Origin of the sequence: Neobacillus drentensis, assembly GCF_036966985.1 — a bacterium.
Classification (GTDB): Bacteria; Bacillota; Bacilli; order Bacillales; family Cytobacillaceae; genus Neobacillus; species Neobacillus drentensis_E.
The window spans coordinates 1-48458 of record NZ_JBALSN010000081.1 but is presented as its reverse complement, the minus strand read 5'-3'; the positions used below and the strand labels follow the sequence as shown (position 1 = coordinate 48458).

General features: G+C 39.5%; 42 protein-coding genes, 1 pseudogene and 1 riboswitch. Of the genes and pseudogenes, 21 read left to right on the top strand and 22 right to left on the bottom strand.

What is annotated here, in order from left to right; genetic code table 11:
* Positions 1-160 precede the first annotated feature (160 nt).
* The 7 genes and pseudogenes from V7659_RS06145 to V7659_RS06115 all read right to left on the bottom strand — a co-directional run.
* Positions 161-897 (bottom strand): annotated as a pseudogene (locus tag V7659_RS06145) (glycosyltransferase family 2 protein); the annotation flags it as partial.
* A 671-nt stretch (positions 898-1568) separates the two neighbouring features.
* A complete protein-coding gene (locus V7659_RS06140) occupies positions 1569-2240 on the bottom strand; it encodes a DUF4352 domain-containing protein (protein ID WP_335538836.1) in 672 nt (223 codons plus the stop codon).
* 113 nt (positions 2241-2353) lie between these two features.
* Positions 2354-3751 (bottom strand): alkaline phosphatase, encoded by a 1398-nt coding sequence (locus tag V7659_RS06135; RefSeq protein WP_335538834.1) that lies wholly within the window; start codon positions 3749-3751, stop codon positions 2354-2356.
* A 289-nt stretch (positions 3752-4040) separates the two neighbouring features.
* Positions 4041-5660 (bottom strand): M20/M25/M40 family metallo-hydrolase, encoded by a 1620-nt coding sequence (locus tag V7659_RS06130; protein ID WP_335538832.1) that lies wholly within the window; start codon positions 5658-5660, stop codon positions 4041-4043.
* 128 nt (positions 5661-5788) lie between these two features.
* Positions 5789-7195 carry an amino acid permease gene (locus V7659_RS06125; RefSeq protein ID WP_335538831.1) on the bottom strand — a complete coding sequence of 469 codons (1407 nt, stop codon included), beginning with the start codon at positions 7193-7195 and terminating at the stop codon, positions 5789-5791.
* A gap of 46 nt (positions 7196-7241) precedes the next feature.
* The gene (locus tag V7659_RS06120) at positions 7242-8003 is read right to left on the bottom strand and encodes a dimethylarginine dimethylaminohydrolase family protein (protein WP_335538829.1); all 762 of its coding nucleotides are present in this window, start codon (positions 8001-8003) and stop codon (positions 7242-7244) included.
* 18 nt (positions 8004-8021) lie between these two features.
* Positions 8022-8876 carry a dimethylarginine dimethylaminohydrolase family protein gene (locus tag V7659_RS06115; protein WP_335538840.1) on the bottom strand — a complete coding sequence of 285 codons (855 nt, stop codon included), beginning with the start codon at positions 8874-8876 and terminating at the stop codon, positions 8022-8024.
* Between the two features lie 178 nt (positions 8877-9054).
* Here V7659_RS06115 and V7659_RS06110 point away from each other — a divergent pair, with 178 nt between their 5' ends.
* Both V7659_RS06110 and V7659_RS06105 read left to right on the top strand, forming a co-directional pair.
* Positions 9055-9789, top strand: coding sequence for an IclR family transcriptional regulator (locus tag V7659_RS06110; protein WP_335538828.1), 735 nt, complete (start codon positions 9055-9057; stop codon positions 9787-9789).
* Between the two features lie 170 nt (positions 9790-9959).
* Positions 9960-11162, top strand: a complete 1203-nt coding sequence (locus V7659_RS06105; protein ID WP_335538826.1) for an MFS transporter — start codon at positions 9960-9962, stop codon at positions 11160-11162.
* A gap of 125 nt (positions 11163-11287) precedes the next feature.
* On the opposite strand, the gene V7659_RS06100 is transcribed toward V7659_RS06105, so the two are convergent.
* From V7659_RS06100 to V7659_RS06085, 4 genes are read right to left on the bottom strand one after another with little or no spacing between them, the layout of a single operon-like run.
* Entirely contained in the window at positions 11288-12283 is a 996-nt protein-coding gene (locus V7659_RS06100; protein ID WP_335538825.1) for an NAD(P)/FAD-dependent oxidoreductase, read from the bottom strand.
* Between the two features lie 19 nt (positions 12284-12302).
* On the bottom strand, positions 12303-13127 hold the full coding sequence (locus V7659_RS06095) for an ABC transporter ATP-binding protein (protein WP_283877230.1): 825 nt from the start codon (positions 13125-13127) through the stop codon (positions 12303-12305).
* Between the two features lie 19 nt (positions 13128-13146).
* Positions 13147-14166 carry a FecCD family ABC transporter permease gene (locus V7659_RS06090; protein ID WP_335538823.1) on the bottom strand — a complete coding sequence of 340 codons (1020 nt, stop codon included), beginning with the start codon at positions 14164-14166 and terminating at the stop codon, positions 13147-13149.
* Positions 14166-15122, bottom strand: coding sequence for a FecCD family ABC transporter permease (locus V7659_RS06085; protein ID WP_335538838.1), 957 nt, complete (start codon positions 15120-15122; stop codon positions 14166-14168). Before V7659_RS06085 ends, V7659_RS06090 begins: the two co-directional genes overlap by 1 nt.
* 353 nt (positions 15123-15475) lie before the next feature.
* Here V7659_RS06085 and efeO point away from each other — a divergent pair, with 353 nt between their 5' ends.
* The 6 genes from efeO (at position 15476) to V7659_RS06055 (ending at position 23239) form a co-directional block, all read left to right on the top strand.
* Positions 15476-16327 carry an iron uptake system protein EfeO gene (gene efeO / locus V7659_RS06080; protein WP_335538822.1) on the top strand — a complete coding sequence of 284 codons (852 nt, stop codon included), beginning with the start codon at positions 15476-15478 and terminating at the stop codon, positions 16325-16327.
* The gene (gene efeB, locus V7659_RS06075; protein ID WP_335538820.1) at positions 16328-17620 is read left to right on the top strand and encodes an iron uptake transporter deferrochelatase/peroxidase subunit; all 1293 of its coding nucleotides are present in this window, start codon (positions 16328-16330) and stop codon (positions 17618-17620) included.
* Between the two features lie 30 nt (positions 17621-17650).
* Positions 17651-19405: an FTR1 family iron permease gene (locus V7659_RS06070; protein WP_335538819.1), complete on the top strand. Its 1755-nt coding sequence runs from the start codon at positions 17651-17653 to the stop codon at positions 19403-19405.
* A 104-nt stretch (positions 19406-19509) separates the two neighbouring features.
* The gene (locus V7659_RS06065) at positions 19510-20841 is read left to right on the top strand and encodes a polysaccharide biosynthesis protein (protein ID WP_335538817.1); all 1332 of its coding nucleotides are present in this window, start codon (positions 19510-19512) and stop codon (positions 20839-20841) included.
* A gap of 98 nt (positions 20842-20939) precedes the next feature.
* Positions 20940-21458: an RNA polymerase sigma factor gene (locus V7659_RS06060; protein ID WP_335538816.1), complete on the top strand. Its 519-nt coding sequence runs from the start codon at positions 20940-20942 to the stop codon at positions 21456-21458.
* 38 nt (positions 21459-21496) lie between these two features.
* The gene (locus tag V7659_RS06055) at positions 21497-23239 is read left to right on the top strand and encodes an aromatic amino acid hydroxylase (RefSeq protein WP_335538815.1); all 1743 of its coding nucleotides are present in this window, start codon (positions 21497-21499) and stop codon (positions 23237-23239) included.
* A 64-nt stretch (positions 23240-23303) separates the two neighbouring features.
* Here the strand turns inward: V7659_RS06055 and V7659_RS06050 are convergent, their stop codons facing one another.
* From V7659_RS06050 to V7659_RS06040, 3 genes are all read right to left on the bottom strand, one after another.
* Positions 23304-23939 (bottom strand): Bax inhibitor-1/YccA family protein, encoded by a 636-nt coding sequence (locus tag V7659_RS06050; RefSeq protein WP_144552833.1) that lies wholly within the window; start codon positions 23937-23939, stop codon positions 23304-23306.
* A gap of 49 nt (positions 23940-23988) precedes the next feature.
* Entirely contained in the window at positions 23989-24378 is a 390-nt protein-coding gene (mscL, locus tag V7659_RS06045; protein WP_144552835.1) for a large-conductance mechanosensitive channel protein MscL, read from the bottom strand.
* Between the two features lie 72 nt (positions 24379-24450).
* Positions 24451-25953: a LuxR C-terminal-related transcriptional regulator gene (locus tag V7659_RS06040; RefSeq protein WP_335538813.1), complete on the bottom strand. Its 1503-nt coding sequence runs from the start codon at positions 25951-25953 to the stop codon at positions 24451-24453.
* Between the two features lie 199 nt (positions 25954-26152).
* Between V7659_RS06040 and V7659_RS06035 the strand changes: the two genes are divergently transcribed.
* From V7659_RS06035 to V7659_RS06025, 3 genes are read left to right on the top strand one after another with little or no spacing between them, the layout of a single operon-like run.
* Positions 26153-26728, top strand: a complete 576-nt coding sequence (locus V7659_RS06035; RefSeq protein ID WP_335538811.1) for a DUF6230 family protein — start codon at positions 26153-26155, stop codon at positions 26726-26728.
* A gap of 17 nt (positions 26729-26745) precedes the next feature.
* Positions 26746-27132 carry a DUF6114 domain-containing protein gene (locus V7659_RS06030; protein ID WP_335538809.1) on the top strand — a complete coding sequence of 129 codons (387 nt, stop codon included), beginning with the start codon at positions 26746-26748 and terminating at the stop codon, positions 27130-27132.
* A gap of 13 nt (positions 27133-27145) precedes the next feature.
* The gene (locus tag V7659_RS06025) at positions 27146-28315 is read left to right on the top strand and encodes a hypothetical protein (protein ID WP_335538808.1); all 1170 of its coding nucleotides are present in this window, start codon (positions 27146-27148) and stop codon (positions 28313-28315) included.
* 39 nt (positions 28316-28354) lie between these two features.
* Here the strand turns inward: V7659_RS06025 and V7659_RS06020 are convergent, their stop codons facing one another.
* The 3 genes from V7659_RS06020 to V7659_RS06010 form a co-directional block, all read right to left on the bottom strand.
* Entirely contained in the window at positions 28355-29587 is a 1233-nt protein-coding gene (locus V7659_RS06020) for an aminopeptidase (RefSeq protein ID WP_335538806.1), read from the bottom strand.
* A 341-nt stretch (positions 29588-29928) separates the two neighbouring features.
* Positions 29929-31197, bottom strand: coding sequence for an MDR family MFS transporter (locus V7659_RS06015; RefSeq protein ID WP_335538805.1), 1269 nt, complete (start codon positions 31195-31197; stop codon positions 29929-29931).
* A gap of 103 nt (positions 31198-31300) precedes the next feature.
* Positions 31301-33391: a DNA topoisomerase III gene (locus V7659_RS06010; RefSeq protein WP_335538803.1), complete on the bottom strand. Its 2091-nt coding sequence runs from the start codon at positions 33389-33391 to the stop codon at positions 31301-31303.
* 324 nt (positions 33392-33715) lie between these two features.
* On the opposite strand from V7659_RS06010, the gene hutH reads away from it, so the two are divergent.
* Positions 33716-35242 carry a histidine ammonia-lyase gene (gene hutH / locus V7659_RS06005; protein WP_335538802.1) on the top strand — a complete coding sequence of 509 codons (1527 nt, stop codon included), beginning with the start codon at positions 33716-33718 and terminating at the stop codon, positions 35240-35242.
* A gap of 44 nt (positions 35243-35286) precedes the next feature.
* Here the strand turns inward: hutH and V7659_RS06000 are convergent, their stop codons facing one another.
* Complete coding sequence (locus V7659_RS06000; protein ID WP_144552843.1) at positions 35287-35490, bottom strand: hypothetical protein; 204 nt, start codon at positions 35488-35490, stop codon at positions 35287-35289.
* A gap of 635 nt (positions 35491-36125) precedes the next feature.
* Positions 36126-36213, top strand: a riboswitch (cyclic di-GMP riboswitch).
* Between the two features lie 30 nt (positions 36214-36243).
* On the opposite strand from V7659_RS06000, the gene V7659_RS05995 reads away from it, so the two are divergent.
* On the top strand, positions 36244-36366 hold the full coding sequence (locus V7659_RS05995) for an anti-repressor SinI family protein (RefSeq protein ID WP_144552845.1): 123 nt from the start codon (positions 36244-36246) through the stop codon (positions 36364-36366).
* Between the two features lie 87 nt (positions 36367-36453).
* Here V7659_RS05995 and V7659_RS05990 read toward each other — a convergent pair whose 3' ends face one another.
* On the bottom strand, positions 36454-36780 hold the full coding sequence (locus tag V7659_RS05990; RefSeq protein WP_026564443.1) for a helix-turn-helix domain-containing protein: 327 nt from the start codon (positions 36778-36780) through the stop codon (positions 36454-36456).
* Positions 36781-37052: 272 nt separating this feature from the next.
* Here V7659_RS05990 and map point away from each other — a divergent pair, with 272 nt between their 5' ends.
* A complete protein-coding gene (gene map, locus V7659_RS05985; protein ID WP_335538800.1) occupies positions 37053-37802 on the top strand; it encodes a type I methionyl aminopeptidase in 750 nt (249 codons plus the stop codon).
* A gap of 39 nt (positions 37803-37841) precedes the next feature.
* Here the strand turns inward: map and V7659_RS05980 are convergent, their stop codons facing one another.
* Positions 37842-38066, bottom strand: a complete 225-nt coding sequence (locus V7659_RS05980; RefSeq protein ID WP_026564441.1) for a DUF1128 domain-containing protein — start codon at positions 38064-38066, stop codon at positions 37842-37844.
* A 190-nt stretch (positions 38067-38256) separates the two neighbouring features.
* Here V7659_RS05980 and V7659_RS05975 point away from each other — a divergent pair, with 190 nt between their 5' ends.
* Complete coding sequence (locus V7659_RS05975) at positions 38257-38628, top strand: YtxH domain-containing protein (protein ID WP_335538798.1); 372 nt, start codon at positions 38257-38259, stop codon at positions 38626-38628.
* A 13-nt stretch (positions 38629-38641) separates the two neighbouring features.
* The gene (locus tag V7659_RS05970) at positions 38642-39478 is read left to right on the top strand and encodes a YihY/virulence factor BrkB family protein (protein ID WP_335538796.1); all 837 of its coding nucleotides are present in this window, start codon (positions 38642-38644) and stop codon (positions 39476-39478) included.
* A gap of 252 nt (positions 39479-39730) precedes the next feature.
* Here the strand turns inward: V7659_RS05970 and V7659_RS05965 are convergent, their stop codons facing one another.
* Positions 39731-41644, bottom strand: coding sequence for a heavy metal translocating P-type ATPase (locus tag V7659_RS05965; protein WP_335538795.1), 1914 nt, complete (start codon positions 41642-41644; stop codon positions 39731-39733).
* A gap of 177 nt (positions 41645-41821) precedes the next feature.
* Positions 41822-42997 (bottom strand): MFS transporter, encoded by a 1176-nt coding sequence (locus V7659_RS05960; protein ID WP_335538793.1) that lies wholly within the window; start codon positions 42995-42997, stop codon positions 41822-41824.
* A gap of 213 nt (positions 42998-43210) precedes the next feature.
* Here V7659_RS05960 and cax point away from each other — a divergent pair, with 213 nt between their 5' ends.
* The 5 genes from cax (at position 43211) to V7659_RS05935 (ending at position 48420) form a co-directional block, all read left to right on the top strand.
* Positions 43211-44251, top strand: a complete 1041-nt coding sequence (cax, locus tag V7659_RS05955; protein ID WP_335538837.1) for a calcium/proton exchanger — start codon at positions 43211-43213, stop codon at positions 44249-44251.
* Positions 44252-44639: 388 nt separating this feature from the next.
* Entirely contained in the window at positions 44640-45257 is a 618-nt protein-coding gene (locus V7659_RS05950) for a YczE/YyaS/YitT family protein (RefSeq protein ID WP_335538791.1), read from the top strand.
* Between the two features lie 126 nt (positions 45258-45383).
* Positions 45384-46154 (top strand): YfkD famly protein, encoded by a 771-nt coding sequence (locus V7659_RS05945; RefSeq protein WP_373561737.1) that lies wholly within the window; start codon positions 45384-45386, stop codon positions 46152-46154.
* Between the two features lie 333 nt (positions 46155-46487).
* Complete coding sequence (locus V7659_RS05940) at positions 46488-46685, top strand: SE1561 family protein (RefSeq protein ID WP_066251284.1); 198 nt, start codon at positions 46488-46490, stop codon at positions 46683-46685.
* Between the two features lie 190 nt (positions 46686-46875).
* Positions 46876-48420, top strand: a complete 1545-nt coding sequence (locus V7659_RS05935; RefSeq protein WP_335538788.1) for a fumarate hydratase — start codon at positions 46876-46878, stop codon at positions 48418-48420.
* The last annotated feature ends 38 nt before the right edge of the window (positions 48421-48458 follow it).

The window sequence follows — 48458 nt, the reverse complement described above, 5'->3', positions numbered from 1 at the left end:
CGAGCGGTTCGCGGGCGTGCCGGGGAGCCTCCTCGTCGCTTTGCTCCTGCGGGGTCTCCCCTGCCCCGTACTCCCGCAGGAGTCTTCGTGCCTTCCACTCCAATCAACAGAGTGCAAAATCAACATTAACCTGTAACACAGCCTTTATTTTTATAGACGGCTATACGGACCGTTCTTTCTTTACCTCTTCTTGCTTAAACCGCTTCGTTTTATCCCACTTTATCTCTTGTCTGAATAACACTCGCTGTATTTCTAGAATAACGGCATAGACGATTAAAAACAACCACAGCTGCGAATAGGTGAAATACATGACTACTATGGTGAAAACATTCTTTGCCGTTAATTGTTTTTTTTCAAAGCTTAAGGCTAGCACCCCTTCTGTCAAAAAGAGAAGAAAACCGATAATTAGCAGGGCATACGATACATAGCCAATTGTGAGGTTTAAGTCTACAAATAGATTGACAACAAAAATGCTATGGGTAATCAGGACCCCGGCAAAGAAAAGCAAATACGTAAGGAAAAAGTAAAATAAGTCGATCCCAATCTTTTTATTCTTCAGTTTATGAAAACTGAAAATAACTTACTAATTACATAGATATTGCCACGAGCCCATCTCGTTCGCTGCTTCCACCATACTCTCCATGTTTCTGGCTCTTGTTCCCATGTCACTGCAGCAGGGAAAAAGCGAATATGATAGCCTAAGTTATACACCCTGAAACTTAACTCGGTATCCTCTGACAACGCTTATTCATCCCAGCCGCCCAACTGTTCAAGAATAGACCTCCTTATGGCAAAATTGGTGCCCGGAATGGTGGTCATTTTAAACCAAAACCATCTTCCTGCCTGCGCGAGCCATTGGAACGATAGCGTCTCAATATTAATGAGGCGTGTTAAGATGCAACTTTCATTGCGCTTTTCCGTAAGGGCTGGCTTTGGATTGTATTTTTTATCGGGCTATTCGCGGGAATTGAGTGGTTATTTCTTAAACTTCATATCTATTCTCACCATTGGTGGAAGATAGGTTATACGTCTCTTGGTCTTCCTTTTTATTATATTTCGGCTAAATTTTTACTCAAAAGAATGGAGCATCCTATGATAGGAAAACTCCATTCCTTAATTTTATATTTGATTGTTGGCCCCTTTACTGGGTCTTTCCACATTCTCCCGATTATGCTTTTTACAAACAGATATTATCATTTTGGTTGGTGGACTAATCAGTCCAAAGATACGACTGCTTTTGGGGCAGTTTTTTATTTATGTGCCAGTCTCTTCTATGTAGGGATGGCGAAATTCCCCTTATTTCCAAGGTGGATAAAATATGTGGTCACACCCCTGTGCATGTTTGCCGTCACAATCATTCTTAGCAAAACAGGAATACTGCACAGCCTAGTCTGGTGGGACCCATGGTATTATATCATTTTTTCTATTATCGCCCTTCGGTTTACTGAATCAATGAGCAAATGTGTTGCGAAAGGGATATAGGTTTTAATAGGGTGTCACAATAGGGTGTCAGGCACCACCCGTGGATAAATGTCCACGAGTGGTGCCTGACACCTCATCATCATACATTAAAAATTTAATTGAATTTTTTGTGCCTCTTCTAGTTTTTCTTGTTGATCATTAAATACGTCACTGGTTAAGATTTTTATCCATTCAATTTCTTTACCCTTTGTTTGGTCGACTATGAAACCGAGACTTCCTCGCTTTACCTGGCTTCCTTGGAGTTCCCCATTTAAGTGTTCAAGATACATATCCTGTTTCCAATCCATTTTCACTCCCGTATTCGTTTCAAACAGAGCTACTGGGGCGAAATTCCGCTTTTCTTTGGAGTGATTTTTAATATCGACACTTATTTTGATGAAATCAAATTCCTCGTCCTCTGTTAACGGGTGGAAATAGTCAATTAAGCTATAATCTGGCCGGTAGTGCAGCAGTTTGATTTCTTTGATTGTGTACTCGATATCTCCAAAATGATAGACCTTATTAATTTGTTTCATTGTTTTTAAAGTAGCCTCTCCTTTTTCATCCGTAACAGACTGGCCTGGTTTTTTTAAAGTTGAATCATCGGTAACCTGAGGGCTATTATAATATGCTTCATGATCAACTGCAGAGATCTTTTGGGGTGCTTTAGAAGTGTTCTCTGATTTTGTATCAGTTCTCTCAGGACTTGGCTGAATTGAACCAAATGAACAGCCAGTTAGTAGAAAAACAAACAAAATAATTATCAGCGAGTGTTTCACATCTATTCCTCCATCATGTTAAACTGTCTTTTTAGCAAGCTATCCCGTTGCTAAACACGCAACGGGATAGCTTATTGCCAATTCTTAATCCTCTTTATTGTGAGCAGCCTGTCTTACTTGTCTTCAATGACTGTTTTTCTACTGCCTTTTTCAAGCAGGTCAAAGATGATCTTAGCATTATCTGTATTGTCTATTTGCCCGGCAAAACGTTCGCTGGCTGGGCCGAATGCATATACATTTACATCTTCACCCGTGTGGCCTCCAGTCGTCCATCCCGTGAATGAGCGGGTATCAATAATTTGTTCAATCGCGTTATCGATATCCACTACTTTCTTCCCAGAAGCTGCATCTTCAACGGACTGAATCTCTTTATCTGTTAAAGTAAGATTGATATATTTATTCAACGTTTCTTTCACACCTGCACCGTTTGCAATCTGCTCCGCCATATAATCAGGCGTACGTTGTGCTGCATTGATAGGGGCACTAAACCAGTTATACTCGCCGCGGGCACCGATTGAGTAGCCGCCAGTTGAATGGTCAGCTGTTGCTACAACCAATGTATGTTTATCCTTTTTAGCAAAGTCAATGGCTGCTTTGAACGCTTTTTCGAAATCTTCCATTTCACTCATCGCACCAACAATATCATTATCATGGCCGGCCCAGTCGATTTGACTTCCTTCCACCATAAGAAAGAATCCTTTTTTATTTTGATTTAAGCGCTCAATCGCAGAGGTCGTCATTTCTGCAAGGGAAGGCATCTCCGAATCTCGATCGATCATTTTTGGCATGCCCCGTTTTGCAAATAGACCGAGCACCTGATCATTTTTGTCTTTTTTCAATTCTTGAAGGGTTGAAACAAAACTGTATCCTTCTTTTTTGAATTCATTAGTAAGGTCACGATCTTGACGGATAAATAAATCGGAGCCGCCTCCCAAAAGGACATCAATTTTGTGTTTTCCGTTTATCCTCTCATTGTAATAATCATCAGCGATAGCATTCATGTTATTTCGGTTTACATCATGAGAACCGAACGATGCCGGTGTTGCATGTGTAATTTCTGAAGTAGCAACAAGACCTGTGGATTTCCCCTGCTCTTTTGCAGATTCAAGGACGGTTTTCACTTCGGATTTGTCATTGTCAACGGCGATGGCAGCATTATAGGTTTTCACACCAGCAGCCATTGCCGTTGCTGCAGACGCTGAGTCTGTTACATTTTGCTTCGCATCCTCCGGATATGTAGTTTGTTGTCCAACTAGAAATTTATCAAACTCGGTTGGCTCTACTTTTTTAGTAGAAGGATCGTCCTTTAAATAACGATAGGCCGATGTATAGGAAACGCCCATTCCATCACCAATTAGAAAAATCACATTTTTTATTTCAGCATTGTTTTTAGTTGTCTTTTCGGATTTTGCGCTTGCAGTACCAGCTCCAGGTCCGACAAGGCTGCTAAATGCCAATGTAGAAAGGACAGCGACTGGAAGAACCTTTTTAATCAGATTTTTCTTAAACAATTGTATTTCCCCCTCAATTAAAGTTGTTATACGACTCTCATTATAGAGGGGGGGTGTTAAGACAATGTAAACAATTGTAAAGAAGGCTAACTTTTTGAATGCTGAAATATAGGCATTTGGTATGAATGCTAGTGACTTTTGAACAGTAAAGCCTTATTCCTCCATAATCACTCGGACCCACCCCCTCCTGAAAATGGCCTATTTTTCTTTATATTTTCTTAACAAAAATTGAACATTTGAGTTAGTATAGACTCTCTAGATAAATAAAAAACTGATTCGATGATTCGAATCAGTTTTTTCTCTCTACATTAATCATCATTTTTATCATACCCTCGACAAGAGCTGGAACTTCTTCAAATGCACTTTTCATATGAAGACGCTCCGTTCGTTTGTGGGCGTCTTTTCCAAGTGGGCCGACATTTAAGACAGGGGCTTGGAGTTCTTTCATCGCATCGAATGGAATGCTGTAGCTTGTGCCCCATACCGGGGTATTTGATTTGAAAGCGGTCCATCCTTCCCCATCGTCCTGATAATTAACATAGCTTAAGTCGCTAATTCCATTAAAATAGTGAACTTGCTGAACAGGCAACTCAAATTTTGCTAGACCTCGCTCTTTCACATATTTCACACATTGTGAAATGATTTCATCATTTGATGAATTTACTGCTGGATAATAAGGTGGAGCAAATAGTAAAACCATCGCCGGTGCAAGTTCCTGGCATCGAATCATTAAAGCATCGGTAATTCGAATAGATTTTTCACGGTCATCCCATTCTGAATTTGCATGAATGGCAGCTTTGATTGCTTCGATAAAATCCGTTCCAAACTTATTAATCGCATGCTTAAGTAAAGCTTCATAGCGTAATACACGAACTTCACCAACAGGGTCCACGGACTGCTCTTTGCAGACTTCTATGTAGGCTTTATTGCAAGCTCTAGCAGCATTGACTGCAACTTTTTCAAAGATATCCATAATTTCTTCCGCATTCCGCTCCATTAAAAACACATTATATAAGGCTGATGAGCGGTATGGTGTTTGGACGGAGTATTCAAGTTTTAAATCCTTTTGTTGTAATGTGACCGGAAGAGGGGTTGTTTCTCCCATCACCGTTTCTTGGAGGCTCAAATTCCATTCCATCCTCTGTGTCAAAAATGAAGCGATATATGGCGCTGTGATTCCACTGAGAGGTTCACCAACATGTGTCTCTTTCCCATAAAAAAGCGCAGATGGCATAATTTTTCCGATGGAACCTGAATACACATAATAATTTTCATCACCCGGTTCTTGTGAAAATACCGGTTCTCCATTCAAGAAAAGCTTATAGGTGAGATCATACTTTTCCTTTAGTTCTAATAATTTCGGTACAGCGGCACGCATTCCCGCTGAATTAACTTCCTCATCTGGTACGGTTAACAAGAGAAGATTAATCGGCCATTGTTCGACAGTTGCCTTTTCGATTAATCCCATATGCATTACAAGTCCCATTTTCATATCCATCGTACCTCTGCCAAATAAATACTCTCCAGATTTCAGGTCCTGAACCACATCTTCTGGCAGCCCAACCAATCTTTCAAGGAGCATGTTGGTTAGCTCTTCGGGCTGATAAGCAAAAGCCTCTAGATCTCCATATTCCTCCGTATTCACTGTATCAAAATGACTAATGAGAACGATGGTTTCTTTCGCTGCAGGATGTTTATATAAAGCAGTTAAAAACCGCCTGCCCTGATCGGCATCGTGAAGAAGCAATTGAGTTGGATTGTCCTGAAAATAGTCCAAGCCTTGCAGTTTTTCTTCTACTTTTGAGGGAAAATTAAGTTCACCCTCTGTTAATGTCATGCTTCTCCAGCTCACCACCTCGCACAAAAGCTTACGAAGTGCCTCTGGTGTCCCCCAACTTAGCTGATTCATTACCCGTTACTCCTTTAATTAATTTACAGAATGGTGATTCGAAACTTCGAAACTATCCACCCTGGATGGACAAATACAAGCAACTGTCTACGAATGGTGCCTGACACCCTATCGAAAACACCCTATCGTTATCGATAGTCCACATCGTTAGTTGTGCTCAATTTGTCCTTTTTGTTCTTAAAATAATAGGAAATATAGCATACGGCTAAAAATCCTAAACCCACTAGTAAACCGACTAATTGGGTCGGATCAAAGGCCAAGAATATTAAGATAGAAACGCAGAATACGATACAAATAATTGGTATTAGTGGATAGAATGGGACTTTATATTGTAAATCCTCTATTTTCCCACCAGCTTGCAGGTATTTCATTCGAAACAACAACTGCGAGAGGGCAATACCGATCCACGAAATCGTAACAGAAATGCCGGCAATCGACATTAACAATACAAACACAGTGTCGGCTGCAATGACGCTAGTTAACAAGGATAATAGAGAAAAAACCATCGTAAATACTAGTGCAGCAAATGGAACCTTGCGTTTCGATAGCTTTCCAAACCTTTTTGGAGCCATTCCATCTTGTGCCATTGCCCATAGTAAACGGGTCGACGCGTAAATACATGAGTTTCCGACCGATAATATCGCTGTCAGAATAACAAAATTCATAATATCTGGCGCGAAAGGAATACCCGCCATATCCATAAGGGTTACGAATGGACTTTCTAATAGTCCCAGTTCCTTAGATGGAAAAATGGCCGATAATATAACAATAGATGCTAGATAAAAGACGATAATTCTAAAAAGGACGTTTCGAATGGCTCGCGGAATATTTTTTTCCGGCTCCTCGCTTTCTCCAGCAGCAATTCCAATTAGTTCAGACCCTTGATAGGAAAAGATAACATTCATCATTGTAACAAAAAGGATGACAAAACCTGCAGGGAACAATCCTGATGGTGCTAAGTTTTCTAAAAATGGTGCAGGACGGTCAGCCAATGGAATGATTCCAAAAATAGCAGCGAAACCAATAATAATAAAGAAAATAACAGCAACCACTTTAATACCTGCAAACCAATATTCTGCCTCTGCGAATCCCCTGGTTGTAAGAGCGTTGAGGACAAATAACAGGGCAATGAAAACGGCACACCATATCCAGACTGAAACATCAGGAAACCACCGTTTCATCAGGATTCCTGCCGCGGTAAATTCAACCCCAGCCGTAGTGGCTGACCCAACGAAATACATCCATCCTAACGAAAATCCGGCTGAAGGACTAATAAATTTACTTGCATATGTTTGAAAAGAGCCTGTTACAGGCATGTGGACAGCCAGTTCCCCTAGGCACACCATGACCAAGTATAAAATGATCCCACCAAATAAATAACCTATTAATGCACCACCAGCTCCGGCCTGATTAATAGTATAACCAGCGTTTAAAAACAACCCTGTTCCAATGACTCCGCCTAACGAAAGCATAAACAAATGACGACGTTTCATTGATCGATTTAGTTGATTCTGCTGACCCTCTCGTTCAATCATCTCCCACACACCCCTTGTATATTAGCAGTCTCCAATCCAATGTTCCTTAAAAACGTAGTGACAAACAGCTTAAGCCGCCATCTAATTTACGAAATTCAGACACATCGAGTTCAATCGTTTGAAAACCAGCCTCGTTCATTTTTTGCTTTGTTTGAGGAAAACCTGCTGGAATGATGACATAGTCGTTTACGCGAATACAATTCGCTGCATACTCCTCTTCCGGTGGAACGATAATTTTTGTATAGGAATTAAAAACTGGATGATCAATAAATTCGCCTGCGACAACAATTGTCTGATTTCCAAGATAAGAAATACCTGTTTTAAGGTGGAAAAACTTTTCTAGTTGAACAATAGTCGCCTGGTAATGTTCCAATTCAAGAATTTGCTTTAATTGTTCAGCCCCTTCCAAATTTGTTCTTTCAGAAAGTCCTAAATAAAAATGATTTTCAATTTGTAAAATATCGCCGCCGTCAAGGGTTCCTGGTGACTTGATATAATAGATGTTTTCATAATGGGACTTTATTGTCGACTCCATCTCGATAATTTCCCCGTTACGTGAAGGTGCCCCTGGGTTTGAAATAACCGCAAACTTAGGCGTCAGCACTGCCGTGTCTTCTACAAAGGTGGAGTCTGGGAAATCCGTATGACTAGGCAGGACGGTTACTTCTACCCCACACGTTTTTAGTGCATCAATGTAAGCTTTATGCTGCTCGAGTGCCTTTTCTAAAATAGGACTTCCTAGATTAGAAGTCGTTAAGCCATGGATATAGCTCTCCCCGGGTGTTTTGACAATTGTATTTTTAAACATATTTTTTTCCTCCTTTAGTTATGTGCGGATAACAGGGCAGGTGAGACATGTTGGACCACCTGTACCTAAATAAGAGATTTCGTTTCCTTCATATTCATAGACGGTTGCCCCCGCATCCATTAATTTCCGCTTAGTGTAAGGGCTTCCAGAAACCATCATACAAATTCTCGGTGCCAAGGCAAGGACATTACAGCCTAGTCGATGATACTCTTCGTCGGGAACTTCAATTAGCTCAAAGCCACGCTTGATCAGAATTTGTCTTAAAAAGACTGGCATTAATCTCGAATAAACAACAGCCAGGTTTTCATCGACGATACTAATAAAAGACATAAGATGTAGACATTCGTCCTCACCTTGGTCATGCGGAAGCTGGATAACTATACATTCGTCTACTAAACCTTTAGTTATTTCCTTGATTTGGCGGATCGCTTCATCATTCGTTCGATAGCCACGGCCAATTAATAATGTGCGATCATCCAGCCAAACAAGATCTCCCCCATCAGCTAATGCTTCACCAGTAAGTTCACCTAAAATAGGAATGTCCTTTTCTTTTAAAAATTGTTTGTACACTTCGGCTTCAGGCTGTCGTAATTTTTTCCCTGATTTTAAAATAATGGCACCCTTTTTCGTAAATTTAACAGGGTCATGGGCATAGAGAGAATCTAGTCCCACAAGTTCTGACTCGGGTAAATATTCAATATAATCGACATGCTGTTTAATAATAGAAAGAAACTGTTCAAATTCATGCTCTGCTTTTGAAAAATCAGGTTCATGAATATAGTTGAATTTTTTCCATTCCTTTTTTAAATGTTCTTGACTAATAAAAGCTTCTTTTGGGTGTTTAACAATAACGGTGTTGAGTTTTTTATACATAGATGATGCCAAAGAAGATCCTCCTTTCTTTTCCGTATAGTGGAATTCATTTCCCCTGACAGGAAAACTTATAATATGATATTATAGTAGTAATAAATTCATGTCAATATTTTTTGAATTTACTGAATAATAGTTTTGATATTTTTATATATACTGGATTAAAATAGGAGCTGGAAATATGCAAACTATCGATCGAGCCATGCAGGTGATCAAAGTTCTTGTTGGAAATGAAACAAAGAAATGGTTTTCAATTACTGACTTATCTAAGGAGTGTGACCTACCTGTAAGCACAATGCATCGTCTTTTACAATCAATGAAAAAACATGGACTTATACAACAGGATCCAAATCTAAAACATTATTCAATGGGGAACACCTGGTTAGAATATGGTTTACAGATGTATGATACCTTTGATTTTGTAGGATTAATTCGGCCCGAGATGGAAAAGTTAATGCTTGAGGTGGAAGAGAGTATTTATTTCAGTAAACCAATTGGTCTAGAATCATTAATCGTTGAAAGAATTGACTGCCAGCAAAACCCCATCCGCATTTATGATCAATTAGGATTACGTATTCCACTAAACATCGGAGCAGCAAATAGGGTCATGTTAGCCCATATGCCCCCAAGTGAAAGACTAAAAATCGTAAATGAGTTAGTAGCCGTAGAAGATAGAGATACTTTTTTAACTGCATTAAATCAAATAGTGAAAGTGGGCTATGGGGAGAGCCACGGGGAGAGAACAGAAGGCACATCATCAGTAGCTGCGCCTATTTTTAACCAATTGAATGAACTAATTGGCGCAATTAGCATTGGATATGTCAATTTCAATATAACAATAGAACGAAAAAACTTCCTAATCGAAAGAGTCATTGAATACGGAATGAAAATCTCCAACAAACTTCGTTTCAAATAGATTCCGTATTATATAGTGAATGTATCAGCGACGGTGTCAAACGAGGGTGTCAGGCACGACCTGTGGACATTTGTCTTCGGTTGGTGCCTGACACCTTATCTGTTACTATTTTGAATAGTATTATATTTTCAGATTGTACGATTTGATTAGAGGATTGAGGGAAACTGTGTATGTTGAGGAATAAGAATGTTTGGATTTTGTTAACAGGGGAATTTATCGCGGGTCTTGGTTTGTGGCTCGGTGTTATTGGTAATTTGGAATTTATGCAAGAGAAGCTCCCATCAGATTTTCTAAAGTCACTTCTTCTTGCTGCAGGCTTGGTTGCTGGGATTGCGTTTGGCCCCTATGCTGGCAGACTTACCGACCAAGTAAGTAAGAAAACAGTTATGCTTCTGGCTGGATTTGTAAGGGCTATCAGTGTTGTATTTATGTTAATTGCGATTGCAACAGGTTCGATCTGGTGGATGGTCGTGTTTCTCGTTCTGCTGCAAATTTCTGCAGCGTTTTATTTTCCAGCACTACAAGCAGCGCTTCCGCTAATTGTGTCTGAAAAGGATTTGCTTCAATTAAACGGGATTCATATGAATGTCTCAACCCTTTCTCGCATTATCGGAACAGCGGTGGCCGGGATTTTGTTGGTTGTCCTGCCTTTATCGATGCTTTATGTTGGTTCTTTGGTCGCGTATATTGGTTTATTTATCCTTACTTGGTTCTTAAGTATCGATGAATCAAGAGATCTTCATATAGCAAAGGATAGTCCCACTGAAAAAACAAGTTTTAAAGACGTATTTCCGATTATTAAAGGTCTGCCTATTGTCTTGATGACGCTTATCATGACACTGGTCCCGGTCCTTTTTCTTGGTGGATTTAACCTTGTAGTAATTAACATTAGTGAACTCCAAGATAGTTCAGCGATAAAAGGCTGGATATATACAACTGAGGGAATCTCTTTTATGCTGGGTGCTTTTCTCATTAAGTTGATCAGCGACAGAATCTCACCGTACAGCATCTTATTTGCCTGTTCGTTTTTGATTGGTGTGTCCCAACTACTTCTTTTTTTAGCAGACGTACCGGTATTAACTATCGTGGCTTTTGCCATATTTGGATTTTCTGTCGGCTGCTTTTTCCCGACAGCTGCGACCATTTTTCAAACAAAGATACCAAAAGAGTTCCACGGCCGCTTTTTTTCGTTTAGAAACATGCTTGACCGTGTCACCTATCAGATTGTCCTGCTCATTAGCGGCTTTCTCCTAGACCTAATCGGCCTGCAGGTCATGTGCGTCCTTTTTGGAGGAATATCGATAATCATGACAGCAATTTTTTATATCAGACATAAATACCTCCAAACCCGTTCTATTAAACAAAACACCTAACAACAAGCAGGCACCATCCGACAGATTGGATGGTGCCTGCTTTATAGCGATGTGTCCTCCTCGAAAGGACAAGTGTCCACAAGCGGTGCCTGACACCACAAATGACACCATAAAATATCACCCGTTCAAAAATGGGTAGTGGAGTAGATGGGTTTTAGTTCTTTTTGGGGTTCTATGTAGGCTTTTGCGCTATTAACGGCGGTTGGACCTTCGGAAAATCCACCTGCTATCAAGTGAAGTTTATTTGGGTAGTTGGCGACGTCCCCGGCTGCAAAGATACCTTCGATATTAGTTTGCATTCTACTGTCTACTTTGATGTTTCCAAATTCAAACTCTAATCCCCATCCCTTGATGGGGCCAAGGTCAATACAGAAACCATGATTGACGAGAACTTCGTCCACTTCAATGATCTGAGTGTCGTTTGTTACAATATTTTTAACGGTAACACTCCCGATTCGTCCATCTTCCCCATGTAACGCATCCAAAACATGCGGAGTCAAGATGGTCGCGGTTGATTTACGCAAATTGCTGATGTTTCGCTCGAGTCCTGAGAATTCTTGTCTGCGATGGACCACGGTAATATGACGCGCAATCGGGAGCAGCTCGTTCGCCCAATCAAGAGCGGAATTCCCACCACCAGAAATAAGCACATGTTTATCTTTATAGTCATTCAGCTTTTCCACCGCATACCGCAGGTTTCGTCCTTCATATTGATCTGCATGTTCTACGTCAAGCTTCGCACTTTTTAATGTTCCGAATCCAGTCGCTAAGATAATCGACCGGGTATGGTGCTTTTCACCATTATGGCTAGTTAATAGGAACGTCCCATCTGCTAACCTTTCTAATCCAACAACCTGTTGATTTAAAACAATGGTTGGATGAAAGGTTTGCGCTTGTTCCACCAGCTGTTTAATTAAGTTTTCACCTGAAACAGCCGGGATCCCGCCAATATCGCGGATCACCTTTTCAGGATAGAAATAGGAAACCTTCCCCCCTAAGTATGGGAGAAATTCTATTATTTTCGTTTCCATCTCTCTCATCCCGCAATAAAAAGCAGTAAATAAGCCAACTGGACCACCACCGATGATGGTAACATCGTATAATTTCATTTCATTCCCCATCCCATCTAATCCCATTTCACTAGAAATTCATGACTTTTCGATTGTCTAATGCCGGCTCTTTTTGAATTAAATCATAACATAGACAGACTGGTTTTTTTGTTCGTGGATCTTTAACAATTTCAGCATCGATTTGAAAGACTGTTTTTAATACGTCTGGGGTCATCACTTCGTCTGCACTTCCCTCTTTGACAATAGTCCCCTTTCTTAGTGCAACCATATGGTGAGAAAACCTAGACGCATGGTTCAAATCGTGAATCACCATCACTATTGTCCGGCTTTGTTCCTTATTTAATTTTTCAAGCAGCTGCAAAATCTCTAGCTGGTGTGCCATATCAAGGTAGGTGGTTGGCTCATCAAGCAGCAAGAGATCGGTTTCTTGGGCAATGGCCATTGCAATCCAGGCACGTTGACGCTGTCCGCCGGAAAGAGCATCAACTGGATGATCGGCAAATAGACTAAGTCCAGTCACTTCTAGCGCCCATTCAATCACCTGCCGGTCGTTATCCGTTAGTTTGCCAAATCCGCTTTGATGCGGAGAACGTCCAAATGAAATCAATTCATAAACCGTTAATCCATTGGGAGCCTCGGGGCTTTGCGGAAGAACAGCCATTTTCCTAGCGATTTCTTTTGTTGGGACCTTGTGAATCATCTTTCCATCCAAATAGACGATCCCAGACTTGGCTGCATGGACACGTGCTAATGTTTTTAAAATAGTGGATTTCCCGCAGCCATTTGCGCCGATAATAGTGGTAATTTCCCCTTTATTTATGTGTAAATTCAAGTTTTCAACAATCGTCTTGTCGCCATAACCAATCTGAAGATTCTCGGTAGAAAGTGAAACCACAATCCGTTCCCCCTTTTTTTTATTTGGCTTTCATTAGTAAAAAAATAAAATATGGTGCACTAAATATTGCCACCACAATTCCCACTGGTATTTGGGTTGGAGCCAGTAGATTTTTCCCAATTGTGTCTGCCAATAAAAGTACAAACGACCCTAACACGGCTGTTAATGGCAGAAATAACTGGTGCTTTGGCCCAATTAATCGTTTCGCAATATGCGGAGCAACTAAGCCTAGGAAAGCAATTCCTCCCCCAGCCGCGACACTGAAACCTGCAAGCGCCACTGCTGCTAGAAGCAAGATTCTTCTTTCTTTTTCTACATGAATGCCTAAGCCAGTCGCGACCTGGTCACCTAAATTCATGATATTTAGGATGTGTGCTTTGTATAAAGCAAAAGGAATAAGCAGCAAAATTAACGGTGCGAGAATGGCGACAAATTTCCAATTCGTTCCCCAAATATCACCAGAAAGCCAGACAGCCGCCTGCATGAAGTCTTGCGGATTCATTTTGAGTTGAAAAATAACAATCGTAGCGCCAAACCCTGAATTCACACCAATCCCGACTAAAATTAACCGGACAGGATCAATTCCTTTTTTCCATGCCAATACGTAAATTAGAAAAGCCGCAATGACCGCTCCTATTAAGGCGAACAAGGGCATTAAAAAAATGCCAAGTGTGCTGACACTGTTCATGGAACCTTGAAAAAAGTAGATAAACAAGATGACCATGAATCCTGCTCCTGTATTAATACCTAATATTCCAGGGTCGGCTAGTTCATTTTTCGTCACACCTTGCAAAATGGCGCCAGAGACAGCTAATCCCGCACCAATCAGTAAGGCCAAAACCATTCTTGGTAATCTGAAATCAACTAAAACGAGTTGGTCGCGGGCTGTTCCCTGCCCTATTAATGTCTTGAAAACATCGATGGGAGCAATCCGTACGACACCAAGGTTTAAACTTATGATAAAAGTGATAATTGTTAAAATAAATAAAAGGCTAATTAGGACGATAAATTTTTTCTGTTTTGTTTTCGATTGATTCATTACAGCCCCCTCCTTTCCCCACGAGCCAGGTATAAGAAGAAAGGAACACCGATGATTGCCGTTACGGCTCCAACTGGAGTTTCAAACGGGGCATTCACCATTCTTGCTGCAATATCAGCAAGAACGAGTAACAGTCCTCCAAGTACAGCGGAAATCGGAATAATCCAACGGTAATCTGAACCAATGATAAATCGGGTAATGTGCGGAATTACCAATCCGATAAATCCAATCGCACCGGCTATCGATACAGCAGCACCGGTTAGCACTAATACGACAATCACGCCTAGTGTTTTTACTAAAAGTGTATTTTGTCCTAGCCCTTTGGAAACTTCTTCGCCTAAGCTAAGGATAGTGATTGACCTTGAGATGTAAAGGGCGAGTAATAACCCAATCCCACCAGTGATCCAAAGAATCTTAATCGATTCCCAAGTTACGGTGGTTAATCCTCCGGCATACCAAAAGCTCATGTCCTTTGCCACTTGTGTATGAAGAGCAATTGCGCTTGAGAAGGCATTAAGCATCGAACCCACTGCCACCCCGGCCAGGGCGAGTTTTACTGGGGTCAATCCTCCCTTTGAAAAAGCTCCAATCGTAAAGACGAGGATTACGCCAAGACCTGCCCCTACAAATGATGAAAAGGTCAACCCCATCATTGTCGCGGTTGGAATAAAAGCAAGAGTGATGACTAATGCAAAAGCTGCCCCATCCGTTACGCCCATGATGGATGGAGAAGCGAGCGGATTCCGTGTTAAGCCCTGCATTACAGCACCTGAAACAGCAAGGAATGCACCAACTAATACAGCCCCGATTGCTCTTGGCATACGAATTTCTTGAATAATTTGATGTGTTGTCATATCAGGATTAAAATGGGAGACAGCCTCCCAAACAGTAGCCATTTTTATATCCGCTGCCCCGTAAGCAATAGATAATCCCATCGAGATTAGGATTAGTATCATTCCTGTGATTAATACGAAAGTTCCTTTAATGGATGTTCTAACTCTTTTATGATGAAGAGCAAACGAATCTCCCTCGTGCTGCTTTGCATTCAAAAACTAACACCTCTTCTGATAAAAAAAGAAAAATTGGGTATATTATTAAATCGAAATTGAAATTAGTAAAAGGAATGATAATCATTATCATTAAGTATAGATAGTAACCACTCATTTTTCAATACGTTTACAGTATAAAAGCGACTCCCAAAAATATCCTTCAAACTTCTTTCACAAATTAACCTAAATTGAAGGGTTTTGTTGATTGACACCACAAATGAAAATGATTATCATTATAGATATCGGAGGATAACATAAAAATGAAACTATTAAAAGTGTCAGGCACCTTAATTTTATCTAGCAGTCTACTATTTGGATGTTCAAATAATACAGAGGAAACTTCAACAAAAGAAAAGGTAAAGGAAAAAGCAACTACGAGTCAGGATTCGCTCACCGGTGTTACAGATGATTACAGGGCATATGCCTTAGGAGAAATTGAAGCATTTGTTAAGGCAACAGACGCCTTTACAGCTGCTGTTAAAAAGGGAGAAATCGAACAAGCCAAAGCCCTTTATGGACCAGCACGGATGCACTATGAGCGCGCTGAACCAATTGCGGAAGTGTTCGGTGACCTAGACCCGAAGATTGATGCACGAGAAGGCGATGTTCCTGAAGCAGAATGGGGCGGGTACCACCGGATTGAAAAAGGTCTTTGGATTGAAAAAACCACTAAAGGATATGAGCAGTACGCAGAGCAGTTAATGAAAGATGTTAATCTCTTACGTGCCAAGGTAGATACCGTTGAAGTGACACCAGAATTATTGATAACTGGCGCTGTTGACCTTTTAAATGAGGTATCCACTTCAAAAGTAACAGGCGAAGAGGATCGTTATTCCCATACTGATTTATATGATTTTGCTGCCAATGTGGAGGGAGCAGAAAAGATTTATCAATTGCTTAATCCGGCATTAACGAAAAAAGATGAGGCCGTTTCAAAGGAAATTCAAGCCCGTTTTGATGATGTGTACAGTTTATTGAACCAGCACAAAAAGGGAGATGGCTACAAACTCTACACTGAATTAACAAAGGACCAAGTAAAAGAACTAAGTCAGGCGATTGATGCACTAGCAGAACCACTCTCACAAATAGGACTTGTTACGGAGGCGTCTTAATTGGCAAAGAATACAAATATCATCGATGAATCTTCGGTAATCAGAAAAAAGATTTCGCGAAGAGATATCCTTAAAACGGCTGGTGTTGGTGGTGTCGGAGTGATTCTTGGTGCTTCTGGATTAGGAGGGTTACTTTCGATTACGGAAAGCAAGGCTACCACTAAAGAGGACCATGATATTGTTCCCTTTTATGGAAAACAGCAAAGTGGGATCACCACAAAAACGCAAAACCATGTGTATTTTGTTTCCTTGGATGTAACCACCTCCAAAAAAGAAGACCTGGTTCAATTGTTCAAGGATTGGACAAAGGCTGCCGCCCTATTATCTGAAGGGAAAGCAGTCGGAGATCTTTCGAGTAATGAGTTTCTCCCGCCAAAAGATACTGGGGAGGCCGCTGGGTTATCTGCTTCTAATTTAACGGTTACATTCGGAGTTGGTCCTAGTTTGTTTGTAAAAGACAATCACGACAGATTCGGCCTAAAACATAAGCAGCCAAAAGAATTAGTGGATCTGCCTAAATTTCCGCTTGATGCGTTGGAAGACGAATGGACCGGTGGGGACCTGTGTATTCAAGCCTGTGCGGATGATTTGCAAGTAGCTTTTCACGCAGTGAGGAATTTGATTCGAATTGCAAGAGGAAAGGCGATCTTACGCTGGGCGCAAACAGGATTTCAACGTACGAAACAAGCAGATCCAAAAAATGAAACACCAAGGAACTTGTTTGGCTTTAAAGATGGCACAGCCAATCCTGATGTAAACAATGAAGAACAGATGAACAAACAGGTTTGGGTTCAGCCTGGGGATGGCCCTAATTGGTTGGCGAATGGAAGTTATCTTGTCGTCCGAAGAATTCAAATGTTTATTGAAGTGTGGGATCGTACCACACTAAAAGATCAAGAAAACACCTTTGGCCGCTATCGTGAAAACGGTGCACCAATTGGGCAAAAAAGCGAATTTGAAAAACTTGATTTGAAGCAAAAAAATGAAAAAGGCGAATATAGCATCCCTACAGACTCGCATACACGTTTATCCCATGGTGATGGTTCACAGCAAATTCTGCGCAGGGCATATTCCTATTCAGATGGAATGGACCTAAAGACTGGCAGCTTTGATGCAGGCCTGTTGTTCTTATGTTTCCAACGTGCTCCTAGTAAACAATTTATTCCAATACAAAATAGATTGGCCATGATGGATAAATTAAATGAATATATTTCCCATAGAGGAAGTGCCATCTTTGCTTGTTTACCGGGAACGAAACCAGGTGGCTTTATAGGAGAAACCCTTTTTAACTAGAGTTTTTCCTAATATAGAGGAGAGAGACACATGTTACGATTTAAAACAAAAAGTAAATCTATTTTAATTCTAATGATGTTCTTCGTTTTTTTTCAAACCGTTCATCCAGCGAAAGCGGAAGTGAATCATGATGAACTTTTTGTTCTAATTGGTGATAGTTTAATGAAAGCCAAGGATGGAGACCAATCAACCGTTTCCACCAATATGGAACAGTTTGCAACAGAATGGAAAGCGATTAAGAACAAGGATAGTGAACAGGCTAAAAAGGTTGAACAAGCGCTTCAAGAGGTTCAAAGTTTACTATCTAAAGGGAAAATAGAAAAAGACGTTCTGTCAAAAAGTCTTTCGTCTTTGTCCAGTGCGGTGGTTCTTTATGACCAAGAACAAAATCCACAAGATAAAGAAAAGGGAAAAGAACAAGTAAAGCAGATGATACCGCTCATTGCCACATTCAAGAAATCGATTGAGGACGAAAATCAGGCAGTATTGAAAACTCAATATCAATCCTTGCTAAATAAATGGAATGCTTCGGAAAAAATTGTCCATGATGAGAGCATAGTCACCTACGGCAGTATCGAAAAATACATGGCTTTAATTCGAATCGCGATCACCCAGAATCCCGTCGATTTAGATAAGGCGAAAACGAATATCGAGAAGCTATCAAGTGAAGTGGAAAATTTCTTAGCAGGGAAGGTTTCTAAACAGGTTCAAGGTGATTATTCACTGTCGGATCTTTCTACATTATTGAGTAAGGCAGAATCACAGATTTCACAGGAAAACTATAATAGTGCCGAGAACCAGTTAAATGAAGTCCTAAACGTTTGGCCAATGGTCGAAGGAGATGTTCAGACGAGGGATAGTAAACTGTATAGTGATCTTGAAACCAAAATACCTACAGCTATTAGTCTCTTAAGTTCTGATAAAGTCGATGGTCCCAAAGCAGAGGAGATTGTAAAAGAAATAAATTCACGTCTTGCACCGCTAATTAGTAAAACTGATTATTCTTTATGGGATGCGGCATTAATTTTACTGCGCGAAGGGTTAGAAGGGTTATTAATCGTCGCTACATTGCTTGCTTTTTTGAAGAAAATGGGTCAGGGTGCGAAACAGAAATGGATCTGGGCGGGTGTTGGCGCAGGTATCCTAGCAAGTGCTGTATTAGCCATTATTATTAATATTGTATTTTCTCGTATCGTTGCAGCTTCCAGCCGAGAATATATTGAGGGAATTACTGGAGTTGTTGCTGTGATTATGATGTTAACAGTTGGAGCATGGCTCCATAATAAATCCAGTATTGGGAACTGGAATAAATATATTAATCAACAAATGGAACAAGCCATTGCTAAAGGAAGTTTAATTTCATTTGCTTTCATTAGTTTTCTGTCTGTGTTCCGTGAAGGAGCAGAAACCATCATATTCTATACCGGAATCACCCCATACATTAGTATGCAGCAATTGGTTTTGGGTGTAATCCTGGCAGTGGGAATCCTAGCGATTGTTGGGTTCGCCATTATTTACTATAGCGTAAAAATACCGATTCGCTTTTTCTTTAAAGCGGCAACTATTCTTATTTATATTTTAGCCTTTAAAATTCTTGGTATTAGTATCCATGCGCTGCAGATTTCGGATGTGTTGTCGACAAGCACCGTGCATCAACTTCCGTTTATTGATTGGATTGGTTTATATCCAACTTTGGAAACAACGATTACCCAGTTATTATTAGTTATCGTCATTCTGGGGTTGACTTGGATGATTAAAAAAAGAACAGTCATTACTAACATTTAAAAGGGCCTTAGGTCCTTTTTTGTTTCTGTTAAAATTTTCTCCTACTAATCAAAGAACTTGTCTCATAAGTTTATATAAGTGAGATTAGTATGGAGGAGAAAAAATTGAGGATTTATTATAAGGGAATATTCTTTTTAGCTGCCGCTGCTTTTTTGGGGGAAGGTATTGAAGTTTTAGTAAATATGATTCTTGCTCGAGAGTTAGGACCACACGGGTTAGGACTGTATATGTCCATTTTGCCATCAATATTCTTCATTGTTTTACTAGCAAGCTTTGAGTTACCCGTATCAATTTCAAAATTTATTGCAGAAAGGGAAGACCGTTATCACCGTAATATCCTTCATCATGCCATTACGATTACGATTGTATTCTCTACTGTTCTTTTTTTAGCAGCTACTGTGATCATTCCGTTTATTCCTGTGTTTGATAAATATCATCCATATGTTAGATGGCTTGTTTTAATCCTAATCCCAATCATTTCCTTTACGTCCGTCGCGAGGGGATATTTTATGGGAAAGCAACAAATGGGGAAAATAGCAGTTTCTAATTTTTTAAGGAAAACCATTCAACTCGCTGGATTGTTTCTCCTCTTTCGTTTGTTTGCCTTTGACACATCTGAGTCATTGTTAATCGCAATTGGTACATTTATTGGAAGCGAGATTGTTGTGTTCCTATACTTATTCTACATGTTTATTATCCAGTTTCAGCAATTGAAGCGACAGCCATTTTCTAATATGAAACGCAAGGTAGTCCAGAAGAATTTAATGGCAGTATCGATTCCAACCACGGGTCTTCGGTTGTTTTCAGCATTCACTGGTGCCATACAGCCCTTTATCATTAAGGCAGCGTTGGTTCGTTCTGGAATGAGCGAAACAGTAGCGACCGAGCAATTTGGGCTGCTGATGGGCGTGGCCATGTCAATTGGCTTTTTCCCGGCATTTATTGCTCATTCCCTTATGGTCGTTCTAATTCCAGCTGTATCCAAGACTTACTCACAGGGTGATTATCATAGGCTCCAAAAAATGCTTCAACAGGTGATGAAGCTCACCTTTGTATATGGGGTCGCAGCAGTAGCTATTTTCTACTTTTATGCACCGGAGTTAACTTCGCTATTTTTTAAATCAGAAACACCAGCTATATTTTTACAATTACTCTGGCCATTTTTCTTATTCCACTTCTTTATCATGCCGATGCAGGCCTTTTTGTTTGGACTTAATTTACTTAAAGAGACATTTATTCATATCATTTGGTCGACCATCATCTCCTTTGCACTCATTCTGCTGCTTGCAGCAATGCCAGAATGGAGAATGAACGGGGTTATTATTGGCATGAATACAGGTGCTGTTTTGTTGGCGCTTATGCATTATATAACCATTTGCAAAAAAATCGGGATAAGTTTATTTATGCAGCGGCTCATTCAAAATCCCACTGAATGATAAATTTAGAGAAAAATTACTTCAAAACTGTAGGGGTTACACTTTCCACTCCGTCTATTAATATGAAAAGTTATTTTTCAACATGGAGGTTTAGGAAAATGAAAAATGAACGTACCCCATCATTTGAAGAAGTGGTCATGGAATACGGAAGAGCAATCTATAAATATATTTTATCATTGGTCAGGCATAAAGAACTTGCGGAGGACATCTATCAGGAGGTATTACTCTCTGCTTATTTAGCATATCCTTCAATAAAGGAGCAATCGAAATATAAAGGATGGTTTTTTACAATTGCCATCAATAAATGCCGTGATTATTGGCGGAAAGAAAATAAATCCAAGCAATTTTGGAGGGAAGAAGTTTATTCCTATTCAGCCTCTTTCGAACCAACTGTTATCCCAGAAGAGGAAGTGTTACATAAATTTTCTGCAGCACAAATGGCTGAAAAGATTAACCTATTACCGGAAATCTATAGAAATCCTATTTATCTATATTACTATCAAGATTTTTCTCTCGTCGAAATTGCGAAAAAAAGTAACCTTCCCATGTCTACGGTCAAAACAAGAATGAGAAGGGCAAAGGAAAGACTCCGACCAAAAATGCAGTCACTCGCATGATACCAGTAAAATATTCTTTGTGAAGGAGAATGTACACCATGACTGGAAAAGGAGCAAAAAGAGGCCAGGCGCACTTGCAGCCATATATTTCAAAGCAGTATTACCATCGGTATACACCTATTGATCACGCGGTGTGGCGTTTTGTCATGAAGCAAAATCATTATTTTTTAAAAGATATCGCCCATCCGGCTTATGTTAATGGTCTGAGGGATTCAGGTATTAAAACGGAATCTATTCCAAAGGTAGATGATATGAATAAAAGTCTGGCCAAAGTTGGCTGGGGGGCCGTTACGATTGATGGATTAATTCCTGGTTCCGTATTTTATGGATTTCTGGCAAATGGCCTTTTACCGATTGCGACAGAAATAAGAAACATTCAAAACATTGCCTATACCCCTGCACCGGATATGATTCATGAAGCTGCAGGACATGCGCCGATTTTATTAGATCAATCTTATCGGGAATTTGTAAGGAAAATTGGTGAGATGGGGGCAAAAGCACTCGCTAGTAAAGAAAAATTAGAGGTGTTTAAAGCCGTCCGCCATTTAACCATTGTTGCAGAAGATCCTAATTCAACCCCTGAACAGGTGAAAGAGGCAGAAAGGCTTGTGGCAGAAGCAAGACAAAAGGTGAAGGGTCTATCTGAGGCTGATATGGTTTCAAGGCTTTTCTGGTGGACGGTGGAGTATGGCTTGATTGGTGACCTTAGTGATCCGAAGATCTATGGAGCTGGTTTGCTTTCATCGGTAGGTGAAAGTCAAAGCTGTCTAGCCGATGACGTGAAGAAGATCCCATTTTCAGTTGAAGAATGTATTAAGACACCTTATGATGTTACCAAGCCACAGCCGCAATTATTTGTCTGTAAAGATTTTAATGAACTAGCAGGTGCCATTGATCAATTTGCTTCGACAATGGCATTTAAGAAAGGCGGCACGGAAAGCCTTGAAAAAGCTTTGCGATCTGATAATCTTGCAACATTTGTTTTCTCGTCTGGCTTGCAAGTGACGGGGACATTGGCAACCATATGGAGGGATAAGAATGGAGAAGCTAATTATATTAAAACGAAAGGGCCGACCGCACTATCTCTTGACCATACGCAATTAGTGAAACATGGCAAAGATACACATCATAAAGGCTTTGGGACCCCAATAGGCAGTCTTGAAGGAAAGATAGTATTAGAAAATTGTTCGTTGCCTCAATTAAAGGATTTAGGGATTATTGAGGGAAGCGAAGCCGCGTTGAGATTTGAAAGCGGTGTCAATGTAAAGGGGATTGTTAAGTCAATTTTGATGTCAGATGGAAAGCCCATCTTAATCTCTTTTAAGGATTGCCAAGTAAGCTATCAGGGGCAAGTCCTATTTGAGCCATCATGGGGGACGTATGATATGGCTGTCGGTGCAAGAGTTACATCAGTTTTTGCAGGCGCTGCAGATCCAGACGCTTTTTTTGAATGGCCAACAGATGAAACAAACAGTATGGAGGAAGCAGAAGTTCAGCAACTGAATGAATTAGAAAGGCTTTATGCGGAAATCCGCAGCCTGCGTGAGGGACCGGAATGGAATGAACAGAGTTGGTCTAGATTGGAAGAGGTAATAGCGACCCTAGATCATAAATATCCAAATGAGTGGTTATTACGACTAGAAATACTAGAAATCTATAAGTTGCAAAATAGCAGTCATCCCAATGTGAAAATTATTTCAGAACTATTACGAAACAAAAATTGGGGGAAATCAGTTAATCAGGTGATTCAACGCGGATTCACTTTAATCAATAATAGATAAAGGAAAAGGAGCTTGGGGGATCCAAGCTCCTTTCCTATACTGTCCAGCTCCAGCGCTTTTCTGATTAGTCCTTACTAGATAAAATTCCAAAAATGCGAAGGATGCTAACAAATAGGTTAATAAAATTTAAGTATAAGTTTAATGCCATCAATGGTACTTCTTCCGGTCTAACCCCGTAATGCTTCATACGGCTGAAATCAAACAGAACATAACCGCTAAATACGATGACTCCAATAATGGAGAAAGCAAGCATTGCAGTCGAGCCTAATGGAAAGAAAATATTATAAATAGAAATAACCACTAAGGCTAGCAAAGCAGCAAGCAGAAATCCACCTAAAAAGGAAAAGTTTTGTTTTGATTTCGTTGCATAGATAGCCACACCTGTAAAAACCACGGTCGTACTAGCAAATGCCATAACAACCACGTTTGCTCCTGCTGCAGCTGTGTAATAGGCTACGATTGGGAAAAGCGTAATTCCAGATATAAACGTAAAGAGATATAGGAATGAATAAGAAATGGCCTTTTTACGTCTGAAAAAGAATGCGATCATAAGCATGACAAATTCTAGAATCGCTAGCGGCATAAATAAACTATCTGGTACAAATACACCTGCCATAGTGCCCAAGAAAGCAATCGCAAGGGAAAGGGCAAACGTTCGTATAACAGAGGGCAAAAATTCAGTAGATGTTTGTGTATACAATATTTTCACCTCAAAAATTATTTGTTACTAAAGATATACGATTAATTGGTCAAGATGTTTCATTTTTTCTAAAAAAATCTTTATCTTCTTTTAGAAGGTCGCGGATCTCTGCTAATAATTCTACTGTTGGGTCCGCTTTTACAACAACTTCAGCTGGTTCTTCCTTCTTTTTAAAGCGGTTGATAAACTTCACAAATAAAAAGATTGAAAAAGAAATAATTAAAAAATCAACTACTGTTTGAATAAATTTTCCATATGCTAACTTTCCATAGGCAAGATCAGAAAAATCAACTACTCCAATGATCAATCCAACTAATGGCATAATAATATCGGCGACTAGAGAAGAGACAATTTTTCCAAACGCCCCACCGATAATAACACCAACAGCTAAATCAATAACATTGCCTTTCATGGCAAACTGTTTAAATTCACTCCACATAAGCACATCCTCCAAGCTTTTTTCCTAAATGTACATTGTATCCTTTAATAAAATAATATTGCAAGCTTTGTATTATGAGATTAAGTTCATCTTAATAGCTTTTACTGCTGCATCCGTTCGATTTTTTGCAGCTAATTTTTGAATAATGATCGAGATATAATCCCGAACTGTATAACTGCTAAGATGAAGAAGCGTCGCTGCTTCATTAATGGTGGCACCGTCGGCAATTAACTTTAACACCTCTTTTTCCCGCTGCGTTAAGACGCCATTCGAGCTTCCGAATTGCTGAAGTGCCTCATCTCTAATCGAAAAAAGCAATTCCCCAGCATAATGCCCGAATTTTAAGAGTGTGGTTAAGGTTTGAACAGAAACCTCAAATTGAGAATTTTCTCCTTTGTCTAAAAGGGCAATCCCGATTAACTTGCTCTTGGTTGGCACAAATATGGGTAAGACCACTAAGGATTTCAACTTATATTCCTGGACATATTTTTTCGGTAACACCTGCGCTGCATCCGCAAAATAAAGGGGATGAGAATGGTTTAAGGTATGGAAATATTTTTTGATTAAGGGGAGTTTGAAAATTTCCTCCTTAATCTGCTGAACAGAGGGATTGTTTACATTATATCCTGAGACGCCAATTCCTTTCCCTTCGAAATGATTGTACATAAAAAGAGCGCAGCGATTAAACGGCATATATTCGACTAACCCTGTCGTAATCGCCTTAACAGCCTCATCTGCCCCCCGTGAACGTAATAAGTGCTGTAAAAAGAGGAGCGAGGCATCTTTCCATTCCATCTTATTTTCTAAATGAAGTAGTTTTAGCTGGCGTAAATACATTCCTCTAATAAATTCGATTTCATGGTCGGTAATCGGAGAAGCACTATTTTCCAGACCTATTAACAAGGTGTCATTCAAGCAAGGGATGCGGACCATGGTATCCTCTTGTCCCTTTGTTCCTAATAGTTTCGCGATCGCCATAGATAAGTGGTCGATTTGACTCGCTTTTAAACTAGTGGACACCTCAATTAAATGGCTTTCCACTTGATTTCGCTCCGAACAGACTACACTATTAACTTGATATTCTTCATGCTCCTTATTGACGACAGCAATCCATTTTATTGGCATGATGTTAGTTGTGATAATCGTTTTTATCCATTTTTGATTTTGTTCTTCAATATCTTGTGTTAACAACGTCTGGTCAAGTATTCTCGAAAACACGGATTGGACAGCCTGATGATCGAGAAAAGTGGAAGATACATTTACAGATAACAGCTTATGAAATATATTTTCAATCATTGTTAACAAGAATATTGACTCATTTTCATCATATTTCGTGGCGAAACGGTTGTGCCATTCCGTATGGAGGGAGAGGATAAAGGAGTCTACACTTGAGATTTTATTGTTAGCAACCTGTTGGGAAACAATTTGAATGATCACATTAAATTCATCTACTAAACTATCTTTTCGGTATTTTAATGTGGATAAAACTTTTTTCCATTCTTTCATAAATGGTTCTCTTAGTTGAAAAAGAATAGAAAGCCCCTTCTGTAAAAGCTGTTCCAATTTGTGCTCCATGTTGCCCCCACCTCACCATGAACTGTTTTTATATTCTTCGTTGGAATATTTTTCAATATGTCCGTAGTAATAATCCGCACCCGACATTTGACGGGGTGCCCGTATTTTTCCGATAGATGACGTGATTGTGGCTGTTAAATAACCGTAGTAAGGTAATAAAAGAATAATGTTTAAAAATTCGGAAAATGGGAGAGTGCGTATGGAAAGTTCAATTCAATATGTTGAGGGGATGACAAGTAAGAAAGTTTTTTGGTCGGCTTTAGGTACTGGAATTTTGGTATTAGCGTTATTATTAGTCTCATTTGGAATTTCAGGAGTAGCCTATGCGGTCCCCATTGCTGGAGTAGGTGATTTCTATGTAGAGTTCGACAAGTTAGAGGGGAATGGCTATACCTTCTTTCCAAAAATGGGTGAAACAAGCAGCGAAGATTCGGCCCCACAAGGCACCAATTTAATAGAAAATTTGACAATTGATCATTTGCAATTATACAAGGATTTCAAGGTTGGCGGACAGTGGATTCGTGTCAAGATTACAGCATCTAAACCTGTACAAATTACCGGACTGCAACATGATGCAGGTTTAATTGAAGCGGATGCAAAATTCACAAACTTAGCGTTAAAAGAAAATCATAGTGATGATTGGCAAAAACAATTCCAACAAACCTCCTCAAAAATTACCTTAGAACATGCAAAACTAAAAACGCACTATCTTTTTCAGAAAACGATTAATATGAATGGAATGAGACTGACAATTGAAAAGATTGATAAGAAATAAGGTAGGGAGGGAAATAGATGAAATTCACTAAATGGCGAAAAGGCAGACCCATATGGGGGGCTTTCATGACAATAATCAGCGGACTCATGATTTCATGGGTACCATTAAACCTTTATTTAAGTACATTCCTGCCAGGGTCGATTGCAATCATAGGCTTACTCTTTGGAGGATTGCTTACTTTGATTGGAATTGTGGCCTTGTTTTTTCCTAATGCTTCTAAAATTCTTGGAATCTTTACTATTTTTCTATCGATATTATCCGTTATTGGAGCCTTAGGAGGGTTTCTTTTCGGGACGCTCTTTGGAATCATCGGAGGTGCATTGCTGCTGGCATGGCGGCTAGCACCAGTGAGAGTAAAAGTTACACCCCCAACTGATATGGAAAAATCAGCCCACACTTTCTAAAGGAGAGCAAACCATGTGGTGGAAAAGCAAGATAATCTTGTTAATCTTTAGTCTCCCATTTCTTTTTTTAACTATTTTTGCTAATGGTGAAGCAGTAAAAGCGGAGGATCAAATTACAGAAGGGTTTGTCATTGAGGCAGATCGAGTAGTTGGTTCGGGTATGACAGCAACGATAATTAAACAAGATACCGCTGCCAATAGTGGGAAACTAATGCTTCGTTTTCATTATAAATCCGCAATGATATATGGAATGAAATTAACCAAGCAGGTAAATTCACCAAAAGGTCCTGTAACTATTAGTTTAAAAGCAAATGGACCTGTTAGTGTAAAGAATATGATTGTTGATACATCAGCTCTTTCCTTTAAAGGGACTTGCCTAAACGCGACGGAAACTGTTCCAGAAATTGGGATGGAGCAGGTGGTTATGATAGCTCATTTTATGGAATCCGAGAATAGTATTATTAAACAGTTAGTCCTTAATACGGTTTCGGGCCAGTCAAATGCAACAAAGCCTGAGAAGTTGAAAATAATTCAAGAATTAAGTGCACTTCCCGTTAATCAATTGGATAAAGAGCTTAATAAAATTTCAAGTGGACATTTGCCTCTCACGTGTGAAGATCGTTCCAATGTGCTTAAACCACCCGATGACATTGGAAATATCACTGAACCTGTTAAAGAGGTGATTAAAGTTGTGACGAATCCCTTGAAACCTATTACAAAACCATTGGAGCCAATCGTAGAACCAATCGAACCCATCCTGAAGCCGTTGAAACCAGTAACAGATCCAATTGAGCCAGTGTTGAAGCCCGTCGAGCCTGTCACGAAACCACTTGAACCAGTTATAGAGAAAATTGACCCTATTGTTAGTGGAACTAAGGAAAAGGTGGAACAGGTTGTAAAATCCGTTTGTATTCAATTAGAGGAAGCAAAAGGGGCGGTTACAAAAGAGCTAGCTTTGTCATTAATTGATGAAGCCATAACAAAGAAACAAACTTTGAACTCAATCTGTCAAGGTGACTCATTGACAACTGAATTACAAAGCTTGGAGGAAGACCTATTAAAATCGCTTAACCTTGTTGGCATATTAGGAAAAGTCATACCTGAAAATCCACTGGACCAACTTCATAAAATGCGTGAAAAAATTGAAAAAGAAAAGGATGGGGCAATTATCTTTTCACCATAAAAAAGAGCAGGTGAAGCCTGCTCTTTTGTACACATAGATTTAAAAAGCCCAATTCCCGCCTCTAAACACGGGTTCTGTTTTGCCATCTGCGGTGATTCCATCGATGTCCATCTCAGTGGAACCAATCATGAAGTCGACATGGGTGATACTTTCGTTCAGACCGTTCTCTTTCAATTCTTCAGAAGACATTTTCTTTCCGCCTTCAATACAGAAAGCATAGGCACTTCCGATTGCTAAATGGTTTGAGGCATTCTCATCAAATAATGTATTAAAGAATAGGACATTTGATAGGGAAATTGGTGAATTATATGGTACAAGTGCAACCTCACCAAGATAATGGGAGCCTTCATCAGTATCAACAAGACGCTTAAGAATTTCTTCGCCTTCTTCTGCTTTCACGCCAACAATTTTTCCATTTTCAAAGGTAATTGAAAAGCGGTCAATAATATTTCCACCATAGCTTAATGGTTTTGTACTGGCAACTGTACCATTCACACCTGTTCGATAGGGTACAGTGAACACTTCTTCAGTCGGCATGTTTGCCATAAATTCAAAGCCCTTCTCATTCACACTGCCTGCGCCTACCCAGATATGTTTTTCAGGAAGTTCAATCGTTAGGTCTGTACCAGGGGCTGTGTAATGAAGCTTTTGGTATCGTTTTTCATTTAAATAATCAACTTTTTCATGAAGGGTTTCATCATGCTTCTTCCAAGCTTCTACTGGATTTTCAACGTCTGCACGCACTGCTTTAAAAATCGCATCCCAAAGCTTATTGACTTGGTTTTCAGCAGGCTCATCAGGGAATACCTTTGTAGCCCATGCAGGTGACGCAGCTGCGATAACCGTCCAACTCACTTTATCTGACTGTGCAGCTTTCCGGTAATTTGCCAATGCTTTTCCGGCAGCTTTATTGAAGTTGGCAATCCGTTCTGGATTCACGCCTTTTAGCAAATCTGGGCTAGTAGAAATAACCGACATAAAGGCTGCCCCTTGGTCTGCTAAATCTTCCATTTCTTTGGCACGCCAAACAGGATACTCAAGGAAAGCCTCATCTGGAGCTAAGTCATATTTTGTTCTCGTCACAGTATCGTCGTTCCAGTTAACGATGACATTTTGAGCACCAGTTTCGTAGGCTTTTTTAACAATCAGACGAACAAAATTCGCCGCATCTAAAGTAGCATTAACGACAAGAGTTTGACCTTTCTGAACATTTACCCCAACCTTAACAGCCAGTTCAGCATATTTTTCAAGAGTTGTTTGAAATTCATTCATATGTATGCCTCCTTTTTCTGAATCTTCCTATATTGTAGCGTTATTAATTAAAAAAAGAAACTATTACCAATTAAGATTGAGGACGCCTATAAAACAAAAAACAGTAAAGATTTTCATCTTTACTGCATCTTGCTGCCGTATACTTTTATATTAAAATAAACACCTGCGGAAAATAGTACTAAGAATGTAATAATACCTGATAATGATGTTGGAGCCATGAACTCAGATAATTCCATTGTTTCCACCGCCCTTATATTAATTATCTTGATAAGTTAATTATAATACAAATTGGGCAAATGTGAACAATTTAGTACAAATATTAAGAGATTATTGACCAGTATTTATATATGTGATTTAATATTTTGTTTTTCAAATGAATGGAACATGACCCAGTACATCCCAGCACTGAACATGGCTAGAAAAACTAACACGAAAAACGTCCAGCTATAGCCAAGCAATACCGTCATTGGAATTGCAAGCGGTGCAATGGTACGGCTTATGGTAAACCGAAGGCTTGCAGCGGCGAAGTATTGTCCCCGCATATGCTCAGGAGCAAGTCGCGATACAAAGCTTTGCTGGAGCCCGGCTCCCATTAATTCAGCAAAAGTGAAAACCGCCATCGCGATCATTAAACCCCAAACCCAAGTGGTTTGACTAAAAAGAATCATTGAAATGGCGTACACAACTGACGAGAGAACAAATACATTTCTTTCATAATAAGAACTCATCCACTTTGTGACAATTACTGTCAGTAGAGCGACGAGGAAGCCATTTTCTGCGAGCACTAAACCAAAGGCCTGCTCACCATTAACCGAAAATGACCAATGCCCTATTGAAAATAGACTTTGATCTTGGAAGACATCCTTTATATAAACTGGAATCAACAAGTCCAATTGCATAAATGTTTGCCCCGCTAATACTCCTGCAAGGATAAATAACAGAAACGTTTTATCTTTAACAATGAGTGAATAATCCTTCAGCTGATTTTTTAAAAAGTAATACCATTTCCCATCAGACGAAAAAGCACTTTGATTAATCGGGAATGTTTCACGAGTCCATTTTGCTAAAATAAGTCCCAAGGAAATGCAGACTAACCCAGCGACAAGTAAAAGTTGAAACCGATAATGAACATAAAAAATCGCACCTAGAATCGGGCCAATTACAACCGCAATATTTATAGAGGTATAAAAAATAGCAAACACATTGCTTCTGTCTTTTTCATCGACTACATCGGCTACCATTGCTTGGCTAGCCGGCCAATAAAAGGAACCGAACACACCGGCAACTGCAAAAGCGACAAAGCCCATCCACGGGGATTCATACCAAGGTGAACTAGCGAAGCCAAATGCGATAAATGAAAGTCCTTGACCAATTGCAGACAGAACCATCATTCGTTTCCGCCCGAACCGGTCTGCACAGTATCCGCCCATAAGGTTAGCAAGTACTGAAAAAATCTGTGAAAAAACTAATAATAATCCTGCTTTACTTTTACCGAACTCTTCTGCGAAGTAAATCGTTAAGAAAGGAAAAAACATCCAAAACGTGATGTTCATCATCGCTTCGCTGAATAAGCGAACCTTTAAATTAGGATCCCAATCCCTAATTCTCATACATTGTCCTCGTTTCTAAAATTTTGACCAACCATAATACTAGCCAAATCGAAAAACTTGCAACATAAATGGTAAGCACATCCCGAGTGCTTACCATTTATGATTATTCCTGATTGTTTAAGGCTTGTTTTAGTAAATCACCTAAGCTGGTTCCGAAATCCTCTTTTTGGGTATATTTCTGGACAAGCTTTTGTGCTTCTTTTTTATTGACCGCTTTTTTCTTGTCTTCTGCTTTTTCAACGACATTACAGCGGCGGCATTGGAAGTACGCGCCGGCTTTTCCGTTATGAATCTCCATTTTTTTATGGCATTGCGGGCAACGGCGGTTGGAAAGCTTTGGATCCTTACGTTTTCGGAAGGAACACTCTGGACTTGAGCAAACGAGAATCTTCCCTTCCTTTGTATTCCGCTCCTTTAGGAATTCGTTACATTCAGGACATCTTGAACCGGTTAAATTGTGGGCACGATAGGATTTTTCACTTTTTTTAATTTCAGAAACCAACTGCTCCGTTTGGCGGCGAATCTTTTGTAAAAAGGCTTTCGGGTCCGCCTTTCCTTTGGAGATTTTCTCTAGTTCCTGTTCCCATTTGGCCGTTAGTTCCGGTGACTTTAATTCATCATTAACAAGATCAATGAGCTGCTTGCCTTTTTTCGTTGAGTGGAAGCGTCCATTCTGTCGTTCTACGACTTCCGTTTCTACAAGTCTTTCAATAATTTCTGCTCTCGTTGCTGGCGTCCCTAGGCCAAATTTCTCCATTTGCGCCAGAACATCAGCTTCGGAATAGCGCTGCGGCGGCTCTGTCCATTTTTGGTTGATTGAACAATTTTTTACCGAAAAGGACTGACCTTGAGCTAATTTTTGCAGTCCAGTAGTCAATTGTTCCGATCCTTCTCTTCCTAACACCTTTTTAAAGCCCAATTCAATTACATTTGTTTCTTTGGCGGTAAAGGTTTCGCCTTCAACTTTAAATGTTGCCTGTATGGTTTCAAATTCATAAGTTGGTAAAAACAATGCTAAGAAACGTCTAGCAATGATGTCATAAAGTTTTCTTTCATCTGAATCAAGTTCACTAAGATTAAGTCTTTGTTCCGTTGGGATAATCGCGTGATGGTCTGTTACCTTTTCATTGTTAAAGACGCGTTTGGCGAGCACAGTCCCCTTGTTTGCAAGCAGCGGTCGAACTTCTTCTTTATACCCAGAAGCCATGCCATGCAAGCGGTCTGTCATAGTGTTCATCATATCGGTGGTTAAATAGCGTGAATCAGTTCTAGGATATGTGACCAATTTATATTGCTCATAAAGACGTTGTAAGACAGATGATGTCTTTTTCGCCGAGAAACCAAACCGCTTGTTTGCATCTCGCTGTAGTTCGGTTAAATCATAAGGCAGTGGTTGTGGCTCTGATTTTTTCTTACGGTCTATTTTATCGAGTACCGCCTTTTTACCATTTACTTTTGATTGGACGGTTTCAGCCTTTGCCTTATCGAAGATGCGCTTTTCATTGTCCCGTTCCCAATCTGTTGAAAGTGGGCCAATATCGGCTCGAATCGTCCAATATTCCTTTGGAACAAAGGCTTGAATCTGCTGTTCTCGTTCCAAAACAAGAGCAAGAGTAGGGGTCTGAACCCGTCCAGCCGAGAGTGGGTCTTTATATTTCGTTGTTAGTGCTCTTGTTACATTCAATCCGATTAACCAATCAGCTTCCGCACGGCAAACGGCCGAATGGTAGAGGTCCTCAAATTGTTTACCAGGCTTTAATTGCTTGAACCCGTCTTTAATGGCCTTATCGGTTTGCGAAGAAATCCATAATCTTTTTAAGGGCTTGTTCCACCGGATCTTTTCAAGAATCCAGCGCGCAACTAGTTCACCTTCACGACCAGCATCAGTTGCGATGATACATTCGTTAATGTCCTTCCGTTTTGCTAACGATTCAATCGCACGGAATTGATGGTTGGTTTGCTTCATGACCATCAAGCCCATTTTTTGTGGAATAATCGGTAAATCCTCTAAATTCCATGTTTTATATTTCGTGTCATAATGCTCTGGCATTTTTAATTCGATTAAGTGGCCGAGTGCCCATGTGACAATATATTGATTTCCTTCCATATAGCTTTTATGTTTTTGATTGCAGCCAAGAACACGGGCAAGTTCCCGGGCCACACTTGGCTTTTCTGCAAGTACAAGAGATTTCATATTTACTCCTTTCAGGGTACATCCATTTTAACCTTTATATAGTATAACGGAATCTCAAGAGATTTTGTAACCTAAGCCTTTTTCCTTTCATTTATTATCTTGCTAAAGTATTATCGTCCTAAAATTCTGAAAATTAAATTGACAAAAAAGCTTATCATCCCATACAATATTATCACTAAGATAGATAAAGAATGGAATGATACCCATGAGGCATCTGATAATATTCAATCAATTCATCATAAAAGAGGCTGGACTCCCAATCAAGTAGATTCGGAATCCAGCCTCTTTCTTTATTATACTACAGTGGTAGAGGAGAGAGACGATATGGTAACACTGACAGGTGGAAGTTTAACATTAGAGCAGATGAAAGATGTTTTATATCGAAAGCAAAAGGTCATGGCCTCAAGTGAGAGCTTGGAAGCAGTCAAGAAGAGTCGTGAAGCAGTTGAAAGAATTGTTTCAACATCAAAAGTAGTATATGGGATTACGACGGGATTTGGAAAGTTCAGCGACGTCCTTATTGATAAAAACCATGTTCAAGACCTCCAGCTTAATTTAATTCGCTCCCATGCATGCGGGGTTGGCGAACCATTTCCAGAAATAGTTTCCAAAGCAATGGTACTTCTACGAGCAAACGCACTCCTCAAGGGTTTTTCAGGAGTCAGACCTGTTGTCATTGAAAAGTTATTAGAGTTAGTGAATCAGGATATCATTCCTGTGATCCCGCAGCAAGGTTCCCTGGGGGCAAGTGGTGATTTAGCCCCGCTTTCACATCTTGCGTTGGTTTTAATTGGCGAAGGAGAGGTATTTTACAAAGGTAAGCAACTGGAGGCTTTTGATGCACTCCAACAAGAAGGAATTTTACCGTTAACGTTGGAGGCAAAAGAAGGTTTAGCCCTTATTAACGGGACACAAGCGATGACAGCTATGGGTGTGATTGGCTATTTGGAGGCAGAGCAGCTGGCACATGAAAGTGAGCTAATTGCTGCTATGACAATGGAAGGGTTAAATGGAATTATCGATGCATTTGCGGAAGAAGTTCATGTAGCTAGGGGTTATAAACAGCAAATTGATACGGCAGAAAGAATCCGTAGTTATTTAAATGATAGTTTATTAACTACACAGCAGGGCGAGTTACGGGTTCAAGATGCTTATTCTCTCCGCTGCATTCCACAGGTTCATGGTGCATCGTGGCAGGCTCTGGATTATGTGAAAGAAAAATTAGAAATAGAAATGAACGCAGCAACGGATAATCCGTTAATCTTTGATAATGGGGAAAAGGTGATCTCAGGGGGAAATTTTCATGGACAGCCGATTGCTTTTGCTATGGATTTTATGAAAATTGCTGTGGCTGAACTGGCGAATATTTCAGAAAGACGGATTGAAAGATTGGTTAATCCGCAGTTGAATGATTTACCAGCCTTTCTAAGTCCCGAGCCTGGCTTACAATCAGGGGCAATGATCATGCAATATGCGGCAGCAGCACTGGTATCAGAGAATAAAACGCTTGCCCATCCAGCCAGTGTTGATTCCATTCCATCCTCTGCTAATCAAGAGGATCATGTAAGTATGGGTACGATTGCTTCAAGGCATGCTTATCAAATTATCCAAAATGCACGAAGAGTTGTGGCGATTGAACTGATTTGTGCCATGCAGGCGGTGGAGATTCGCGGGATTGAAAAGATGGCCACGCATACTAGGTTATTTTACGACAAGGCCCGCGAACAGGTAAAATCTATTAAACAAGATAGGGTGTTCTCGAAGGATATTGAAAAAGCTGCTTATTGGCTAAAGTCAATCGAATTCTTGCCATTTATTAGAAATGTAAGGACCGAAAAGGGCCATTTTTAAAAATGATTTCTTAATAGGAAAAAGGCGTGAGATGCTCACGCCTTTTATTCTGTCTGATCATTTAGTAAGCGGGCAGTATCTCCACGATACTCATCTTCATTTTCCACACGATTTTTAAAAGCTTCCCGTACAACTAGGAATTCTTCGTCACCAACTGCTTCTTTCGCATGTTTTTCAACTAAAGTATCTTGTGGAAAGTTTCCTGGATGACCCTTCTTTTTATGTTCAAAATGTTCTCCGCGTGCCAATTATAACACTCCTTTCGTCTACCCAAGTATCATTCCCGAAACGGAGTGAAATAATTACTTTTTAATTAACTACACCAAAAGAAAAAGCTGAATGACAGAGGAATCCAATAAAAAAGATTCAATCTTCACCAGCTTTTTCTTGAGTGGAATCTGGTTTGTATATGCGGTCCAAAAAATACCCGGCAAACACGATAAATGCAATCGGAATAGAAAAGTTTAACACATGCATAAGGGTCATTGCACAACATCACCACCAGTATTTAGAAAATTAGTAATATTAAGAAAATTTTTATATTGTTTACATTATATGCTAATTGTCACAATTTAGACAAATATTTAACGTATATATTGGGAAAATCCTTTGGTTTTGGTTAAGGAAATGAATAAAAAGCAGGGGATTTCTTCCAAAAGTTCACTCTTTTGACAGAGAGTATTTTGATTGTAAGTATAAAATAGGATTTTTTTGTAGATATATGGGATAATTTGTTAGAATAAGTTGTGTGAAAATTTAATCAATACGACAAATTACAACAACCTACTAAAATAGCACTAGATATAATATCAATGTAGATTAAGTAAATCGACCTATCAAAACTAAAAAGAAATGCTAATTCAGTGACTTAAGTTTTAGTAATGTCAGAAAAAGGCAAACCTGTTGAAAAGCAGGGACGCAAAGCCGAGGATCTAAGGCAGGTTTCTTGCTATGATGGCCGGGCTACCTGGAATACATAATGTATTTTAGGGGTGAGTAAAATGGTTATTACAAAAAGTGAAGTAGAAGTAATCGATCAGGAATGGATGGCACTCATATTAGAAGCAAAGGACCTGGGGTTATCCATAGAAGCAGTTCGTGATTTCTTGGTCAACGAAAGATGAGCAGAATCATCATATTCGTACATAAAATAAAAAGCATTCTACAAAAGTAACTTTTTTGTAGAATGCTTTTCTTTTTAATAAGATTGTTTATTTATCGTTTTGATTAATTCGCCACTTGTTAAATTCGAGGAAATCCCTAAATTGTTCCTTAGAAACGCCAGAATTCATTGCGTCCTTGACTAAATTCATCCAATCAATATCTAATTCCTCTTTATTGATTTCTTCATGTATCAAGTGATCCACAGGAATATTTAAAACAACAGCGATTTTTTCTAGGAACTTTATAGAAGGATTCTCTTGTTTATTATTTTCAAGGTTACTTAAATAAGATTTAGCCACACCTGCTTGAGCAGCAAGTTCGGATAGCGACATTTTTCTATCTAAGCGAAATTTTTTTACGCGATCACCAATCATTAGTCTCACACCCAATTATTATTCACTCTACGTTAATTCTATCAAAAAGAATAAAAAAGCACCATATTAAGAACAAAGAAATAAGGCGAAAATATGAACTTTAAGAAAATAATTATGTAAAAGTATTTTTGAAAAAATACCAGGATAGAGTTAATATTAAAAGTGTTGCCTATTACGGCATGTTGTATAATTCTTTAGAGGTATGTTTTTAGTCGAATAACAATTTTGATTTGCATACATAAAAATAAATAAAAAGGAAGGGGACCCACAAAATGATTGTCCTAAAATCACAACGTGAAATAGAAGCAATGAAGAGAGCAGGGGAAATTCTTGCTGCTTGTCATAAAGAAATAGCTAAATTGATTAAACCAGGTATTACCACTTGGGAAATTGATGTCTTTGTGGAAGAATTTCTTAAGAAAAAAGGTGCGACACCAGAACAAAAAGGTTATAAAGGCTATGAGTATGCTACATGTGCGAGTATAAATGACGAAATCTGCCATGGCTTTCCAAGAAAAGAACCTTTAAATGAAGGGGATATTGTGACGGTAGACATGGTTGTTAATTACAACGGTGCGCTAGCGGATTCTGCCTGGTCATATGCAGTTGGGGATGTATCAGAGGAAACTGAGCGTTTATTAAAAGTCACAAAGGAAGCACTGTATAAAGGGATTGAACAAGCGGTTGTCGGTAATCGAATCGGAGACATAGGGCACGCAATTCAAAAATATGTTGAAAGCGAAGGATTTTCGGTTGTGCGTGACTTTATTGGCCACGGAATTGGCGCAGTAATTCATGAGAAACCGGATGTTCCTCATTATGGGCTGCCAGGGAAAGGTGCAAGAATCAAGGAGGGTATGGTCTTTACGATCGAGCCCATGGTTAACGTAGGACGATACCAAACAAAAATGGATTTCAATGGCTGGACGGCACGAACGATTGATGGGAAGTATTCAGCGCAATACGAACATACCCTTGCCGTTACCAAAGAGGGAACAATCATCTTAACTGAACAAGATTAATAAAGTGAAAACCCGTTATGTGCATAACGGGTTTTCATTTTATTTCTTTCGAAGGCTCCCAAGCTCTTCAACTAATGCTTGCATTTCATTTGGACTAAACGAATTCTTTCGTTGGACCATATCATAAATCTCTTTCAGTTCCTCGTACATTTCTTCATCAAAGTGTGAAGGTTTAATTGCACCAAGGTTCAAGACTTTTAATTTTTCCTTTATTTGTTCAATCATATATTCGACATTTTCAATCGACTTTTCAGATAAGTTCATTTCGGTCATCCTTTCCGAATTATTATGTTCATCTTTTCATGTAAGAAATTATATGTCAATAAAAAAATCATTAAAAGAGAATCTGGACTTGCATGGACTCCGTCTATCAAGGAAAATAAAAATATGCAGGTTTTGGTATTTTTTACATGGGGTACTATTGATAATAACAAGGATAAAAGGAGACGTTAACATGACACAGAAAAACCAATTTTGGCGCGGAATGATACTTGGAGCCATTGCAGGCGGGGCTATTAGCCTTTTAGATAAACAAACACGTGAAGTGATGAAAGCAAATGTACAAAAAACCACATCAAAGGTAACCTATGTTTTTAGGAATCCCGGTGAAATTGCAGAGAAAGTAAAGGAAACAGCTGAAAAGGTAAAGACAACTGTAAGGCAGGTGAACGAAGATATCTCCTTTATCACAGATAAGGTGGAAGAATTACGCGATTTAACACCACAGGTAACTGATATGGTAAAAGAAACGATGGATACTTTCTCGAAGAGTGACGAAGCACTTATTTTAGAAGAAGTGTTAGGAGAAGACAAAAAGACTTATTAAAAGGAGGATGGACATGGAAAAGGTAGGGAATGTCCGCTCGTCTTTACTAAGATTACTTTGGCATCGGGTCGATGAAGATGATCTGCCAGGCTTAAGTGCGCAGTTGGCTTATTATTTTCTATTGTCCCTATTTCCGCTCCTGATTGTTCTATTTACACTCCTTCCCTATTTTCCGATTCCACATCAGGATATGCTCGGAGTAGTGAGAGATTTTGCACCAGTCGAGGCAATGGATTTAATTGAAAAAAATGTTCATGATATCATGAACCATCGGAATGGCGGGTTGCTTTCGTTCGGGATCATTGGCACGATTTGGTCAGCATCGAACGGAATTAATGCGATCGTCAAGGCATTTAATAAGGCATACAATGTCAAGGAAAGCCGTTCATTTATTGTTTCTAGAGGGATGGCAATATTATTAACATTTGGGATGATCTTCGTATTAATTCTCGCTATTGTTCTCCCCGTGTTCGGCAGAGAAATAGGTATTTTTTTATTTTCTCAATTGGGCTACACGACAGAATTTATTAAGCTGTGGAATACATTAAGTTGGCTCGTTAGTGCGATTATTTTGTTCCTTATTTTTACAGGATTGTATTGGATTGCACCAAATGTAAAATTAAAATGCCGCAGTGCCTTTCCGGGTGCCGCTTTTGCAACAATTGGCTGGATTGTTTCCTCGATTGGATTAACGTTTTACGTAGGAAATATAAGTAATTATTCTCTTACATATGGGAGTATCGGGGCAATTATTGTCTTAATGATTTGGTTATATATATCGGCATTTATTATTATTTTAGGTGGAGAAATAAATGCCTTTTATAGTGAAAAAAATCGCAAGAATTGCTAATAGTTACCTTCATGAAACTTCGCAATCTGTTCAAACTAAGGTGGCAGGATACTTTCACCAAGGAGGTTCTTATTATGACAAAGAAAACTAAAAAAGATGGCGGTACCAAGCAAAAAGGCAAAGGAAGTAAAGGAAACAAAACTTCCGGTTCAGCAAACGGTTCAAACGGCTATCACTAATGAGCTTTCCCTCATATAAAATAAAACCGGATGAATGTTCATCCGGTTTTTCAATCCAGCTCGGCTTTTTGTATTATTTAAGCAATCGCAGACTGTTAAGAATGACTAAAATTGTACTGCCTTCATGACCAATGACTCCAAATGGCAAATCAAGGATCTGAAAGAAGTTTGACGAAATCAAAATCATGATAACTGTTATTGAGAAAATAACATTCTGTTTAATGATTTTATTCATTCGCTTCGAAAGATCAATGGCCTCAGCAATGCGTGGTAAATCATTTTTCATTAAGACAATATCTGCAGTTTCAAGAGCAACGTCTGTTCCGCCACCCATGGCAATACCAACATTAGCGATAGCAAGTGCAGGGGCATCGTTGATTCCGTCACCTACCATTGCCACGGTTTCATATTTTGTTTTTAACTTCTTTAGTTTTTCGACTTTTACCTCAGGTAAGCATTCCGCGAAAAATTCATCAACATGGCTTTCCGAGGCGATTGCGCGTGCAGTTTTTTCACTATCACCAGTCAGCATGACTGTACGGATCCCTTGCTTTTTCAGGTGATCAATCGCAAGTTTGGTCTCCTCACGAACAACGTCCTTCATCGCGATTACCGCAGATAACTCGCCATCAATTTCAATAAATACTAGCGTATTGCCTTGACTAGCGAGTTCTTTAATCTTTCCACCGGCAAACTCTTCGATCGGTCCTTGGTCTACAAACGCTGCTTTACCAATCTTCCAATTCTCACCGTTAATGGTGGCCTTTACACCCCATCCAGGTATATCTTCCAGACTGTCCGGATGGAGGAGTTCTTTGTTAAGGTTTGATTTTACATATTTCACAATTGCCGTTGCAAGCGGATGGTTAGAATGGCTTTCAATCGATGCTGCCTTCCAAATCAGGGTATCCCTATCAAGACCATCCTTTACAATCACTTCCGTTACTTCCGGGTTGCCTTTTGTCAATGTACCGGTTTTATCAAATGCAATGGCACCCAAATGGCTTAAATTCTCTAGGTGCACCCCGCCTTTTACCAGGATTCCACGTTTTGCTCCATTGGAGATGGCCGATAATGTAGCAGGCATGATGGAAGCAACAAGGGCACAAGGAGAAGCAACCACCAATAAAATCATCGCCCGATAAAAGGCTTCTTGCCAACTCCAGCCTAAGATAAAGTGCGGAAGAAAAAACATCAATAAAACAACAGAAAGGACTACTTTAACATAGGTTCCTTCAAAACGTTCAATGAATTGTTGTGAAGGAGATTTTTCGCTTTGAGCTGATTGTACGAGCTGAATGATCTTTTGAAAAAGAGTGTCATGGCTCGCTTTTGTTACTTGGACAGTAATTGAGCCTGTCATGTTAACAGTTCCTGCAAAAACATCTTCCCTATCGCCTTTAGATACAGGCATAGATTCGCCAGTAATTGCAGCCTCGTCAATATTGGTTTGTCCTTTGATAATCATCCCGTCAGAAGGAATGCGCTCACCGGGCTTTATTAGAATCAAATCCCCGACATGAAGCACTGAAACAGGAACTCTCTTTTCACTGCCATCTGATATGAGCAAAGCCTCTTCTGGCTGCAGTTTCATTAAAGATGAGATTTCTTTATGACTTTTGTTCATTGTATAGGTTTCGAGTGCTCCGCTTACTGCAAAAATAAAGATTAACATGGCACCTTCTGTCCAGTATCCAATAATGGCCGATCCTATAGCTGCAAAGATCATTAACATTTCCACGTTCAGTTCCTTATTTTCATAGGTAGCCTCAATACCTTCTTTTGCCTTGGCAAAACCACCAATTACAAATGCTAGCAGATAAGCAATAATGGAATCTGCGCCATTTCCGTACTTATCAAATAACCAGCCAGCTGCAATAAAACCACCGCTTAGGCCTGCTGCAATTAGTTCTGCATGTGGTTTGATTTTTTCGAATAGACCTAATTTGTTTATACTCTTTGTTAGCGCCTTTGCTTCGGAACTCACTAATTTTCCCCCCTCCGATTGCTAATTGATAAGAATAATCAAAGTCAATACCCTTAAAAAATACGAAAGCTGTCATCAAAAGGATGACAGCACAGTCTTTATAAGGTTTCTATTTATGTTTATCATACCACATATTTTATTCGTAAGATATGAATTTGCTCCATAATAATCCATTTACTAACTTTGTTGCTCGAATACCAAATTAGTCTTCTTACCAAATGTGAAGATGATAATGGATAAGGTTAAGAGCATCGTACTAATGATATAGAAGAAACTCACATTTTCAACGAATTTAATAAACAAACCGCCGATGATGGGTCCGCTTAAACTGCCGAGACTGAAAAAAATACCACATAATAAATTTCCGGTCGGAAGTAGAGTTTTTGGAAGTAAGTCTGTCATGTAGCTGATACCCAGCGAGAATGTTGAGCCGACAATCATTCCAGAAATAAGGAAAACCACAAACAGTCCAATAAAAGAGTGTTCAAGAAAGATGGCGGCTGTAAAGCTAATAAATCCAAGAAAAAGTATCGACATTAAGATATTTCGCCGCCCATACTTATCACTCAAAATTCCTAAAGGAAGTGAGGTAATAATACTGCCGGCGGCGAATGCAGTCAACAACATGGAAACATTGGTAACGTTTATATCCATTCTCAAGGCATAGACAGGAAAACTGCCATTTAAGGAGGATTCTAAAAATCCATAAGAAAACGGCGGAAGGAAAGCAACCCATCCATATTTTAAAGCCTTCTTAAACTGTTTGATAGTTGATAGGAAGGAATTGATACCAGCTTCTTGTTCAGGTCGTTCGTTTTTTAGCATAAATACAAAAATCCAGCCAATAAAACAAAGGATCGAGGAGACAATAAAAGGCAGAGATTGATTTACATTTACTAATGGTGTCATAAGTGGCCCGCTGGCAAAACCAATTCCAAAAAATAATCCATATAGAGAAATATTTCGTCCTCGCTTATCAGCAGGAGCTGATGAGGTAATCCAAGTCTGTGTGGCGAAATGGAGGGAATGGTCACCTATTCCAATTAGTACCCGGAGGGCAAACCAAAACCAAAACGTCTCCCAGAGAGGAAATAAAGCTAGTGAAACGATGACGAGTCCGCCGCCATAAATAATCACTGGTTTATAACCGTATTTTCTAAGAGGCATTTCCATGAAAGGAGACACAAGGAGAATTCCGATATAAAGTGCGGTCGCATTTAAACCATTTAATGAAGGGGATACCCCACTTTTCTCAAAAATTACAGCGATGAGAGGCAGCAACATTCCTTGCGAAAACCCAGAAATCGCAACGATACTAACAAGGATCCAAAACCGCAGATTAGTTTTATTCATAGAACTTCCTCAATTCTACAATTTTCATTCAATAAAGATTAAATAGTTCCTAAATAATGGTAACCGAGAAAACCGTCCTTTTGCAAGAGAAAGTTCTGACCCTAGACAATCATCCTGATTTTAGGTAAATTAAGGAACAAAAGGAAAGGTCTAAAAGAAAATATCCTCGTTAGATTATAAGAAATTGGAGGGAATACGGTGAACAGGATTTTTATGCTTATGACATTCATTGGGGTGCCGCTGTCCGTTATTGGCTCACTGATGCATTGGTCAAATATTGTCTTATTTATTATCTATTGCTTAACGATCGTTGCGCTAGCTAGTTACATGGGAAGGGCAACTGAAAGTTTAGCGATAGTGGCAGGACCGCGGATTGGCGGACTTTTAAATGCAACCTTTGGAAATGCAGTTGAACTTATTATTTCAATCTTTTCGTTGAAGGCAGGGCTTGTTGGAATTGTTCTCGCCTCACTAACAGGTTCCGTGTTAGGAAATTTACTACTTGTAGCAGGGCTTTCATTTTTTATAGGAGGCTTAAAATTTAAGCGCCAATCATTTAATGTCTACGATGCCAGACATAATTCGGGGCTGTTAATGTTTGCAGTTATCATTGCCTTTGTCATTCCTGAAGTTTTTTCGATTAATATGAACGAGACAAAAACTCTTTCCTTAAGTATTGGGATTTCAGTAATTTTGATCATCCTTTATCTGGCTGCTTTATTTTTTAAGTTGGTAACACATCGAGGGGTATACCAGCCTAGTACCGAAAAAGTCGCACATGAAGAAGAAGAACCAGAATGGGGAAAAGGGAGAGCCATTGCCGTTCTATTCATTGCAACAATAGCAGTCGCTTACATCTCCGAGCACCTAGTCCATACTTTTGAGTATGTAGGAGAAACACTTGGTTGGTCTGAATTGTTTATCGGTGTCATTATCGTGGCTATAGTAGGGAATGCAGCCGAACATGCATCGGCCATTGTCATGGCATTTAAAAACAAAATGGATATTGCAGTTGAAATCGCGATTGGTTCTACATTGCAGGTGGCCATGTTCGTATTACCAGTTCTTGTGCTTGTCTCACTTTTCTTTGACACCACCATGCCACTGCTATTTAGCTGGCAAGAGTTAATTGCGATGGTGTCATCAGTGCTCCTTATGGTTGTTATCTCCAACGACGGTGAATCCAATTGGTTCGAAGGGTTAACACTACTCGCTGCCTATTTGATTATGGGAATTGGCTTCTACTTACTCTAGTTATTGTAAAAAATAAAGACTCTAAGCCCGGTGGCATAGAGTCTTTATTATTAAATTTAAGTTTCTTTTCCATTCTTCAATGTACGGGGTTAATCGTCAAGCTTGCGCTATTATGATAAAATAACCATTTAGTAGGGTAAAATCAATCGCTTTTCTTTGGGCCATCAATCACCAACCTTCATGTTTATTTAGATACATGAACACGAGTGTTGAATCTCATATAAGACGGGAATCCCAACCTCCTTATGGATAATAAGTTATGGAAGCAGATTGATTACGGCCCTCCTTTATTGATAAGTTAAGTTTATTATAGTATTTAATTTTAATTTTGTAAATGTTCTGAATATTACATTTGTGTTACTTTTTTCTTAACTTTAAGGAGCCACTAATGAGACTATTAATTCGGTTTTTATTTTTTATTTTTGGACTTACTATTATGACTTTTGGTGTCTGTATGACCATTGAAGTGGCGGATATTGGTGTTGGTGCATGGGATGCTCTTAATGTCGCCTTAACTGAAAAGGTAGGTTTATCAGTAGGAAAATGGGTAATGATTGATGGGGCTTTTTTAGTCATAGTGGTATCACTCTTATTAAAGAAAAAGCCCGATCTTCTTTCGCTTCTAACGATTATAATCATAGGTTCATTAGTTGATTTTTGGTTAGGAACTGTTTTTGATTTATTTCAAGTCAATCAACTTATCCCTAAAATAGCTATGCTATTAGTAGGAATCTTGATTATCGGATTTGGTGCAGCAATATACATTCAGGCAAAATTCCCACAAAGTCCCATTGATAATTTTATGTTAGCCATTAAAGAACGTTTTCGAGTTAATTTAATGGTGGCCAAAACCATTGGAGAGATTACAGCATTGATTCCTGCCTTTTTACTACATGGACCTATCTCATACGGTACGATTATCATTACATTCACTGTAGGACCTGCAATCCAATTGTTCTTTCCATTTTTTGAAAAATTAATGTTGCGACTACAAACGAAATATTGAAATTACTTGCTGAGATGGATAAAAATAATCAACTCCGAAAAAACTATTAGCAGACTGATTATGCTATTAGTGAAAGGAGTTTAACTCGTGAAGAAAAATGTCACTATCTTGATGACACTGCTATTAATGTTAACTTTTATTCCCTCAGCCTTCGCACAAAAGGGTCAAGCGCAAAAAGTTTCGGTAAAATATCAAGTCCCAGCTTCGGTTCGAAATATTACCAAGGAGAATACCTATCCAAATTCAACACAGGATCTGCCATTATTACAACCAAGTGATTTAACTAAAAAGTTGATTAACTCATCAAAGGTGAAAATCGAAAACCCTGATCTAATCCGGATGCTAAATGAATCGAGTATCAATAGCACACCTTTTGCGATTGGATATCGTGCGATCGTCTATTTAGGTCAGTGGCCCTTAAATTACGAATCATCGGAAACCTCTCCAAACTGGGAGTTCCAAAAAATTAACACCAATTATTTTGATAATCGCGGCGGCAAAGTGCCCTATCAAATCAAGTATGTTCAGGAGTCCCAAAAGATTATCAGAGGCGGGCTGACGGCTAAAATTGCGAGTGCAGAAGCGGTGAAAAAAATGATGCTTTTAAAAGCGATGGAAAAAACACATCTTCCCCTTGCATTCGATACGATTATTGGTGCTGGCACAAAGAATGACCATATTTATAACATTCCACCGAACCGGTTGGGCTACTTATATGCCTATGCACCAGGTGTGAATGAAAAAGGTAAAGTAACCTACGGTGAAGTCTATTTAATGCTAAAAGGCAGCAAAAAGTTTATCGTAATTAAAAATGTAACGTCTCAAGGAATCGGTGCATGGATCCCGGTTCAAGATTATGTTTCCTTTGGATTTGCAGCGTCAGAACGACCACGCTAAATGCGGACTCCTGGTTCCAGGAGTCTTTTTATTTTTGTCTCTGTTAAGGATGCTGTTGATTTTATAGCAAGTTGATTGGAACGTAAGGAACGAAGACTCCTCGAAAATGCTTTCGCATTTCCTTCGTGCGTGGGCCGATTCAAAGAAGCAAATTCAATGTCCTGCGGGAGGACGGGGCAGGGGAGNNNGCGAACCGCTTGTGCCTGAAGTGGAAATCAACAGCCAGTATAACAGAGCCTTATTTTTAAAAAATTGGGCAAAATATTATTAATCGATTGTCAAAGCAGCAATTTTTCGATAGGATGAGAACGTTAGCGAAAGGAGTGAAACAACTTGGGTAGTCCGATTGAAGATAAAAATACACAAGTGAATTTTTTAAAACAACGCTTAAACATGTTCATTGATGTCCTCGATGCCATTGATCCAGAAGATACGGATCTTGAAGATATTGACCGCTTAATTTCGATGTTAGATGATATGGAATCTAAATGTAGAGAATTTAATAACCGTGAAGTGAGTGAGTCTGTTTAATCAACAGGCTCTTTTTAATGGGGATATGGAGGTAAAATCCAATATTTACATGGGGATTTCCTCGATTATACTGGCAGCGGTTGCAACCTAATCCTTTAATTCTAGAGGTTATAGGAGTATAATATAAGCGTGCAAAAAATTGTAAAATTGAAAAATATTAATGGGGAACATGGGGAGAGGGGTACTCGAATTGAATATTTCTAAATTTCAAGAAAGCATGTACAAGCTAGTCGTTGAAACATCAACAAAACTTCCTAAGGACGTCCGCCGAGCTGTTAAACGGGCTAAGGAAAATGAAAATGCGGGAACAAGTGCCGCAATGAGCCTTGCGACAATCACAAATAATATCAAAATGGCAGACGATCAAGTGTCACCCATCTGTCAGGACACAGGTTTACCAACCTTTAAAATTAAAACGCCAGTGGGTGTGAATCAATTAGAAATTAAAGAAGCGATTCGTAATGCCATTGTGTTGGCAACAAAAGAAGGGAAGCTTCGCCCGAACTCCGTCGATTCCCTAACTGGTGAAAACAGTGGCGACAATCTTGGTGCAGGCGTACCTGTTATCAAATTTGACCAATGGGAAAAAGATTATATCGACGTTCGTCTGATTTTAAAAGGCGGCGGTTGTGAAAATAAAAACATTCAATACAGCCTTCCATGTGAATTAGATGGATTAGGCCGTGCCGGACGTGACCTTGATGGAATCCGTAAATGCATCATGCACTCCGTCTATCAGGCTCAAGGTCAAGGCTGTAGCGCTGGCTTTATCGGTGTTGGTATTGGCGGCGACCGTTCTTCTGGATACGATTTAGCGAAAGAACAGTTATTCCGTTCTGTGGAAGATGTGAACCCAAATGAAGACCTTCGTAAGTTAGAAGAGTATGTAATGGAAAACGCTAATAAATTAGGAATCGGTACGATGGGCTTCGGTGGTGAAGCAACCCTTTTAGGCTGTAAAGTTGGAGTCATGAACCGTATTCCTGCAAGTTTCTATGTGTCTGTTGCCTACAATTGCTGGGCATTCCGTCGTTTAGGTGTGAGTGTAAACGCGGAGACTGGTGAAATCAACGAATGGATGTATCAAGATGGGGAATTCATTGATTTTGCTGAAGGAGAAGCAGCGGTGCAGGAAACGGCAGCTACATCTGAAGGGGTTATCACTTTAGAGGCGCCAATTTCTGAAGAACAAATCCGTTCTCTTAAAGTAGGCGATGTCGTTCAAATTAACGGTATGATGTACACTGGCCGTGATGCAATTCATAAATATTTAAGCGATCATGACGCACCAGTGGATTTAAATGGACAAGTTATTTATCATTGCGGTCCGGTTATGTTAAAGGACGAGGCCGGTGCTTGGCATGTTAAAGCGGCTGGGCCAACAACAAGTATTCGTGAGGAGCCTTACCAAGGTGATATCATGAAGAAGTTCGGCATCCGTGCTGTCATCGGTAAAGGCGGTATGGGACCGAAGACGTTAGCTGCATTGGAAGAACATGGCGGCGTATACTTAAATGCAATTGGCGGAGCTGCTCAGTATTATGCAGATTGCATCAAATCTGTTGAAGGTGTCGATTTAATGCAATTTGGTATTCCAGAAGCGATGTGGCACCTGCGTGTAGAAGGCTTTACGGCAGTAGTTACAATGGACTCACACGGAAACAGCCTGCATGCTGACGTGGATAAATCTTCATTAGAGAAGTTAGCAGCGTTTAAGGAACCGGTTTTTAAATAGAGTTTTTGTGGGATAGACGCGAGGGTCGCGTCTATCCT

Bases quoted from the DNA above. Each gene is read 5' to 3' on its own strand.
- V7659_RS06130 (WP_335538832.1), bottom strand. From the start codon at position 5,660: ATGAATCAGCTAAGTTGGGGGACACCAGAGGCACTTCGTAAGCTTTTG.
- V7659_RS06125 (WP_335538831.1), bottom strand. From the start codon at position 7,195: ATGATTGAACGAGAGGGTCAGCAGAATCAACTAAATCGATCAATGAAA.
- V7659_RS06120 (WP_335538829.1), bottom strand. From the start codon at position 8,003: ATGTTTAAAAATACAATTGTCAAAACACCCGGGGAGAGCTATATCCAT.
- V7659_RS06115 (WP_335538840.1), bottom strand. From the start codon at position 8,876: ATGTATAAAAAACTCAACACCGTTATTGTTAAACACCCAAAAGAAGCT.
- V7659_RS06110 (WP_335538828.1), top strand. From the start codon at position 9,055: ATGCAAACTATCGATCGAGCCATGCAGGTGATCAAAGTTCTTGTTGGA.
- V7659_RS06105 (WP_335538826.1), top strand. From the start codon at position 9,960: ATGTTGAGGAATAAGAATGTTTGGATTTTGTTAACAGGGGAATTTATC.
- V7659_RS06100 (WP_335538825.1), bottom strand. From the start codon at position 12,283: ATGGGGAATGAAATGAAATTATACGATGTTACCATCATCGGTGGTGGT.
- V7659_RS06090 (WP_335538823.1), bottom strand. From the start codon at position 14,166: ATGAATCAATCGAAAACAAAACAGAAAAAATTTATCGTCCTAATTAGC.
- V7659_RS06085 (WP_335538838.1), bottom strand. From the start codon at position 15,122: ATGATACTAATCCTAATCTCGATGGGATTATCTATTGCTTACGGGGCA.
- efeO (WP_335538822.1), top strand. From the start codon at position 15,476: ATGAAACTATTAAAAGTGTCAGGCACCTTAATTTTATCTAGCAGTCTA.
- V7659_RS06070 (WP_335538819.1), top strand. From the start codon at position 17,651: ATGTTACGATTTAAAACAAAAAGTAAATCTATTTTAATTCTAATGATG.
- V7659_RS06060 (WP_335538816.1), top strand. From the start codon at position 20,940: ATGAAAAATGAACGTACCCCATCATTTGAAGAAGTGGTCATGGAATAC.
- V7659_RS06055 (WP_335538815.1), top strand. From the start codon at position 21,497: ATGACTGGAAAAGGAGCAAAAAGAGGCCAGGCGCACTTGCAGCCATAT.
- mscL (WP_144552835.1), bottom strand. From the start codon at position 24,378: ATGTGGAGTGAATTTAAACAGTTTGCCATGAAAGGCAATGTTATTGAT.
- V7659_RS06040 (WP_335538813.1), bottom strand. From the start codon at position 25,953: ATGGAGCACAAATTGGAACAGCTTTTACAGAAGGGGCTTTCTATTCTT.
- V7659_RS06035 (WP_335538811.1), top strand. From the start codon at position 26,153: ATGGAAAGTTCAATTCAATATGTTGAGGGGATGACAAGTAAGAAAGTT.
- V7659_RS06030 (WP_335538809.1), top strand. From the start codon at position 26,746: ATGAAATTCACTAAATGGCGAAAAGGCAGACCCATATGGGGGGCTTTC.
- V7659_RS06025 (WP_335538808.1), top strand. From the start codon at position 27,146: ATGTGGTGGAAAAGCAAGATAATCTTGTTAATCTTTAGTCTCCCATTT.
- V7659_RS06020 (WP_335538806.1), bottom strand. From the start codon at position 29,587: ATGAATGAATTTCAAACAACTCTTGAAAAATATGCTGAACTGGCTGTT.
- V7659_RS06015 (WP_335538805.1), bottom strand. From the start codon at position 31,197: ATGAGAATTAGGGATTGGGATCCTAATTTAAAGGTTCGCTTATTCAGC.
- V7659_RS06010 (WP_335538803.1), bottom strand. From the start codon at position 33,391: ATGAAATCTCTTGTACTTGCAGAAAAGCCAAGTGTGGCCCGGGAACTT.
- hutH (WP_335538802.1), top strand. From the start codon at position 33,716: ATGGTAACACTGACAGGTGGAAGTTTAACATTAGAGCAGATGAAAGAT.
- V7659_RS05995 (WP_144552845.1), top strand. From the start codon at position 36,244: ATGGTTATTACAAAAAGTGAAGTAGAAGTAATCGATCAGGAATGGATG.
- V7659_RS05990 (WP_026564443.1), bottom strand. From the start codon at position 36,780: ATGATTGGTGATCGCGTAAAAAAATTTCGCTTAGATAGAAAAATGTCG.
- map (WP_335538800.1), top strand. From the start codon at position 37,053: ATGATTGTCCTAAAATCACAACGTGAAATAGAAGCAATGAAGAGAGCA.
- V7659_RS05980 (WP_026564441.1), bottom strand. From the start codon at position 38,066: ATGAACTTATCTGAAAAGTCGATTGAAAATGTCGAATATATGATTGAA.
- V7659_RS05975 (WP_335538798.1), top strand. From the start codon at position 38,257: ATGACACAGAAAAACCAATTTTGGCGCGGAATGATACTTGGAGCCATT.
- V7659_RS05970 (WP_335538796.1), top strand. From the start codon at position 38,642: ATGGAAAAGGTAGGGAATGTCCGCTCGTCTTTACTAAGATTACTTTGG.
- V7659_RS05960 (WP_335538793.1), bottom strand. From the start codon at position 42,997: ATGAATAAAACTAATCTGCGGTTTTGGATCCTTGTTAGTATCGTTGCG.
- cax (WP_335538837.1), top strand. From the start codon at position 43,211: ATGCTTATGACATTCATTGGGGTGCCGCTGTCCGTTATTGGCTCACTG.
- V7659_RS05950 (WP_335538791.1), top strand. From the start codon at position 44,640: ATGAGACTATTAATTCGGTTTTTATTTTTTATTTTTGGACTTACTATT.
- V7659_RS05945 (WP_373561737.1), top strand. From the start codon at position 45,384: ATGTTAACTTTTATTCCCTCAGCCTTCGCACAAAAGGGTCAAGCGCAA.